40 protein-coding genes and 1 pseudogene (1 of these 41 cut by a window edge) are annotated in these 44,732 nt (G+C 57.6%); 27 read left to right on the top strand and 14 right to left on the bottom strand.

Features of this window, described 5'->3' with window-relative positions:
* The 4 genes from crcB to ftsK form a co-directional block, all read right to left on the bottom strand.
* Window positions 1–239, bottom strand: the 5' portion of a protein-coding gene (gene crcB / locus IV01_RS15505; RefSeq protein WP_032627837.1) for a fluoride efflux transporter CrcB. It extends 136 nt beyond the left edge of the window; only the first 239 of its 375 coding nucleotides appear in the window; its start codon is at window positions 237–239; its stop codon lies beyond the left edge, outside the window.
* A complete protein-coding gene (locus tag IV01_RS15500; protein WP_032627838.1) occupies window positions 239–1,561 on the bottom strand; it encodes a replication-associated recombination protein A in 1,323 nt (440 codons plus the stop codon). The genes crcB and IV01_RS15500 overlap by 1 nt, the downstream gene beginning before the upstream one ends.
* Before the next feature lie 19 nt (window positions 1,562–1,580).
* A complete protein-coding gene (lolA, locus tag IV01_RS15495; protein WP_032627839.1) occupies window positions 1,581–2,204 on the bottom strand; it encodes an outer membrane lipoprotein chaperone LolA in 624 nt (207 codons plus the stop codon).
* Window positions 2,205–2,275: 71 nt separating this feature from the next.
* Complete coding sequence (ftsK, locus tag IV01_RS15490; protein ID WP_195758774.1) at window positions 2,276–4,699, bottom strand: DNA translocase FtsK; 2,424 nt, start codon at window positions 4,697–4,699, stop codon at window positions 2,276–2,278.
* 526 nt (window positions 4,700–5,225) lie between these two features.
* Here ftsK and aat point away from each other — a divergent pair.
* The 3 genes from aat to infA all read left to right on the top strand — a co-directional run bounded on the left by aat (window position 5,226) and on the right by infA (window position 6,990).
* Entirely contained in the window at window positions 5,226–5,936 is a 711-nt protein-coding gene (gene aat, locus IV01_RS15485) for a leucyl/phenylalanyl-tRNA--protein transferase (RefSeq protein ID WP_032627841.1), read from the top strand.
* Between the two features lie 27 nt (window positions 5,937–5,963).
* Window positions 5,964–6,671: an arginyltransferase gene (locus IV01_RS15480; protein ID WP_032627842.1), complete on the top strand. Its 708-nt coding sequence runs from the start codon at window positions 5,964–5,966 to the stop codon at window positions 6,669–6,671.
* A gap of 100 nt (window positions 6,672–6,771) precedes the next feature.
* Window positions 6,772–6,990: a translation initiation factor IF-1 gene (infA, locus tag IV01_RS15475; RefSeq protein ID WP_002553999.1), complete on the top strand. Its 219-nt coding sequence runs from the start codon at window positions 6,772–6,774 to the stop codon at window positions 6,988–6,990.
* 244 nt (window positions 6,991–7,234) lie between these two features.
* Here the strand turns inward: infA and clpA are convergent, their stop codons facing one another.
* Together clpA and clpS are read right to left on the bottom strand one after the other, a co-directional pair.
* Window positions 7,235–9,505, bottom strand: a complete 2,271-nt coding sequence (clpA, locus tag IV01_RS15470; RefSeq protein ID WP_032627843.1) for an ATP-dependent Clp protease ATP-binding subunit ClpA — start codon at window positions 9,503–9,505, stop codon at window positions 7,235–7,237.
* 30 nt (window positions 9,506–9,535) lie between these two features.
* Window positions 9,536–9,898 carry an ATP-dependent Clp protease adapter ClpS gene (gene clpS, locus IV01_RS15465; RefSeq protein WP_032627844.1) on the bottom strand — a complete coding sequence of 121 codons (363 nt, stop codon included), beginning with the start codon at window positions 9,896–9,898 and terminating at the stop codon, window positions 9,536–9,538.
* 220 nt (window positions 9,899–10,118) lie between these two features.
* Between clpS and cspD the strand changes: the two genes are divergently transcribed.
* Window positions 10,119–10,397 carry a cold shock domain-containing protein CspD gene (cspD, locus tag IV01_RS15460; protein WP_032627846.1) on the top strand — a complete coding sequence of 93 codons (279 nt, stop codon included), beginning with the start codon at window positions 10,119–10,121 and terminating at the stop codon, window positions 10,395–10,397.
* 73 nt (window positions 10,398–10,470) lie between these two features.
* On the opposite strand, the gene icd is transcribed toward cspD, so the two are convergent.
* Window positions 10,471–11,727 carry an NADP-dependent isocitrate dehydrogenase gene (icd, locus tag IV01_RS15455; RefSeq protein WP_032627847.1) on the bottom strand — a complete coding sequence of 419 codons (1,257 nt, stop codon included), beginning with the start codon at window positions 11,725–11,727 and terminating at the stop codon, window positions 10,471–10,473.
* A gap of 409 nt (window positions 11,728–12,136) precedes the next feature.
* Between icd and IV01_RS15450 the strand changes: the two genes are divergently transcribed.
* The 22 genes from IV01_RS15450 (at window position 12,137) to nuoN (ending at window position 38,156) form a co-directional block, all read left to right on the top strand.
* On the top strand, window positions 12,137–14,365 hold the full coding sequence (locus tag IV01_RS15450) for an NADP-dependent isocitrate dehydrogenase (protein ID WP_032627881.1): 2,229 nt from the start codon (window positions 12,137–12,139) through the stop codon (window positions 14,363–14,365).
* A 201-nt stretch (window positions 14,366–14,566) separates the two neighbouring features.
* Entirely contained in the window at window positions 14,567–15,013 is a 447-nt protein-coding gene (locus IV01_RS15445; protein WP_032627848.1) for an NUDIX hydrolase, read from the top strand.
* Window positions 15,014–15,073: 60 nt separating this feature from the next.
* Entirely contained in the window at window positions 15,074–16,204 is a 1,131-nt protein-coding gene (mnmA, locus tag IV01_RS15440; RefSeq protein ID WP_032627849.1) for a tRNA 2-thiouridine(34) synthase MnmA, read from the top strand.
* Entirely contained in the window at window positions 16,204–16,824 is a 621-nt protein-coding gene (hflD, locus tag IV01_RS15435; protein WP_032627851.1) for a high frequency lysogenization protein HflD, read from the top strand. The genes mnmA and hflD overlap by 1 nt, the downstream gene beginning before the upstream one ends.
* 129 nt (window positions 16,825–16,953) lie before the next feature.
* Window positions 16,954–18,324: an adenylosuccinate lyase gene (gene purB / locus IV01_RS15430; RefSeq protein WP_032627852.1), complete on the top strand. Its 1,371-nt coding sequence runs from the start codon at window positions 16,954–16,956 to the stop codon at window positions 18,322–18,324.
* Between the two features lie 84 nt (window positions 18,325–18,408).
* Window positions 18,409–19,575, top strand: a complete 1,167-nt coding sequence (locus IV01_RS15425) for a cupin domain-containing protein (RefSeq protein WP_032627853.1) — start codon at window positions 18,409–18,411, stop codon at window positions 19,573–19,575.
* Complete coding sequence (locus tag IV01_RS15420; protein WP_032627854.1) at window positions 19,568–19,993, top strand: GNAT family N-acetyltransferase; 426 nt, start codon at window positions 19,568–19,570, stop codon at window positions 19,991–19,993. Before IV01_RS15425 ends, IV01_RS15420 begins: the two co-directional genes overlap by 8 nt.
* 156 nt (window positions 19,994–20,149) lie before the next feature.
* Entirely contained in the window at window positions 20,150–20,890 is a 741-nt protein-coding gene (locus tag IV01_RS15415; RefSeq protein ID WP_032627882.1) for a secretin N-terminal domain-containing protein, read from the top strand.
* Between the two features lie 530 nt (window positions 20,891–21,420).
* On the top strand, window positions 21,421–22,746 hold the full coding sequence (gene aceA / locus IV01_RS15410) for an isocitrate lyase (protein ID WP_032627855.1): 1,326 nt from the start codon (window positions 21,421–21,423) through the stop codon (window positions 22,744–22,746).
* A 470-nt stretch (window positions 22,747–23,216) separates the two neighbouring features.
* A complete protein-coding gene (locus tag IV01_RS15405) occupies window positions 23,217–23,630 on the top strand; it encodes an NADH-quinone oxidoreductase subunit A (protein ID WP_032627857.1) in 414 nt (137 codons plus the stop codon).
* Window positions 23,631–23,640: 10 nt separating this feature from the next.
* Entirely contained in the window at window positions 23,641–24,315 is a 675-nt protein-coding gene (locus tag IV01_RS15400; RefSeq protein ID WP_032627858.1) for a NuoB/complex I 20 kDa subunit family protein, read from the top strand.
* A gap of 72 nt (window positions 24,316–24,387) precedes the next feature.
* Complete coding sequence (nuoC, locus tag IV01_RS15395; RefSeq protein WP_032627859.1) at window positions 24,388–26,169, top strand: NADH-quinone oxidoreductase subunit C/D; 1,782 nt, start codon at window positions 24,388–24,390, stop codon at window positions 26,167–26,169.
* An 8-nt stretch (window positions 26,170–26,177) separates the two neighbouring features.
* Window positions 26,178–26,675 carry an NADH-quinone oxidoreductase subunit NuoE gene (gene nuoE / locus IV01_RS15390; protein ID WP_032627860.1) on the top strand — a complete coding sequence of 166 codons (498 nt, stop codon included), beginning with the start codon at window positions 26,178–26,180 and terminating at the stop codon, window positions 26,673–26,675.
* Window positions 26,672–28,027, top strand: a complete 1,356-nt coding sequence (nuoF, locus tag IV01_RS15385; RefSeq protein WP_032627861.1) for an NADH-quinone oxidoreductase subunit NuoF — start codon at window positions 26,672–26,674, stop codon at window positions 28,025–28,027. The genes nuoE and nuoF overlap by 4 nt, the downstream gene beginning before the upstream one ends.
* A gap of 133 nt (window positions 28,028–28,160) precedes the next feature.
* Window positions 28,161–30,875 (top strand): NADH-quinone oxidoreductase subunit NuoG, encoded by a 2,715-nt coding sequence (gene nuoG, locus IV01_RS15380; protein ID WP_032627862.1) that lies wholly within the window; start codon window positions 28,161–28,163, stop codon window positions 30,873–30,875.
* Entirely contained in the window at window positions 30,872–31,879 is a 1,008-nt protein-coding gene (gene nuoH, locus IV01_RS15375; protein ID WP_032627863.1) for an NADH-quinone oxidoreductase subunit NuoH, read from the top strand. The genes nuoG and nuoH overlap by 4 nt, the downstream gene beginning before the upstream one ends.
* Before the next feature lie 11 nt (window positions 31,880–31,890).
* Window positions 31,891–32,439 carry an NADH-quinone oxidoreductase subunit NuoI gene (gene nuoI, locus IV01_RS15370; protein ID WP_032627864.1) on the top strand — a complete coding sequence of 183 codons (549 nt, stop codon included), beginning with the start codon at window positions 31,891–31,893 and terminating at the stop codon, window positions 32,437–32,439.
* A gap of 9 nt (window positions 32,440–32,448) precedes the next feature.
* Window positions 32,449–32,958: an NADH-quinone oxidoreductase subunit J gene (gene nuoJ, locus IV01_RS15365; RefSeq protein WP_032627866.1), complete on the top strand. Its 510-nt coding sequence runs from the start codon at window positions 32,449–32,451 to the stop codon at window positions 32,956–32,958.
* On the top strand, window positions 32,955–33,263 hold the full coding sequence (gene nuoK, locus IV01_RS15360; protein ID WP_002554020.1) for an NADH-quinone oxidoreductase subunit NuoK: 309 nt from the start codon (window positions 32,955–32,957) through the stop codon (window positions 33,261–33,263). The genes nuoJ and nuoK overlap by 4 nt, the downstream gene beginning before the upstream one ends.
* Complete coding sequence (nuoL, locus tag IV01_RS15355) at window positions 33,260–35,113, top strand: NADH-quinone oxidoreductase subunit L (protein WP_032627867.1); 1,854 nt, start codon at window positions 33,260–33,262, stop codon at window positions 35,111–35,113. The genes nuoK and nuoL overlap by 4 nt, the downstream gene beginning before the upstream one ends.
* Before the next feature lie 39 nt (window positions 35,114–35,152).
* Window positions 35,153–36,685 (top strand): NADH-quinone oxidoreductase subunit M, encoded by a 1,533-nt coding sequence (gene nuoM / locus IV01_RS15350; protein ID WP_032627868.1) that lies wholly within the window; start codon window positions 35,153–35,155, stop codon window positions 36,683–36,685.
* 7 nt (window positions 36,686–36,692) lie between these two features.
* Window positions 36,693–38,156, top strand: a complete 1,464-nt coding sequence (gene nuoN, locus IV01_RS15345) for an NADH-quinone oxidoreductase subunit NuoN (RefSeq protein WP_032627869.1) — start codon at window positions 36,693–36,695, stop codon at window positions 38,154–38,156.
* An 81-nt stretch (window positions 38,157–38,237) separates the two neighbouring features.
* Here the strand turns inward: nuoN and IV01_RS15340 are convergent, their stop codons facing one another.
* The 7 genes and pseudogenes from IV01_RS15340 to IV01_RS15315 all read right to left on the bottom strand — a co-directional run bounded on the left by IV01_RS15340 (window position 38,238) and on the right by IV01_RS15315 (window position 43,898).
* Window positions 38,238–39,302, bottom strand: a complete 1,065-nt coding sequence (locus tag IV01_RS15340) for an AI-2E family transporter (RefSeq protein ID WP_032627870.1) — start codon at window positions 39,300–39,302, stop codon at window positions 38,238–38,240.
* A gap of 226 nt (window positions 39,303–39,528) precedes the next feature.
* Complete coding sequence (locus IV01_RS27425) at window positions 39,529–40,284, bottom strand: methyl-accepting chemotaxis protein (protein WP_418903522.1); 756 nt, start codon at window positions 40,282–40,284, stop codon at window positions 39,529–39,531.
* Window positions 40,285–40,386: 102 nt separating this feature from the next.
* Window positions 40,387–41,208: pseudogene (locus tag IV01_RS27430) on the bottom strand (cache domain-containing protein); the annotation flags it as partial.
* A gap of 80 nt (window positions 41,209–41,288) precedes the next feature.
* Entirely contained in the window at window positions 41,289–42,620 is a 1,332-nt protein-coding gene (locus IV01_RS15330; RefSeq protein WP_032627872.1) for a sensor histidine kinase, read from the bottom strand.
* Window positions 42,617–43,285 carry a response regulator transcription factor gene (locus IV01_RS15325; RefSeq protein ID WP_032627873.1) on the bottom strand — a complete coding sequence of 223 codons (669 nt, stop codon included), beginning with the start codon at window positions 43,283–43,285 and terminating at the stop codon, window positions 42,617–42,619. Before IV01_RS15325 ends, IV01_RS15330 begins: the two co-directional genes overlap by 4 nt.
* The gene (locus IV01_RS15320; RefSeq protein WP_032627875.1) at window positions 43,285–43,590 is read right to left on the bottom strand and encodes a PepSY domain-containing protein; all 306 of its coding nucleotides are present in this window, start codon (window positions 43,588–43,590) and stop codon (window positions 43,285–43,287) included. Before IV01_RS15320 ends, IV01_RS15325 begins: the two co-directional genes overlap by 1 nt.
* Window positions 43,590–43,898, bottom strand: coding sequence for a PepSY domain-containing protein (locus tag IV01_RS15315; protein ID WP_032627877.1), 309 nt, complete (start codon window positions 43,896–43,898; stop codon window positions 43,590–43,592). Before IV01_RS15315 ends, IV01_RS15320 begins: the two co-directional genes overlap by 1 nt.
* Before the next feature lie 227 nt (window positions 43,899–44,125).
* Here IV01_RS15315 and queD point away from each other — a divergent pair, with 227 nt between their 5' ends.
* Complete coding sequence (queD, locus tag IV01_RS26275; protein WP_080290273.1) at window positions 44,126–44,482, top strand: 6-carboxytetrahydropterin synthase QueD; 357 nt, start codon at window positions 44,126–44,128, stop codon at window positions 44,480–44,482.
* Window positions 44,483–44,732: the final 250 nt, after the last annotated feature.

Here is a 44,732-nt window from a genome sequence, read left to right on the forward strand (position 1 = left end):
GTCGTAAGACCGCCTACAAAGCCGACGATCAAGCCGGCCCGAATCTCAATGGGTACTTCAGGGCGCAGTAAGAAAAGCCCGTAAAGCACGCCGATAATCAGGCAACCGACGATGTTCACCGCCAGGGTTGCCGTATAAAAATGCTTGGGCCAATTGGCGCTGACCCAGGTGCTTGCAGCAAAGCGCAATAATGTACCAGCGATGCCGGCGATGGACACCGCAAGAATTGTTTTAAGCACTACTTTCTCCGCTGACGTGGGCTGGCCGCATCCAAAGCCGCCAGATGTTTGAGCTTTTCACCGATTTTCAGCTCCAGGCCTCGTGGCACTGGCTGGTAATAATGACGTGGCTCAAGCTGGTCCGGGAAGTAATCCTCGCCAGCCGCGTAAGCATCAGGCTCGTCATGGGCATATCGGTATTCTTCGCCGTAGCCCAGTTGTTTCATGAGTTTGGTCGGAGCGTTCCGCAGATGCAGCGGAACTTCCAGGGAACCGTGCTCAGTAGCCTCGCGCATCGCCGCCTTGAAACCCATGTACACAGCATTGCTTTTCGGCGCGCAGGCCAGATAGACAATCGCCTGAGCCACCGCAAGCTCGCCTTCGGGGCTGCCCAGACGCTCTTGAACATCCCAGGCCGACATGCACAACGGCAGCGCCCGCGGATCGGCGTTGCCGATATCTTCACTGGCCATGCGCACTACCCGGCGGGCCAGATAGAGCGGATCACAGCCGCCGTCAATCATCCGCGCGAACCAGTACAAGGCCGCATCGGGATTGGAGCCGCGAATGGATTTGTGTAGCGCGGAAATCTGGTCATAGAACGCCTCGCCACCCTTGTCGAAACGGCGACGACTATCACCGAGCAGGCTTTGCAGCAGCTCCAGATCAATCTCGCTGCCGTCTTCCGCCAGATCCGAGGCGTTCTCCAGCAGATTGAGCATGCGTCGCCCGTCGCCATCGGCAGCGGCCATCAGCATGGCAAAGCCTTCGTCACTCAGGCTCAAGCGGTGCTGACCCAGCCCACGCTCTTCGGTCAGCGCCCGGCTGACCAGCTTGCGCAGGGCAGATTCGTCCAGACTCTTCAGGACATACACCCTGGCCCGGGACAATAAGGCGTTATTCAGTTCGAATGACGGGTTTTCAGTCGTGGCGCCAATGAAAATCAGTGTGCCATCTTCCACGTAGGGCAGAAAAGCATCCTGCTGCGACTTGTTGAAACGATGCACTTCGTCAACGAACAGGATGGTCCGACGACCATATTGCCCGGCCTGCTGCTTGGCCACTTCCACAGCCTGCCGGATCTCTTTTACCCCGGCCAGCACTGCAGAAACCGTCTCGAAGTGCGCATCGGAGACTTTCGCCAGCAACCGGGCCAGCGTGGTCTTACCCACACCGGGCGGCCCCCAGAAAATCATCGAATGCAGAGCACCCTGCTCCAGCGCTTCGCGCAGAGGCTTGCCGTGAGCCAGCAGATGCTCCTGACCGACGTACTCATCCAGATTGGTTGCACGTAGTCGTGCGGCCAGAGGCTGAGCGATCGGTTCACTTCGAAACAGGTCCATGGGCAACCGTTGATACCTCTTATTCCTGAATGACGTCAGCGCCCTTCGGGATCTGGAACTGGAATTTGCTCGCAGCGATCGGCTCGTTAGCCTTCACGCCCGTGAACAGAATATTAGTGCGCTGCCCAACGCTATCGATCAGCTGCATGTCATTGATGACACCGTTGCGAAACGATAGACGCAAGCTGTCAAACAGGGTGTCTTTGGTCTTGGGCTTGAGCACGAAATCCACCACGCCACCGGCTTCCTTGGAAGTGATGTCGAAGCTCTCACTGATTTTCGAGACATCGCCAGAAAGCAGCAAGGCAGGTGTTTGTGTCAAACGCTGATCAAGGGTCTTGATGGTGACCTGCTCCAGATCCGGGTCCCACAGCGAGACCTTCTTACCGTCGGAAACCATCAATTGTTCCTGAGGTGCGTCAGTGTGCCAATTGAACAGGCCTGGCCGCTGCAAGGCCATTTCACCGGCGGTTTCCTGCAGCTGAGTACCGCCACCGTCCAGCGTCAGCTGGGAAAAACGCGCCGTCAGGGTCTGGGACTTTTCCAGCAACTGTGTCAGGCGCGCGACGTCTTTGCTGTCTGCGTGAGCCGGAATCGCCGAAAAGGTCAGTGCAGTTACCAACAACATGCGGATAAGACGCATGGGAATCCTCATTGAGTTCGGTGAAGTCTCGTCAGCGTTTGATCGCTGACGAGTCATTTATGGAAGGTTGATCAGTCGCGCATCGGGGCAGGCGCGATGACTTCGCGCGAGCCGTTGGTGTTCATGGAGGTGACAACACCGGCCATCTCCATGGCTTCGATCATGCGTGCCGCACGGTTGTAACCAATCTTGAGCTTGCGTTGAACGGCGGAAATCGAAGCGCGACGGCTTTCCAGCACGAACTTGACTGCTTCGTCGTAAAGCGCGTCGCTTTCACTGTCTTCACCGCCCTCGCCACTGCCGCCATCAAAGCCACTGCCGGGCTCTTCAACCCCCGCCAGGATATCGTCGTTGTAGTCCGGGGAGCCGCGCAGCTTCCAGGCTTCGACGACACGGTGAACCTCGTCATCGGACACAAAAGCACCATGGACACGAATCGGTAGGCTGGTGCCCGGTGGCATGTACAACATGTCACCGTGACCCAGCAGCTGCTCGGCGCCGCCTTGGTCGATGATGGTCCGTGAGTCGATCTTGCTCGACACCTGGAACGCCATGCGCGTCGGGATGTTGGCCTTGATCAAACCGGTGATCACGTCCACCGAAGGGCGCTGGGTAGCAAGAATCAGGTGAATGCCCGCCGCTCGAGCCTTTTGCGCGATACGCGCGATCAGCTCTTCGACCTTCTTGCCGACGATCATCATCATGTCGGCAAACTCGTCCACCACCACAACAATGGTAGGGAGTTTGGTCAGCAGCGGAGCTTCGTCATGGATGCTCTCACGCTTGTACAGCGGATCGACCAGAGGCGTGCCGGCTTCCTGAGCCTCTCTGACCTTCTGGTTGAAGCCGGACAGGTTACGCACGCCCATCTTTGCCATCAACTTGTAACGACGCTCCATCTCGGCAACGCTCCAGCGCAAGGCGTTAGCGGCGTCCTTCATGTCGGTGACCACTGGGCAAAGCAGATGCGGGATGCCCTCATAGATCGACAGCTCAAGCATTTTCGGGTCGATCATGATCAGTTTGGCGTCTTCCGGGCCAGACTTGAACAGAATCGACAGGATCATCGCGTTGACCCCCACGGACTTACCGGAGCCGGTCGTACCCGCTACCAGCAAGTGCGGCATCTTCGCCAGATCGGTAATCACCGGTTTGCCACCGATATCATGGCCGAGCGCAAGCGTGACCGGGGATTTGGCGTCGTCGTATTCAGGAGTAGAAAGAACCTCGGAAAACCGCACGATCTGTCGATCTTCGTTGGGGATTTCAATACCCACGGTGGTCTTGCCGGGAATGACTTCAACCACACGCACGCTGGTCACCGCCAGCGAACGTGCCAGGTCCTTGGCCAGGTTGGAAATCCGGCTGACCTTGACCCCCGCAGCAGGCTGGATTTCGTAACGGGTAATCACCGGGCCGGGATGGATGGAGTCCACAGACACTTCGACACCAAACTCCTTGAGCTTGATTTCCAGCAAGTGCCCGACCGCAGCCAGGGATTCCGGGGAATAATTGAGCTGTTTCTTTTCCGCCGGGTCGAGAATGGAGATGGGCGGCAAGGTGCCTTCCACGGCGCTGTCGACGAACAACGGCGCCTGTTTTTCCTTCTGCACGCGTTTGCTGGGCTCTGGCGCCTTGGTCGGTGCGGGGGCAATAACGGCGGGGATATGGGTTTCCCGGGCGGTCATGTGCTTGCTCAGCGACTGTTCGCGCTCGATGAGGCGCTCCTTGGCCTTGGCCTGTTCACGGCGGTCGCTGGTGGCTGGAGCGACGACTTCATTGACGCGGGCATCGACTTCACGCAACTGCGCAACCATCTGCTTGCGCTCGTTGCGAGCCGACCACCAGTTGTTGGCTGCGCCCTGGAACAGCTCGAACAGATCAAGGGTGATCTTGCCGGTGACATCCATCACCTTGAACCACGACAGGTCGGTAAAGACCGTCAGACCAAACAGAAACAGGGCAATGAACAGCAGCGTACTGCCCTGAATGTTCAGGGCCTTCTTGGCCATGTCACCGAGGATTTCACCCAGCACGCCACCGGCCGAACCCGGGAATCCTGCTGCAAAATGGAAATGAATATGCGCCAGCGCAGCGCCGGCCAGTACCAGGAACACCAGACCGATCAGCCGCCAGGAGAACAGCCAGCCGCTCCACTGCCAGGGTTCGTGGCGATGACGGAACACCTGCCACGCCTTGACGGCCAGCAGCAGCGGAAAAATATAGGCGAAGTAGCCCAGGACCATGAACAGGATGTCAGCGCAGAATGCGCCGGCACGACCTGCCGCATTCTGAACCTCGACCGAACTGCTGGTATGGCTCCAGCCGGGGTCAGTCTGGTCGTAGGTCAGCAACGCCATCATCAAATACAGGCACAGCGCGCCAAAGGCGATCAACGCACCTTCCTTGAGCCGGTAGTGCAATTGCTGCCGCCAGAGCGGAACGGAGTTGGGTACTGCGGTGGATTTCTTCAAAACGCTTTTATTCCTGCGCAATAGCGCCGACAACGGGTGATTGACTACATACGAATTGCACGGTCGCGTAACTCAAATAACTTCAAGCCATGGGGCACACACCACAACGGTGATTCACTCGACAGCGTCGAGCAGACAAACCCTTGAAGCACGGCCCTTTAAGCGGGCATTGTACGGGTTTGTACGACTGATGCCACGATGGCATCCTGCCTCGAAACAGCCTGCTCAGTGCAGCCAACCGCCAGAGCTTGCCTTATCCAGGCGGGACATCGCTCCAGACTCAGGTGTAGCCTGACGCCAACCGGCGCCGCAAAGGCTCAATTTGAGCATGCATTGCCTTTCGTGACAAAGACTTATAGCGCGTTTTATAGCTGATCGATCAAATCCTGAAAACCCGCTAAAGTCCCGTTTATCAGGACAGCCCTTCGCGCGTCAAAGCGCTGTAGTAGCAAGCCTTGAATGGACGACCGATTATGACCACACCGACCGCTCGTAGTTGCAAGCCCAGAGCGCTTGCCGCCCTCCCCTCCTCCAAAGTGCCCAACCCATGCTGACCTGGCTTAAACGCGACAGTCTTGTTTTTCCGCCCTTGTCCAGAGCCTTGCGTGAACCTGACGGGCTATTGGCCGCAGGCGGTGACCTGTCCCCGGATCGGCTGGTGCAGGCATACCGCCACGGCTGCTTCCCCTGGTTTCAGGATGGGCAACCGATCCTCTGGTGGTCACCTGATCCACGCACGGTGATCTTTCCCGATGAGCTGCATGTATCGCGCAGTCTCGCGAAACTCATGCGCCAGCAACGTTACCGGGTGACGTTTGATCAGGATTTCAGCGGGGTAATTCGGGCCTGCGCCGGACCGAGAAGCTATGCAGACGGCACGTGGATCACCGGCTCGATACAGGAGGCATATGTAGAGCTGCATCGGCGTGGTCACGCTCACAGCGTTGAAGTCTGGGAAGGCGACCAGTTAGTCGGCGGGCTTTACGGGCTGGCAATGGGGCAGCTGTTCTTTGGCGAATCAATGTTCAGCCACGCAGACAACGCCTCCAAAGTGGGCTTTGCAACGCTGGTCGAGTACCTCAAGGCTTGGGGTTTCGTCTTGATTGACTGCCAGATGCACACTAGCCACTTAGAGAGTTTCGGCGCCAGGGCTATCTCCAGAGAAAAGTTCGCCAGCTACCTGCAAGCGCACCTGGATAAGCCCAATTACGCCGACTGGCTGCCTAGGCGAGTTCAGCAGGCTGACATACACTCTTAACTAAAGGTTTCTACTTCGGGGGCAATCATGACAGAGCTGGCGCGGCTTAAGTTTTATGCCACTCAACCCCACTCTTGCAGCTATCTGCCTGAAGAGCAGGCGACGACTCTGTTTCTGGATCCCAGCCAGCCGATGGACGTGCAGGTGTATGCCGATTTGTCCGACATGGGCTTTCGTCGCAGCGGCGACCATTTGTACCGCCCGCATTGCCAGAATTGCAGCGCTTGTGTGCCGGCGCGCATTCCGGTGGATCTCTTTGTGCCCAACCGTCAGCAAAAACGCATTTTCAAACGCAATGCCGACCTCGACGTGCGCAGCACAAAGCCACACTTCACCGAAGAATATTTCGACCTCTACCAGCGCTATATCGAACAAAGGCATGCTGATGGCGACATGTTTCCCCCCAGTCGCGATCAATTTTCGACATTTCTCGTGAGGGATCTCAGATTCTGCCGATTCTTTGAATTCCGCCTTGAAAAACGCCTGCTGGCAGTTGCTGTAACGGACATGCTCCCCAATGGTTTATCGGCGGTTTATACCTTTTACGAACCCGGCGAAGAGCGCCGCAGTCTGGGCCGCTACGCCATTTTGTGGCAAATCGCAGAAGCCGCTCGCCTGCGACTGCATGCAGTCTATCTGGGGTACTGGATCAAGAACTGCCAGAAGATGAATTACAAGACCCAATATCGACCTATTGAGCTGCTTACGAACCAGAGATGGGTCACTCTTTACTGAAGCCCTTGGCTTAGCCCTCACTTTTCGGGCACAATGCACGCCGCTTTTGCCTGGCGCCACTTGCACCGGGCCACTCATTGGATACCGAGGGCTTTACTGCATGTCGAAAGAAGACAGCTTCGAAATGGAAGGCACTGTCGTCGACACCCTGCCCAACACCATGTTTCGTGTGGAGTTGGAAAACGGGCACGTCGTAACCGCGCATATCTCCGGCAAGATGCGCAAGAATTACATCCGTATTCTTACCGGTGACAAGGTGCGTGTTGAGCTGACGCCCTACGACTTGAGCAAAGGGCGCATCACTTACCGCGCCCGCTAATCAGGTCTTAACAAAAACGCCCGGCATCTGCCGGGCGTTTTTGTGTGCTTGGGTTTTATGTAGGGACATAGATTACCTGTGGGAGCGGTGCTGGCCGGCGATAAGGCTGGACGCGACCCAAAGTGAACCGCGTCCAGCCTTATCGCGGGCAAGCACCGCTCCCACAGGATAAGCACCGCTTTAGCAACACAACAAAAAGCCCCGCAACTCTTGCGAGATGCGGGGCTTTTTTGTGGCCTGAGACTTAAGCCATTTCAGCCGTAGTTTCGTAGTCGAAGGTGATTTCGCCATCCTTGAAGTCGATATGCACCACGCCACCATGCTCGGCCAACTCACCGAAGAGGATCTCTTCAGCCAGTGGACGCTTGATCTTGTCCTGAATCAAGCGCGCCATTGGTCGGGCACCCATCGCTGCATCATAACCGCCTTCAGCCAGATAGCTTCGTGCGGCATCCGTCACTTCAAGCAGCACACGCTTGTCTTCCAACTGCGCCTGAAGCTCGGTGAGGAACTTGTCCACCACGCTTTTGATAACCTCATGGCTGAGGCGACCAAATTGGATAATGGTGTCCAGACGGTTGCGGAACTCAGGCGTGAAGCTCTTTTTGATGACTTCCATCGCATCAGACGAGTGATCCTGATGAGTGAAGCCTATCGAAGCACGCGCTGCGGTTTCTGCACCGGCGTTGGTGGTCATGATCACGATCACATTGCGGAAATCAGCCTTGCGCCCGTTGTTATCCGTCAGCGTCCCGTGATCCATGACCTGCAGCAGCAGGTTGAAGACTTCCGGATGCGCCTTCTCGATCTCATCGAGCAACAGCACGCAATGCGGCTGCTTGGTGATCGCTTCGGTCAATAGACCGCCCTGATCGAAACCGACGTAACCAGGAGGCGCACCGATCAAACGAGATACGGTGTGACGCTCCATGTACTCGGACATGTCGAAGCGAACCAGCTCGATACCCAAGGCCTTGGCCAACTGACGAGCGGCTTCGGTCTTGCCGACACCGGTCGGACCAGCGAACAAGAACGAACCCACTGGTTTGTCGGGAGACTTCAACCCCGCCCGGGACAGCTTGATAGCGGTCGACAAGGAATCGATGGCGGCATCCTGACCAAAAACGGTCAGTTTCAAGTCACGCTCAAGATTGCGCAGCAGTTCTTTGTCGGAGCTGTTGACGTGCTTAGGCGGAATACGCGCGATTTTCGCGACGATGTCCTCAACTTGCGCCACTTCAATGCGTTTCACGCGTTTCTCGACCGGCTGCAGGCGCTGATAGGCGCCCGCCTCGTCGATTACGTCGATGGCCTTGTCCGGCATGTGACGATCATTGATGTACCGCGATGCCAACTCGGCGGCAGCCCGCAGAGCTTCGTCGCTGTACTCGATATTGTGATGCGCCTCGAAACGCCCCTTCAGGCCGCGCAGAATACCGATGGTGTCCTCCACGGACGGCTCCGACACATCGACTTTCTGGAAACGCCGCGCCAAGGCTCGATCTTTCTCGAAAATGCCGCGGAATTCCTGGTAAGTCGTCGAACCGATGCAACGGATATCACCCGAAGACAGCAAAGGCTTGAGCAGATTCGAGGCATCCATGACACCGCCCGATGCAGCGCCGGCACCAATGATGGTGTGGATCTCATCGATGAACAGAATCGCGTGGGGACGCTTTTTCAGCTCGTGCAGCAACGCCTTGAAACGCTTCTCGAAATCGCCACGGTACTTGGTGCCCGCCAACAATGCGCCGAGATCGAGCGAGTAGACCACGCTACTGGCAAGCAGATCAGGGACTTGATTGTCGACGATGCGCTTGGCCAGGCCTTCGGCGATAGCCGTCTTGCCGACGCCAGCCTCGCCCACCAGCAGCGGGTTGTTCTTGCGACGGCGGGCCAGAATCTGCGCCACGCGCTCGACTTCAAGCTCACGACCGACCAACGGGTCGATGCGACCCTGACGAGCGAGTTCGTTAAGATTGCTGGCATAGGCATCCAGCGGATTACCTGAAGCAGAAGACTCACCACCCTCGTCGTCCTGCATATCTTGCTCACCTTCAGAGTGATCGCCGTGCCCAGGCACTTTCGATATGCCATGAGCGATGTAGTTGACGACATCAATGCGGGCCACGCTTTGCTGCTTGAGCAAAAATACTGCCTGGCTTTCCTGCTCGCTGAAAATGGCCACCAGCACGTTGGCGCCGGTGACTTCACGCTTGCCCGAACTCTGGACGTGGAAGACAGCACGCTGCAATACGCGCTGGAAGCCCAGGGTTGGCTGGGTTTCGCGATCTTCGTCATGAACCGGGATCAACGGTGTAGTGGAGTCGATAAATTCCTGCAGATCATGCTTGAGTTTATCGAGGTTCGCGCCGCAGGCACGTAGAACAGTGGCGGCAGCCTCATTGTCCAATAAGGCCAGCAGAAGGTGCTCGACGGTCATGAATTCATGACGTTTCGAACGCGCCTCCTTGAAGGCCAGATTGAGGGTGACTTCGAGCTCACGGTTTAACATAGCTTCACCTCATACCCAAGTGGTCGGCGTTTAACCGTCCTTCTCGATCTCACAGAGTAGTGGATGCTGGCTTTCCCTGGCGTATTGGTTGACCTGCATTGCCTTGGTCTCGGCGATGTCGCGGGTAAACAATCCACATACTGCCCGCCCCTCTGTATGGACGGCCAGCATGACCTTGGTCGCCAGCTCGCGATTCAGGTTGAAGAACACCTCGAGCACTTCGACAACGAAATCCATCGGGGTGTAATCGTCATTGAATAAAACCACCTTGTACATCGGTGGCGCCTGTAACGTCGGCTTGGCATCCTGAACGGCGGTGCCAGACGCGTCATCCTCATGGGAATCGGGATTGTCCTGATTTGATGTTAGTCGAATCTTGCTGATTGCATGCATGGAAAGAAAGGTTCGTTGAAGGCGGATTGAATAATTAGTCGCAGTCTGACCGGTTTTCAAATGGACCGCCGCATGACCTTGACTATCGGCAAAACGGTGTTACAAACAATAGAACCCACATTGGGTAAAAAGGGTCCGCGCAGTCAACCAAAATTTTTTTCGGTCCGGCGGATGAGGTGGATGATACTCCCAACGGAGTCCTTTGCAGAGGGATGTGACTATGGTCAGCGGTAAGGTCAAGTGGTTCAATAATGCAAAAGGTTATGGCTTTATCATTGAGGATGGGAGAACCGAGGACCTGTTCGCCCATTTCTCCGCCATCAAAATGGACGGCTACAAGACGTTGAAGGCTGGTCAAGCCGTCAGATTCGAGATCATTCAAGGGCCCAAGGGGCTGCACGCTATAGATATTCAGAGTGCCGCTGCTGAAGTTATGGCTTCTGCGCCTGAACCGGCGGCAGCCAGGAAGATCGAACCAGCCACTGAAAACTCTGCTTGATTAGCCCCGAAACGCCAGACCTGAAATCGGCCAGTTCAGCCCCCTGAACTGGCCGTTTTTTTTGCGCAGAAGCTTACATGTGACTAATCAGAGCATCGCCAAAGGCGGACGAAGACAACAAGGTGGCACCCTCCATCAGTCGTTCAAAGTCATAGGTAACGGTCTTGGCAGAAATTGCGCCGTTGGTCCCTTTGATGATCAGGTCAGCTGCTTCAGTCCAACCCATATGCCGCAACATCATTTCAGCAGACAAGATCAAAGACCCGGGATTGACCTGATCCTTGCCTGCATATTTGGGCGCTGTTCCGTGGGTAGCTTCGAACATGGCAACGGTATCGGAGAGATTGGCGCCCGGCGCAATCCCGATACCACCCACCTCAGCCGCCAAAGCGTCGGACAAATAGTCGCCATTGAGGTTAAGAGTCGCGATCACGTCGTATTCGGCAGGGCGTAACAGGATCTGCTGAAGCATTGCGTCGGCAATTGCGTCCTTAACGATGATATTTTTGCCGGTTTCAGGGTTCTTGAACTCCATCCAAGGCCCGCCATCCAGGAGCGTCGCGCCAAACTCCTCACTGGCGACCTCATACGCCCATTCCTTGAAGGCTCCCTCGGTAAATTTCATGATGTTGCCCTTGTGGACGATCGTCAGCGAATCGCGATCGTTATCCACCACATACTGCAGCGCTTTACGTGCCAATCGTCGCGTGCCCTCTCTGGAAACCGGTTTCACACCAATTCCACAGTCCTGATCGAAGCGAATCTTGGTGACACCCATCTCCTCCTTGAGGAACTTGATCACCTTGATGGCTTCGGGCGAGCCGGCCTTCCACTCGATGCCGGCATAAATATCCTCCGAATTTTCGCGGAAGATAGTCATATTCACATCACCCGGCTTCTTGACTGGACTGGGCACGCCTTCAAACCAGCGTACCGGGCGCAGACAGACATACAGGTCCAGCTGTTGGCGCAACGCCACATTCAACGAGCGAATACCGCCGCCCACCGGTGTTGTCAGCGGGCCTTTGATGGACACTACGTATTCCTTGACCGCATCGAGGGTTTCCTGAGGCAGCCAGGTGTCCTGATCATAGACTTGCGTAGCTTTCTCTCCGGCATACACCTCCATCCAGGAAATCTTGCGCTTGCAGCCATAAGCTTTTTCGACGGCAGCATCGACCACTTTGATCATCACCGGACTGATGTCGACGCCGATGCCATCGCCCTCGATATATGGAATGATCGGGTTGTCGGGCACGTTCAGCGAGTGATCAGCGTTAACGGTGATTTTCTCGCCGACCGCTGGAATCTGGATCTTCTGGTATCCCATTATTATTGTGCTCCGCTGTGTGGTGTGTGGAGGGGTGAGACATCCTGGTTGGTCTATGAGCTTAGTCAGCGCCACTCCGATCGCAAACGCGGGCCCTCGACCATAGGCCAATATCCGACGTGCCTTAGAACGCATAGCATTAATGCTTAGCGCGAATGGTTTGATATACTCGCCGCCGTGACTCACGGGTCACCCACAGGTAAGCCCAAAGCAAGAAAGGGCCGACCTGTCTGGAAAGACACTTTCAGCCTGCTACAACCGCTCGACCGCTTGACGCTCGACTGATGCACCTTTCATCATCATCGCGAATAAACCTCGACTCAGTCCCGACAGGAACTGCGAGCAAAGTGCATACCCTGCGCGCATCGAGATTTTGTGCATGCTCAGCAAAACAGAGAGTTCATACGAAATGTCCAACCGCTCGAAGATCATCTACACCTTCACCGACGAAGCTCCTGCCCTCGCCACCTACTCGCTTCTCCCTATCATCGAAGCCTTCACTGCCTCCTCTGATATCGACGTTGAAACGCGAGACATCTCTCTGGCGGGCCGCATTCTTTCCAGCTTCCCTGAATCCCTGAGCGCTGATCAGCAGATCGCTGACCACCTGGCCGAGTTGGGCCAACTGGCCACCACTCCAGAAGCCAACATCATCAAGCTGCCGAACATCAGCGCCTCCGTCCCACAATTGAAGGCGACCATCAAAGAGCTGCAAGATCTGGGCTTCAAGATCCCTGACTACCCAGAGAACCCAGTCACCGACGCAGAAAAAGACGTCCGTGCACGCTACGACAAGACCAAAGGCAGCGCCGTGAACCCGGTTCTGCGTGAAGGCAACTCCGACCGTCGCGCACCGCTTTCGGTCAAGAACTATGCGCGCAAGCACCCGCACAAAATGGGCGCCTGGGCTGCTGACTCCAAGTCCCACATCGCTCATATGAGCAATGGTGACTTCTACGGTAGCGAAAAAGCCGCCCTGATCAGCGCTGCCGGCAACGTCAAAATCGAACTGATCGCTCAGGACGGCACAGCCACTGTCCTGAAAGAAAAGACCGCCGTGAAAGAAGGCGAGATCATCGATTGCTCGACCCTGAGCAAAAAAGCCCTGCGCAGCTTCATCGCCGCTGAAATCGACGACGCCAAAGCCAAGGGCGTGCTGCTGTCGGTTCACCTGAAAGCCACGATGATGAAGGTCTCCGACCCAATCATGTTTGGCCAGATCGTCGCCGAGTACTACAAGGACGCGCTGACCAAACACGCTGATGCACTCAAGCAAATCGGCTTCAACCTGAACAACGGCATCGGCGACCTGTACGACCGTATCAGCGCCCTGCCCGCTGACAAGCAGGCGGAAATCAAGGCCGATATCCAGGCTGTCTACGCTGAGCGCGCCCCGCTGGCGATGGTCAACTCGGACAAAGGCATCACCAACCTGCACGTACCGAGCGACGTTATCGTCGACGCCTCGATGCCGGCCATGATCCGCGACTCAGGCAAAATGTGGAACGCCGCTGGCGAACTGCAGGACACCAAAGCCGTGATCCCGGATCGCTGCTACGCCACCATCTACCAAGCGGTGATCGAAGACTGCAAGAAACACGGCGCTTTCGATCCAACCACCATGGGCAGCGTGCCAAACGTTGGCCTGATGGCGCAAAAAGCTGAAGAGTACGGCTCCCACGACAAGACGTTCCAGATCGCCACAGCTGGCGTTGTGCGCGTAACCGACAACGATGGCAAAGTGCTGATGGAACAGAACGTCGAAGAAGGCGATATCTGGCGCATGTGCCAAGCCAAAGACGCGCCGATCCAGGACTGGGTCAAACTGGCCGTCAACCGCGCTCGCGCCAGTGACACCCCTGCTGTGTTCTGGCTGGACCCGGCGCGCGCTCACGACGCCGAGATGATCAAGAAAGTCCAGAAATACCTGGGCGATCACGACACCGCTGGCCTGGATATCCGTGTGATGTCCCCGGTTGAAGCCATGGCGTTTACGCTGGAGCGTACTCGCGCCGGCAAGGACACCATTTCGGTCACCGGTAACGTACTGCGCGACTACCTGACCGACCTGTTCCCGATCATGGAGCTGGGCACCAGCGCCAAGATGCTGTCCATCGTTCCGTTGATGAACGGCGGTGGCCTGTTCGAAACGGGCGCCGGCGGTTCGGCTCCGAAGCACGTCCAGCAACTGGTCGAAGAAAACTTCCTGCGTTGGGACTCTCTGGGTGAGTTCCTGGCTCTGGCAGCTTCGCTGGAACACCTGGGCAACACCTACAACAACCCGAAAGCGCTGGTCCTGTCCAAGACTCTGGACCAGGCTACCGGTGAGTTCCTGGATCGTAACAAGTCGCCATCGCGTAAAGTCGGCAACATCGACAACCGCGGCAGCCACTTCTACCTCGCTCTGTTCTGGGCGCAGGCATTGGCCGCACAGAATGACGACGCGGCCCTCAAGGCGCAGTTCAGCCCATTGGCGAAAACCTTGGCCGACAACGAAGAAAAAATCGTTGCCGAACTGAACGCAGTACAAGGCAAGCCAGCGGAAATCGGCGGTTACTATTACCCGAACCCTGAGCTGACCAGCAAAGTCATGCGCCCAAGCGCAACCCTGAACGCAGCGATCGCTTCGCTGGTTTAAGGTTCTGCCGTTTACACAAACCCCGGCCGCGCGCCGGGGTTTGTGTATCTGCAGGAACCGTTCTGCAGGAGCGCGCTTGCCCGCCATAGCGTCATATCAATCGCTGATGATGTCGTCTGACACTACGCTATCGCGGGCAAGCGCGCTCCTACAGGCGCAAAGCGGAAATCCGTAAATACTCTCCCCACAGGGCAACTCCCTATGAACTGGCAAGCCCACGTTACCGTCGCCACGATCGTCGAAGATCAGGGCAAATTCCTGTTCGTGGAAGAACTCAAGGGCGGCAAAGCGGTACTCAACCAGCCTGCCGGGCATCTTGATCCGAACGAGTCACTGCAACGCGCCGCCATCCGCGAAACACTCGAGGAAACCGGCTGGGACGTCGAGCTGACCAGTGTGGTCGGCATTTATCTGTATACCGCACCCAGCAATGGCGTGACTTATCAGCGCATCTGCTTCGCCGCCAAAGCCCTGCGCCATCATCCGGACTATCAACTGGACGACGGCATCATCGGCCCGGCCTGGCTGACTCGCGACGAACTGATCGCCCAACAGGAACGCTGGCGCAGCGAGCTGGTGCTCCGTTGCGTGGACGATTACTTGAACGGCGAACACTTCAGCCTGGACCTGCTACGCGACAAGGCGTGAGACTCCCAGGCCGGGGCCTGTTAGAATCGCGTCCTTTTCGAAGCTACCCATTGAACTCCTATGCCTGATTCAACCCTTTCCGATACTGCAAAGAAACGCGTCATCGTCGGCATGTCCGGCGGCGTGGATTCTTCGGTTTCCGCCGTTCTGCTCATGGAGCAGGGCTACCAGGTGGAAGGCCTGTTCATGAAGAACTGGGAAGAAGACGACGGAACGGACTACTGCACAGCCCGGGAAGACCTGGCCGACGCCCAGGCTGTTTGCGACAAGATTGGCATCAAGCTGCACACCGCCAACTTCGCCGCAGAATACTGGGACAACGTGTTCGAGCATTTTCTGGCCGAATACAAGGCCGGACGCACCCCAAACCCGGACATCCTGTGTAACCGGGAAATCAAGTTCAAGGCGTTTCTCGACTACGCACTGATGCTTGGTGCCGACCTGATCGCCACCGGCCATTACGTGCGCCGTCGCGATATCGACGGGCGTACGGAGCTGCTCAAAGGCCTGGATCCGAACAAGGACCAGAGCTACTTCCTGCACGCCGTCGGCGGCGAACAGATCGCCAAAACCTTGTTCCCGGTCGGCGAACTTGAAAAGCCTGAAGTGCGCGCCATTGCCGAGAAACATGGCCTGGCCACCGCCAAGAAAAAAGACTCCACCGGGATTTGCTTCATCGGCGAGCGGCGTTTCACCGACTTCCTGCGCCAGTACCTCCCTGCGCAACCCGGCGAAATCAAGACCACCGAAGGTGAAGTCATAGGCCGTCACAGCGGCCTGATGTACCACACCATCGGCCAGCGCCAGGGCCTGGGCATCGGCGGCTTGAAAGACGCCAGCGATGACCCGTGGTACGTGCTGGTCAAGGATCTGGAGAACAACGAACTGATCGTCGGTCAGGGTAATGATCATCCATGGCTGTTCTCCCGCGCGCTGGTGGCCTCGCAGATCTACTGGGTTAACCCGGTAGATCTGAGCACACCGCGCCAGCTGACCGCCAAGGTGCGTTATCGCCAGAGCGACCAACACTGCACACTGGAACTGACACCTGACGGTTATCGGGCGATTTTCGATGAGCCGCAACGCGCCGTCACACCCGGCCAGTCGGTCGTGTTCTACGACGGCGAAATCTGCCTGGGTGGCGGCGTGATTGAAATTGCCGAACCCTGGCACAGCAAGGACAAGCGTTGATGACCCCGATTCAGGAGCAACTGATCGCCCTGGCTGGCGTCTTTCAGGCAGCCGTACTGGTTGACCGGATCGCCAAGACTGGCCAGAGCAGCGAAGCAGCATTGGGCTGCATGCTCGGCAGCCTGCTGGTACAGGACCCTAAGGACACTCTGGATGTCTATGGCGGTGACGACCTGAACCTGCGCGAGGGCTATCGTGCCCTGGCCAGCGCTCTGGAACGAGACCCGTCAACCCTGCAACGCGAGCCACTGCGCTATGCCCTGTCGATGCTGGGCCTGGAGCGTCAGCTGGCAAAACGCGACGACATGCTGGAAGTCGTCGGCAAACGCCTGCCGCAGATCCAGTCCCAGGTTGAGCATTTCGGCATCGCACATGAAAACGTGATCGCGGCTTGCGGCGCCCTGTATCAGGACACCCTGAGCACCTTGCGTCAGCGGATTCAGGTCCACGGCGACATGCGCAACCTGCAGCAGCCCAACAACGCCTCCAAGATCCGCGCCCTGCTCCTGGCGGGGATTCGTTCCGCTCGCCTGTGGCGACAAGTTGGCGGCCACCGCTGGCAGTTGGTGGTAAGCCGACGCAAGTTATTGAAAGAACTGTATCCCTTGATGCGCGGCTGATTTGCCGGGTGTCTTTGCTGATACTGACAAGCATCGCGTGACATACGCTGGTCAGCCCGAGCCGATTCGGCCTGAAATTCATGTATGATACGCGCCCCATTTCGTTGCCCGACTGTCCGAGAACACCCTATGCAGCTTTCTTCGCTCACTGCGGTTTCCCCTGTTGACGGCCGCTACGCCGGTAAAACCCAGGCTCTGCGCCCAATTTTCAGCGAATACGGCCTGATCCGTTTTCGCGTCATGGTTGAAGTACGCTGGCTCCAGCGTCTGGCCGCACACCCGGAAATCACTGAAGTTCCAGCGTTTTCCGCTGAAGCCAATGCCATCCTCAACACGCTGGCAGAAGATTTCTCCATCACTCATGCCGAGCGCGTGAAAGAAATCGAACGCACGACCAACCACGACGTAAAGGCCGTGGAATACCTGCTCAAGGAACAGGCTGCCAAGCTGCCTGAGCTGGACAAGGTCAGTGAATTCATCCACTTCGCCTGCACCAGCGAGGACATCAACAACCTGTCCCACGCCCTGATGCTGCGCGAAGGCCGCGACAACGTGATGCTGCCGCTGATGCGCCAGACCGCAGAAGCTATCCGTGAACTGGCGATCCGCTTCGCCGACGTTCCGATGCTGTCGCGCACCCATGGCCAACCTGCTTCCCCGACTACTCTGGGCAAAGAGCTGGCAAACGTGGTTTACCGCCTGGAGCGTCAGATCGCTCAGATCGCTGCGGTCCCACTGCTGGGTAAGATCAACGGCGCAGTAGGCAACTACAACGCACACATCTCGGCCTACCCGTCCATCGACTGGGAAGAGAACGCGCGCGCCTTCATCGAAGACGAGCTGGGTCTGGGCTTCAACCCTTACACCACGCAGATCGAACCTCATGACTACATCGCCGAGCTGTTCGATGCCATTGCGCGCTTCAACACCATCCTGATCGACTTCGACCGCGATATCTGGGGCTACATTTCCCTGGGGTATTTCAAGCAGCGCACCATCGCTGGGGAAATCGGTTCGTCGACCATGCCGCACAAGGTCAACCCGATCGACTTCGAAAACTCGGAAGGCAATCTGGGAATCGCCAACGCGTTGTTCCAGCACCTGGCGAGCAAACTGCCGATCTCTCGCTGGCAGCGTGACCTGACTGACTCCACCGTCCTGCGCAACCTGGGCGTAGGCTTCGCTCATAGCGTTATCGCCTACGAAGCCAGCCTCAAGGGCATCAGCAAGCTGGAGCTCAACGAGCAGAAGATTGCTGCTGACCTGGACGCCTGCTGGGAAGTGCTGGCCGAACCGATCCAGACCGTCATGCGTCGCTACAACATTGAAAACCCTTACGAGAAGCTGAAAGAACTGACCCGTGGCAAGGGCATCAGCCCGGAAGCACTGCAGACTTTCATCGACACTCTGGACATGCCAGCCGAGGCCAAGGCCGAGTTGAACAAACTCACGCCAGCCAACTACATCGGCAATGCAGTGGCGCAAGCCAAGCGTATCTGACCTGCGTGACACCATTGCACACGCCCGGCAGTGCCGGGCGTTTTTATTGCCGTCTCGAAAATACAATTTTTCAATAGGTTACACATGAATCCTGACATTCCTCTTCAACTCTTGGGCGGCATCAGCGCGCGCGTTTTCCTGCGTGATTACTGGCAGAAGAAACCCCTGCTGATCCGTCAGGCCATCCCGGACTTCCAGAGCCCGATTGACCCTGACGAACTGGCCGGGCTGGCCCTGGAAGAAGAAGTCGAATCCCGACTGGTCATTGAAAATGGCGAGCGCCCATGGGAGTTGCGTCGCGGGCCATTCGCCGAAGACGAGTTCAGCAAACTGCCCGAAAAAGACTGGACCCTGCTCGTTCAGGCCGTTGACCAGTTCGTCCCGGAAGTCAGCGAGCTACTGGAAAACTTCCGCTTTCTGCCAAGCTGGCGCATTGATGACGTGATGGTCAGTTATGCCGCACCGGGCGGCGGCGTGGGTCCGCACTTCGATAACTACGACGTGTTCCTGCTGCAAGGTCACGGCAAGCGACACTGGCAGATTGGCCAGATGTGCGACGCCGAGAGTCCGCTGCTCAAGCACGCTGACCTGCGCATCCTTGCCGATTTCCAGATGACCGAAGAATGGACCCTGGAACCCGGTGACATGCTTTACCTGCCGCCACGTCTGGCGCACTGCGGCGTTGCCGTGGATGACTGCCTGACTTACTCGGTGGGGTTCCGCGCACCAAGCGCTGCTGAGGTGCTGACCCACTTCACCGACTTCCTCAGCCAGTTCATCCCTGATGAAGAGCGCTACACCGACGCCGACGCACAGCCGACGGCCGATCCTCATCAGATTCAGCATGACGCACTTGACCGCCTGAAAGCCCTGCTGGCCGAGCATATGGGCGATGAACGCCTGTTGCTGACCTGGTTTGGCCAATTCATGACCGAACCCCGCTACCCGGAACTGGTCACCGGTCCGGAGCTGGAGGAAGAAGACCTGCTGAGCAGCCTGGAACAGGGCGCAGTTCTCATTCGCAACCCAAGTGCACGCCTTGCATGGTCCGAAGTCGATGACGACCTGCTACTGTTCGCCAGCGGCCAGAGCCGCCTGCTACCGGGCAGTCTGCGCGAGTTGCTGAAGCTGATCTGCGCCGCCGATGCCCTGCACAGTGACAACCTCGGCCAATGGCTGGCCGATGAAGATGGACGCAACCTGCTCTGTGAGCTGGTCAAACAAGGAAGCCTGGGGTTTGCCGATGAATAGAATCAACGTGCGTGTTGCTGACTGGCAAAAGGACAACGCTGATATCCGCCGCGTGCGGGATGCGGTATTTGTCGCGGAACAGTCTGTGCCTCCGGAGCTGGAATGGGATGCTGAAGACAGCGACGCCATTCACTTTCTGGCCCTGGAGGGGGACTATGCGATTGGCACAGCCCGCTTGCTGCCAGACGGTGAAATTGGCCGTTTGTCAGTCCTTAGGGACTGGCGCGGCATGAAAGTCGGCGAAGCCCTGCTGCGTGCCGTCATCAGCGAAGCCGAACGCCGTGACCTCCGGCAGCAGAAGCTCAGCGCGCAGGTTCAAGCCGCTGCGTTTTACCAACGCTTTGGCTTTACCGTGGTCAGCGATGAGTTTCTTGAGGCAGGCCTGCCTCACGTGGACATGATCCGTCACGCGAGCTGAACGCAGTCGGATAAACGCCCCTCCAAACCATTTCGGCATGACGATGCCGAGACCGTCTGGCGGGGCGTTTTGCTGCCTGGCACTTAACTTGCGCTCAGCGAGGCCGACAACATGGCAAACTCGCATCTGTCGATAGTATCCGTGGAGATGGAAACCATGTTTTTCCGCACCTTGATGACTTCCTTGCTGCTGCTATGTAGTGTCTACGCAATGGCCGCTACCGAAGTGGTTCCACTCAACTACCGGACCAGCGATGAACTGTTGCCGGTGGCTAAATCCTTCCTCGGCCAGGACGGCTCGGTCAGCGCCTACCAGAACCAACTGATCGTAAACGCCGAACCGCGCAAGATCGATGAGCTTCGCGCCCTCCTCTCGCAACTGGATACAGCACCCAAGCGGCTGCTGATCAGCGTTGATACAAGCGACAGCGCGACGCGTGGTGCCACGGGCGCCAATCAAGGCCGGATCATCAACTATGGGACCAGCAGCCGCGAAGGTGGCGTGCAACAGGTCCAGGCGAGTGAAGGAACTCCGGCACTGATACAGGTCGGCCAAAGCGTTCCGGTCACCACCTCGCAGAGTGATTCTTACGGCTACGCCCAAAGCAACACCGAATATCGCAATGTCACCCAGGGTTTCTACGTCACCGCCAGTGTGACCGGCGACATCGTGCACCTGAGCATCAGCACCAATCGCGACCGCGTCAGCCAGGAGCGCCCTGACGCCTTCAAGGTCCAGAGCACGGACAGCCGGGTGAGCGGGCGGATCGGTGAATGGATCACCCTTGCCGGCGTGAGCGGCGAGTCAGTTGCTGACCAACAAGGCAAGGCTCAGCGCTATTCCACTCAAGGCAGAGAGGACATGACGTTGCGGGTAATGGTGCAAACCCTGGACTGACCGGGGGCTTGCCGAAAACCAGCACCCAGGCGCCTGAAACTGACTGATTGGTCGCACACAGGCAAAAATGTAGTGAGACTAAAGAAGCACTACAAAACGTTTGACGGGTCAAAAATGGCGAGGCATGATTGCCCCGCTCCCGCTAATCAGAGGCCCTGTAAAGAGCCTTCGGATCGCCGCTCAAATCCTACGAGCCGATTCGTGTCCGCACCGCCCACAAGGCAGTTTGACGAGGTTGCGACTGGAACGAAGTTGTCCTGAGGGACGGAAGCGTATAACGGTCCATCGGTAAACTGCTGAGTGACTGCAACGAGGCATCCACGAGCCGGATTGCAAATCCCAGCCATGCCCTGAACCCGCTCTCCCCCTTAGAGCCCATCGTTCAACGTCGCTGCTACACAAACCCGCGGCAAACCAGACACACAGCAGACATCTGATCAGCGAGCAGCCATTCAATGTGCCTTCGATAACCGAGGCGTTTTGGCGGAGCAGGACATTCCAACAAAACCTATGTGAAAGGGGTTTCGCTCATGGCACTGACACGCGAACAACAAATAGCAGCTCTGGAAAAAGACTGGGCTGAAAATCCGCGCTGGAACAATGTGACCCGTAACTATTCCGCCGCTGATGTCGTCCGCTTGCGTGGCTCGGTTCAACCTGAGCACACATTCGCCAGAAATGGCGCGGAAAAACTCTGGAATCTGGTTACACAAGGTGCCAAGCCGTCTTTTCGTCCGGACAAGGACTTCGTCAACTGCATGGGCGCCCTGACTGGCGGCCAGGCGGTGCAACAGGTCAAAGCCGGCATTCAGGCGATTTACCTTTCCGGCTGGCAAGTGGCTGCCGATAACAACTCGGCCGAGTCGATGTACCCCGACCAATCGCTGTATCCGGTGGATTCGGTTCCAACCGTGGTCAAGCGCATCAACAACTCCTTCCGTCGTGCTGACCAGATCCAGTGGAAAGCCGGCAAGAACCCGGGCGATGACGGCTACATCGACTACTTCGCGCCAATCGTGGCCGATGCTGAAGCCGGATTCGGTGGCGTGCTCAACGCCTACGAACTGATGAAAAGCATGATTGAAGCCGGCGCTGCAGGCGTGCACTTTGAAGATCAGTTGGCTTCGGTGAAAAAATGCGGGCACATGGGCGGCAAGGTGTTGGTGCCAACCCAGGAAGCCGTGCAGAAACTCACCGCTGCGCGCCTGGCCGCCGACGTGGCTGGCGTCCCGACGATCATTCTGGCTCGCACCGACGCCAACGCGGCTGACTTGCTGACTTCGGACTGCGATCCTTACGATCAGCCGTTCGTCACTGGCACCCGTACGCCCGAGGGTTTCTATAAAGTGCGTGCAGGCCTGGATCAAGCCATCGCCCGAGGCCTGGCCTATGCGCCTTACGCCGATCTGATCTGGTGCGAGACCGCCAAGCCGGATCTGGACGAAGCGCGCCGCTTTGCTGAAGCGATCAAGAAGGAATACCCGGACCAGTTGCTGTCATATAACTGCTCGCCTTCCTTCAACTGGAAGAAAAACCTGGACGACGCGACCATCGCCAAATTCCAGCGTGAGTTGTCGGCCATGGGCTACAAGCATCAGTTCATCACCCTGGCAGGCATCCACAACATGTGGCACAGCATGTTCAACCTGGCGCACGACTACGCCCGCAACGACATGACGGCCTACGTGAAGCTGCAGGAGCAGGAGTTCGCTGATGCCGCCAAGGGTTACACCTTCGTGGCGCACCAGCAGGAAGTGGGCACCGGCTATTTCGATGACATGACCACAGTGATCCAGGGTGGTGCTTCATCGGTGACGGCGCTGACTGGTTCGACTGAGGAAGAACAATTTCACTGAGTGACGTGCTATCGGGTTCCAGTTAGCCTGGGCTGCAGTGACTAAATCGCGGGCAATCACCGCCCCCACAGGCAAATGCGCTTTATGTGGGAGCAGTGATTGCCCGCGATGCAGTCAACGCAGAACTTTCAGTGATCAGCTGACATCCACAACTAATCCGCAATTAACACCTTTAAAACCGCGACAATAACAAATGATACTTATTATCATTTAGAAAAGAGTGCTTGTAGCGCAACTTTTCTGCACCTGAATCAATTCAGTGAAATCTCGCCTGACGCCCGCCCAGCCTGCCCCACACCCTTCACAAGCGCCTGTAAGTGATTAATTGCACAAATTAATTTGATATAGAAAATTTACTTGCCCACTTTTTGCACATAAAATCATTGGAATTGATTTCGCTGCGACATATCGTCGCTGCATCTACTCTTTTCAAGCTCAGAGACCATTGATCTCTGTCAAGGATTGCCAGCATGCCCGAATCGACAGGTCTGATTGCCCACAACTGGGGCTTCGCCATTTTCCTTTTGGGCGTTGTCGGCCTGTGCGCCTTCATGCTCGGTGTATCCAGCCTGCTCGGCAGCAAAGCTTGGGGCCGCAGTAAAAACGAACCTTTCGAGTCCGGCATGCTGCCTACAGGCAGTGCCCGCCTGCGGCTATCCGCAAAATTCTATCTGGTCGCGATGCTTTTCGTGATTTTCGACATTGAAGCCCTTTTTCTCTTTGCCTGGTCTGTGTCCGTCCGCGAAAGCGGCTGGACCGGATTCGTTGAAGCTCTCGTTTTCATAGCAATTCTGTTGGCAGGTCTTGTCTACCTATGGCGGGTTGGAGCGCTTGATTGGGCTCCTGAAGGTCGCCGTAATCGGCAAGCGAAGCTGAAACAATGAGGCTTTGGCGATGCAATATAATCTCACCAGGATCGACCCGGATGCTCCGAATGACGAGTATCCAATCGGCAAACGGGAAACTGTTTCCGATCCGCTAGAAGATCAAGTCCACAAAAACATCTACATGGGCAAGCTTGAAGACGTGCTGAACGGCGCGGTCAACTGGGGGCGTAAAAACTCCCTGTGGCCGTACAACTTCGGCTTGTCGTGCTGCTATGTGGAAATGACCACCGCTTTCACGGCACCCCATGACATCGCCCGCTTCGGCGCCGAGGTTATCCGGGCATCGCCGCGTCAGGCGGATTTCATGGTTATTGCCGGGACTTGCTTCATCAAGATGGCGCCGATCATTCAGCGTCTCTACGAGCAAATGCTCGAACCTAAATGGGTCATCTCCATGGGTTCGTGTGCCAACTCCGGTGGCATGTACGACATTTATTCCGTGGTTCAGGGCGTGGACAAGTTCCTTCCTGTGGATGTCTATGTGCCCGGCTGCCCGCCCCGCCCCGAAGCGTTTCTGCAAGGCTTGATGCTTTTGCAGGAATCCATCGGCCAGGAGCGTCGCCCTCTTTCCTGGGTCGTCGGTGACCAAGGCGTATATCGCGCCGAGATGCCGTCGCAAAAGGAACAGCGCCGCGAACAGCGAATCGCAGTCACCAACCTGCGCAGCCCCGACGAAGTCTGATCCAGTACTGTTCCCTCAGAAGAACGAATACCTGGCTTCATTCTTTACGTTGACCGAAAGCGATAAAAAATCATGACTACAGGCAGTGCTCTGTACATCCCGCCTTACAAGGCCGACGACCAGGATGTGGTCGTCGAATTGAACAACCGTTTTGGCGCCGAAGCGTTCACCGCTCAATCAACCCGTACCGGCATGCCGGTACTCTGGGTTCAGCGTGCGCGCCTGATCGAAGTGCTGACTTTCCTGCGTCAGCTGCCGAAACCCTACGTCATGCTGTACGACCTGCATGGCATGGACGAACGCCTGCGTACAAAGCGTCAGGGCTTGCCAGGCGCGGATTTCAGCGTGTTCTACCACCTGCTGTCGATCGAGCGTAACAGCGACGTGATGATCAAGGTCGCGCTGTCCGAAAACGATCTCAGCCTGCCGACCGTGACCGGTATCTGGCCCAATGCCAACTGGTACGAGCGCGAAGTCTGGGACATGTTCGGCATCGACTTCCCTGGGCATCCGCATCTGAGCCGCATCATGATGCCGCCGACCTGGGAAGGTCACCCGTTGCGCAAGGACTTCCCAGCCCGCGCCACTGAATTCGACCCATACAGCCTGACCCTGGCCAAACAGCAACTGGAAGAGGAAGCGGCGCGCTTCCGTCCGGAAGACTGGGGTATGAAACGTTCCGGTACGAATGAGGACTACATGTTCCTCAACCTCGGCCCGAACCACCCTTCGGCGCACGGTGCGTTCCGCATCATCCTGCAGCTGGATGGTGAAGAAATCGTCGACTGCGTTCCAGACATTGGCTACCACCACCGTGGTGCCGAGAAGATGGCCGAGCGTCAGTCGTGGCACAGCTTTATCCCTTACACCGACCGGATCGACTATCTGGGCGGGGTGATGAACAACCTGCCTTACGTGCTTTCGGTGGAAAAACTGGCCGGCATCAAGGTGCCGGAGAAGGTCGATACCATCCGCATCATGATGGCCGAGTTCTTCCGGATCACCAGCCACCTGTTGTTCCTGGGGACGTACATCCAGGACGTAGGCGCCATGACCCCGGTGTTCTTCACCTTCACCGACCGTCAGAAAGCCTACACCGTGATCGAAGCCATCACCGGCTTCCGTCTGCATCCGGCCTGGTATCGCATCGGCGGTGTTGCCCACGACCTGCCGCGCGGCTGGGAAAAGCTGGTCAAGGATTTCGTGGACTGGCTGCCAAAACGTCTCGACGAGTACACCAAGGCTGCCCTGCAGAACAGCATCCTTAAAGGCCGTACCGTTGGCGTTGCTGCCTACAACACTAAAGAAGCCCTGGAATGGGGCGTTACCGGTGCAGGCCTGCGTTCAACTGGCTGTGATTTCGACCTGCGCAAAGCCCGTCCTTACTCCGGCTACGAGAACTTCGAATTTGAAGTGCCGCTGGCGGCCAATGGCGATGCCTATGATCGCTGCATGGTTCGCGTTGAAGAGATGCGTCAGAGCATCAAGATCATCGACCAGTGCATGCGCAACATGCCGGAAGGCCCTTACAAAGCGGATCACCCGCTGACCACGCCGCCGCCGAAAGAGCGCACGCTGCAGCACATCGAGACCTTGATTACGCACTTCCTGCAAGTTTCGTGGGGCCCGGTCATGCCGGCCAACGAATCCTTCCAGATGATTGAAGCGACCAAGGGCATCAACAGTTATTACCTGACGAGCGACGGCGGCACCATGAGCTACCGTACCCGGATCCGCACCCCAAGCTTCCCGCATCTGCAACAGATCCCTTCGGTGATCAAAGGCAGCATGGTCGCGGACTTGATCGCGTACCTGGGTAGTATCGATTTCGTTATGGCCGACGTGGACCGCTAAGCATGAGTATGAACAGCACGCTTATCCAGACAGACCGTTTCGCCCTGAGCGAAACCGAGCGCTCGGCCATCGAGCACGAGCTGCATCACTACGAGGACCCGCGCGCGGCGTCCATCGAAGCCCTGAAGATCGTTCAGAAGGAACGTGGCTGGGTGCCGGACGGCGCCATCTACGCCATCGGCGAGCTGATCGGCATTCCGGCCAGCGACGTTGAAGGTGTGGCCACGTTCTACAGCCAGATCTTCCGCCAGCCGGTTGGCCGACACATTATCCGCGTCTGCAACAGCATGGTCTGCTTCATTGCCGGCCATGAATCGGTGGTCGAAGAAATCCAGAGTTCGCTGGGCATAGCCCCGGGTCAGACCACTGCCGACGGCCGTTTTACGCTGCTGCCGGTGTGCTGCCTGGGCAACTGCGACAAAGCCCCGGCCGTGATGGTCGACGATGACACCTTTGGCGACGTGCAACCCGGCACTGTGGCCAAGATGCTGGAGGGTTACCCATGACCATCACTTCCTTCGGCCCTGCCAACCGCATCGCGCGCACAGCAGAAACCCATCCGCTGACCTGGCGTCTGCGCGATGACGGCGAGCCGGTCTGGCTCGACGAGTACCAGGCCAAAGACGGTTATGCAGCAGCGCGCAAGGCATTTGCCGAGCAGTCGCCGGATGACATCGTCCAGTCCGTCAAAGACTCCGGCCTCAAAGGTCGCGGTGGCGCAGGCTTCCCCACAGGTGTGAAGTGGGGCCTGATGCCTAAAGACGAATCCATGAACATCCGCTATCTGCTGTGTAACGCGGATGAAATGGAGCCCAACACCTGGAAAGACCGGATGTTGATGGAGCAGCTGCCCCACCTCCTGGTGGAAGGCATGCTGATCAGCGCCCGTGCTCTGAAAGCCTATCGTGGCTACATCTTCCTGCGCGGCGAATACGTCACTGCGGCCAAGCACCTGAACCGCGCAGTGGCCGAAGCCAAGGCCGCAGGCCTGTTGGGCAAGAACATCCTCGGCACCGGTTTTGATTTCGAGTTGTTCGTGCACACCGGCGCCGGGCGTTACATCTGCGGTGAAGAAACCGCACTGATCAACTCCCTGGAAGGCCGTCGTGCCAACCCACGCTCCAAACCGCCCTTCCCTGCCGCCGTTGGCGTATGGGGCAAGCCGACTTGCGTGAACAACGTTGAAACCCTGTGCAACGTGCCGGCGATCGTCGGCAACGGCAACGACTGGTACAAATCCATCGCCCGCGAAGGCAGTGAAGACCACGGCACCAAGTTGATGGGTTTCTCTGGCAAGGTGAAAAACCCTGGTCTGTGGGAACTGCCATTCGGCGTGCAGGCCCGTGAACTGTTCGAAGACTACGCCGGTGGCATGCGTGACGGCTTCAAGCTCAAGTGCTGGCAGCCGGGTGGGGCCGGTACCGGGTTCCTGTTGCCAGAACATCTGGACGCGCAAATGTATGCCGGCGGCATCGCCAAGGTCGGTACTCGGATGGGTACCGGTCTGGCCATGGCGGTTGACGACAAGGTCAACATGGTCTCGCTGCTGCGCAACATGGAAGAGTTCTTTGCTCAGGAATCCTGCGGGTTCTGCACCCCTTGCCGCGAAGGCTTGCCCTGGAGCGTGAAGATTCTGCGCGCCTTGGAAAAAGGCCATGGTCAGGCAGGTGATATCGAAACCCTGTTGGGGCTGGTCGGTTTCCTCGGCCCGGGCAAGACATTCTGTGCTCACGCACCGGGTGCCGTTGAGCCATTGGGGAGCGCGATCAAATATTTCCGCCCGGAGTTCGAGGCCGGTATTGCGCCCGCAAGCGCAGCCGTCCCGCCTCTGGCACGACCGATCATCGTCGGCGCGTGACCGTTTCAAGGCCAAGGACCACACCCCTTGGCCTATTGCGGGATGACGCCTCAGAGGCTGTTTAGAGTCCCGCGAATAACAAGATTCCATTAGCCACGCCCGCTGACACCGGGCCAACGAAGACCTTTGAACCATGGCCACTATCCACGTAGACGGCAAAGCGCTCGAAGTCGACGGGGCAGACAACCTGTTACAGGCATGTCTGTCGCTAGGCCTCGACATTCCTTATTTCTGCTGGCACCCCGCCTTGGGCAGCGTTGGTGCCTGTCGCCAATGTGCGGTCAAGCAGTACACCGACGAGAACGACACCCGTGGTCGTATCGTCATGTCCTGCATGACGCCGGCCACCGACAACACCTGGATCTCCATCGAAGATGATGAATCCAAGGCCTTCCGGGCCAGTGTTGTTGAATGGCTGATGACCAACCACCCCCACGACTGCCCGGTCTGTGAGGAAGGCGGTCATTGCCACCTGCAAGACATGACCGTGATGACTGGCCACAACGAGCGCCGTTATCGCTTCAGCAAGCGCACGCACCAGAATCAGGAACTCGGCCCGTTCATCGCTCACGAGATGAACCGCTGCATCGCCTGCTACCGTTGCGTGCGTTTCTATAAAGACTACGCAGGCGGCACTGATCTCGGCGTATTTGGCGCCCACGACAACGTGTACTTCGGTCGCGTTGAAGACGGTACTCTCGAAAGCGAGTTCTCCGGCAACCTCACCGAGGTCTGCCCGACCGGTGTGTTCACCGACAAGACTCACTCCGAGCGTTACAACCGTAAATGGGACATGCAATTCTCGCCAAGCATCTGCCATGGCTGCTCCAGTGGTTGCAACATCAGCCCGGGTGAGCGCTACGGCGAAATCCGCCGCATCGAAAACCGTTACAACGGTTCGGTGAACCAGTACTTCCTGTGCGACCGTGGCCGTTTCGGCTATGGCTACACCAACCGCGAAGACCGCCCTCGCCAGCCACATCTGGCCGACGGCAGCAAACTGAGCCTGGATCAGGCGCTGGATAACGCGGCCGATCTGTTGCGCGGTCGCAACATCGTCGGTATCGGTTCGCCACGGGCCAGCCTGGAAAGCAACTACGCCCTGCGCGAGCTTGTAGGTGCCGAGCACTTCTATTCCGGCATCGAAGCCTCAGAGCTTGAGCGTATCCGTCTGGTGCTGCAGGTCCTGAAAGACAGCCCGCTGCCGATTCCGACCCTGCGCGACATCGAAGACCACGACGCTATTTTCGTCCTCGGTGAAGACCTGACCCAGACAGCTGCACGTCTGGCTCTGGGCCTGCGCCAAGCAGTCAAAGGCAAGGCCGAAGACATGGCAGCAGCCATGAAAGTCCAGCCTTGGCTCGATGCAGCCGTGAAGAACATCGGTCAGCACGAGCTGAACCCGCTGTTTATCGCCAGCCTGGCTGAAACCAAGCTGGATGACGTTGCCGAAGAATGCGTACACGCAGCCCCGGATGACCTGGCCCGCATCGGGTTTGCTGTGGCCCATGCACTGGACGCCAGCGCGCCCGCCGTTGAAGGTCTGGATACTGAAGCACTGGAATTGGCTCAGCGTATCGCTGATGCCCTGCTGGCTGCCAAGCGTCCATTGATCATCGCCGGCACTTCGCTGGGCTCCAAAGCGCTGATCGAAGCCGCTGCAAACATCGCCAAAGCGCTGAAGCTGCGCGAGAAGAACGGCTCCATCAGCCTGATCGTGCCAGAAGCCAACAGCCTCGGCCTGGCCATGCTCGGCGGCGAATCGGTAGATGCCGCACTGCAAGCAGTGATCGACGGCACAGCCGATGCCATCGTGGTGCTGGAAAACGATCTGTACACTCGTACTGACGCGGCCAAGGTCGATGCCGCCCTGAGCGCGGCGAAAGTCGTGATCGTCGCTGACCACCAGAAAACCGCTACTGGCGATCGCGCGCATCTGGTGCTGCCAGCGGCCAGCTTCGCTGAAGGCGACGGTACCCTGATCAGCCAGGAAGGCCGCGCCCAGCGCTTCTTCCAGGTGTTCGATCCGACCTATCTGGACGCCAGCATCCTGGTTCACGAAGGCTGGCGCTGGCTGCATGCCCTGCGCGCCACCCTGCTGAACAAGCCGGTGGACTGGACCCTACTGGACCACGTGACCGCAGCCTGCGCTGCAAGCACGCCGCAACTGGCTGCGATCATCAACGCTGCACCATCGGCTGCGTTCCGCATCAAAGGCTTGAAACTGGCTCGCGAACCTCTGCGTTACAGCGGCCGTACCGCCATGCGCGCCAACATCAGCGTGCACGAACCTCGCACCTCCCAAGACAACGACACCGCGTTTTCCTTCTCCATGGAAGGTTACTCGGGTTCGGTTGAACCGCGTCAGCAGGTGCCTTTCGCCTGGTCTCCGGGCTGGAACTCGCCACAAGCGTGGAACAAGTTCCAGGACGAAGTCGGCGGTCATCTGCGTGCCGGCGACCCAGGCACACGTCTGATCGAGAGCCAGGGCGATAACCTCGGCTGGTTCGCCAGCGTTCCACGGGCGTTCTCCCCCGCTCAGGGCACTTGGCAAGTCGTGCCGTTCTATCACCTGTTCGGCAGTGAAGAGAACTCTTCGAAAGCCGCTCCGGTTCAGGAACGCATCCCGGCTGCTTATGTCGCACTGGCAAAATCCGAAGCGGACCGCCTGGGCGTCAACGAAGGTGCCCTGCTCTCCCTGACCGTTGCTGGCCAGACCTTGCGTCTGCCGCTGCGCATCAATGAAGAGCTGGGTGCAGGCCTGGTGGCATTGCCGGCCGGTCTGGCTGGTATCCCGCCCGCGATTTTCGGCAAGTCCGTTGACGGTCTGCAGGAGGCAGCGCAATGAGTTGGTTCACCCCTGATGTGATCGACGCGATCATTGCGGTCGTCAAGGCCATCGTCGTGCTGCTGGCCGTAGTGGTCTGCGGCGCGCTGCTGAGCTTTGTGGAACGTCGTCTGCTGGGCTGGTGGCAGGATCGTTACGGTCCGAACCGCGTGGGTCCGTTTGGCATGTTCCAGATTGCTGCCGATATGCTGAAGATGTTCTTCAAGGAAGACTGGACACCGCCCTTCGCCGACAAGGTGATTTTCACCCTGGCGCCGGTGGTGGCCATGAGCGCTTTGCTGATCGCGTTCTCGATCATCCCGATCACCCCGACCTGGGGCGTGGCAGATCTGAACATCGGCTTGCTGTTCTTCTTCGCCATGGCCGGTCTGTCTGTCTACGCGGTGCTGTTCGCCGGTTGGTCGAGTAACAACAAGTTCGCCCTGCTGGGTGCCCTTCGTGCTTCAGCACAGACCGTGTCCTATGAAGTGTTCATGGGCCTGGCGCTGATGGGCATCGTGGTTCAGGTTGGCTCGTTCAACATGCGCGATATTGTTGAATATCAGGCGCAGAACCTGTGGTTCATCATTCCGCAGTTCTTCGGTTTCTGTACCTTCTTCATCGCTGGCGTGGCCGTGACCCACCGTCACCCCTTCGACCAACCGGAAGCGGAACAGGAACTGGCCGACGGTTACCACATTGAATATGCCGGCATGAAATGGGGCATGTTCTTTGTTGGCGAGTACATCGGCATCATCCTGATCTCGGCATTGCTGGTGACCCTGTTCTTCGGCGGCTGGCATGGCCCGTTCGATATCCTGCCTTCGCTGGCGTTCCTCTGGTTCGCCCTGAAGACAGCGTTCTTTATCATGCTGTTCATCCTGCTGCGTGCTTCCATCCCGCGCCCACGCTATGACCAGGTAATGGATTTCAGCTGGAAATTCTGTCTGCCGCTGACCCTGATCAATTTGCTGGTGACTGCTGCGGTTGTGTTGTTGAACACGCCAGCAGGCTCGGTTCAGTGAGGATTTGACCCATGTTCAAATATATTGGCGACATTGTTAAGGGTACTGGTACCCAGTTGCGCAGCCTGGTCATGGTCTTCGGCCATGGCTTTCGCAAGCGTGACACGCTGCAATACCCGGAAGAAGCTGTTTACCTGCCGCCGCGCTATCGCGGCCGCATTGTCCTGACCCGCGACCCTGATGGCGAAGAGCGCTGCGTAGCCTGCAACCTGTGCGCCGTGGCGTGCCCGGTCGGCTGCATCTCGTTGCAGAAAGCCGAAACCGATGACGGCCGCTGGTATCCGGAATTCTTCCGCATCAACTTCTCGCGTTGCATTTTCTGCGGCCTGTGCGAAGAAGCCTGCCCGACCACCGCAATCCAGCTGACACCGGATTTCGAAATGGCCGAGTTCAAACGTCAGGATCTGGTCTACGAAAAGGAAGATCTGCTGATCTCCGGCCCCGGCAAGAACCCCGACTACAACTTCTATCGCGTCGCCGGTATGGCCGTCGCTGGCAAGCCCAAGGGCGCTGCACAGAACGAAGCCGAGCCGATCAACGTCAAGAGCTTGCTGCCTTAAGGAAGAAAGATGGAATTCGCTTTCTATTTCGCATCCGGCATCGCTGTAGTGTCCACCCTGCGGGTGATCACCAACACCAATCCCGTGCATGCTCTGCTCTATCTGATCATTTCGCTGATCGCCGTGGCGATGACGTTCTTCAGCCTTGGCGCGCCGTTCGCCGGGGTTCTGGAAGTCATCGCTTACGCAGGCGCGATCATGGTCCTGTTCGTTTTCGTGGTGATGATGCTCAATCTGGGGCCGGCTTCGGTGCAGCAGGAACGCACCTGGCTCAAACCCGGTATCTGGATAGGCCCGGTGATTCTCGGTCTGCTGCTCTTGGGTGAACTGCTGTACGTGCTGTTCGCCATTCCGAGCGGCGCTGGCATCGGCCACACCACGGTCGACGCGAAAGCGGTCGGCATCAGCCTGTTTGGGCCTTATCTGCTGGTGGTGGAACTGGCCTCGATGTTGCTGCTCGCAGCGGCAGTGACGGCATTCCATCTGGGCCGTAACGAGGCCAAGGAGCCAAGCCAATGAATGCTATCCCTCTTGAGCACGGTCTGGCGGTCGCCGGGGTCTTGTTCTGCCTCGGTCTGGTCGGCCTGATGGTGCGCCGCAACATTCTTTTCGTGTTGATGAGCCTGGAGATCATGATGAACGCATCTGCTCTGGCGTTCGTCGTTGCCGGTAGCCGCTGGGCTCAGCCGGATGGACAGGTCATGTTCATTCTGGTGATCAGCCTCGCGGCTGCCGAGGCCAGTATTGGCCTGGCGATCCTGATGCAGTTGTATCGCCGCTTCCACACGCTCGATATCGACGCTGCCAGCGAGATGCGCGGATGAACCTACTCTTTCTGACTTTCGTATTCCCCCTGATCGGTTTCCTGCTGCTGTCGTTCTCTCGTGGACGCATTTCGGAAAACCTTGCAGCCCTGATCGGCGTCGGCTCCATCGGCTTGTCAGCCATCGTCGCCGCCTGGGTCATCTGGCAATTCAACGTCGCACCACCCGAGGGCGGTCATTACACCCAGGTGCTGTGGCGCTGGATGGCAGTGGACGGCTTCGAACCTAACTTCGCCCTGTATCTGGACGGTCTGTCCGTGACGATGCTCGGCGTGGTGGTGGGTGTCGGCTTCCTGATCCATCTGTTCGCGTCCTGGTACATGCGCGGTGAAGCGGGTTACTCGCGTTTCTTCGCCTACACCAACCTGTTTATCGCCAGCATGCTGTTCCTGATTCTGGGCGATAACCTGTTGTTCCTGTACTTCGGCTGGGAAGGCGTGGGCCTGTGCAGCTATCTGTTGATCGGTTTCTATTACAGCAACCGCAACAACGGTAACGCGGCACTCAAAGCATTCATCGTGACCCGGATCGGCGACGTGTTCATGGCCATCGGCCTGTTCATCCTGTTCCAACAGCTGGGCACGCTGAACGTGCAGGAATTGCTGGTACGTGCACCTGAGCATTTCAAGGTCGGTGACTTCTGGATCGTACTCGCGACCCTGATGCTGCTGGGTGGCGCTGTGGGTAAATCCGCACAACTCCCACTGCAAACCTGGCTGGCAGATGCGATGGCCGGTCCTACCCCGGTTTCGGCACTGATCCACGCCGCGACCATGGTGACCGCCGGTGTTTACCTGATCGCCCGGACCCATGGCTTGTTCGCCCTGGCCCCGGACATCCTGCACCTGGTGGGCATCGTCGGTGGTGTGACTCTGGTGTTGGCAGGTTTTGCGGCACTGGTACAGACCGACATCAAACGTATCCTCGCCTACTCGACCATGAGCCAGATCGGCTACATGTTCCTGGCGCTGGGCGTCGGTGCCTGGGAAGGCGCGATCTTCCACCTGATGACTCACGCGTTCTTCAAGGCGCTGTTGTTCCTTGCGTCCGGTGCGGTGATCGTTGCCTGCCACCACGAGCAGAACATCTTCAAGATGGGCGGTCTGTGGAAGAAACTGCCACTGGCCTACGCCAGCTTCATCGTCGGCGGCGCGGCGCTTGCGGCCTTGCCGTTGTTGACGGCTGGCTTCTACTCCAAGGACGAAATTCTTTGGGAAGCCTTCGCCAGCGGCAACAACGGTCTGTTGTATGCAGGTCTGGTTGGCGCGTTCATGACTTCGCTGTACACCTTCCGCCTGATCTTCATCACCTTCCACGGTGAAGCCAAGACTGAAGCCCACGCTGGTCACGGCATCGCTCACTGGTTGCCATTGAGTGTGCTGATCGTGCTGTCGACCTTCATCGGCGCCTTGATCACTCCGCCACTGGCCGGTGTGCTCCCGCAGAGCGTCGGTCACGCTGGTGGCGAAGCCAAGCACAGCCTGGAAATAGCCTCGGGTGCTATCGCACTGGCCGGCATCCTGCTCGCCGCTTTGCTGTTCCTCGGCAAGCGTCGTCTGGTGACGTCCATCGCCAACAGCGCGCCGGGGCGTTTCCTGTCGGCCTGGTGGTTCGCTGCATGGGGCTTCGACTGGGTGTACGACAAGCTGTTCGTCAAACCGTATCTGGCGATCAGCCATTTACTGCGTAGCGACCCGCTGGATCACACCATTGGCTTGATCCCACGTCTGGTCAAAGGCGGTCATGACAGTATGAGCCGCACCGAAACCGGTCAACTGCGCTGGTATGCCGCTTCGATCGCAGTGGGTGCCGTACTGGTACTCGGTGCCGTTGTTGTGGTTGCGGTCTGACATGAACCTTGCGAATTTGCGAAAGGAATTGAGCCCGTCATGATTCTGCCTTGGCTGATCCTGATCCCCTTTATCGGTGGCCTGCTGTGCTGGCAAGGTGAGCGTTTCAGCTCCACCATGCCGCGCTGGATTGCGCTGCTGACCATGTCCCTCGAACTGGCCCTGGGCCTCTGGTTGTGGAGTACTGGCAACTACAGTTACGCACCAGCGCCCGGCGTCGATCCAACCTGGGCTATTGAGTTCAAGCACCTGTGGATCGAGCGCTTCGGCATCAGCGTCCACCTGGCCCTCGATGGTCTGTCGTTGCTGATGATCCTGCTCACCGGTTTGCTCGGTGTGCTGTCGGTGTTGTGTTCGTGGAAAGAGATCCAGCGTAACGTTGGTTTCTTCCACCTCAACCTGATGTGGATTCTCGGCGGCGTGATCGGCGTGTTCCTGGCGATCGACCTGTTCATGTTCTTCTTCTTCTGGGAAATGATGCTGGTTCCGATGTACTTCCTCATCGCGCTTTGGGGTCATAGCTCATCGGACGGCAAGAAGACTCGGATCTACGCCGCGACCAAGTTCTTCATCTTCACTCAGGCCAGCGGCCTGATCATGTTGGTGGCGATCCTCGGTCTGGTACTGGTCAACTTCAATCAGAGCGGTGTAATCACTTTTGATTACGCCACCCTGCTGAAGACCCAGCTGGCGCCGGGCACCGAGTACATCCTGATGCTGGGCTTCTTCATCGCCTTCGCGGTGAAACTGCCTGTGGTGCCGTTCCACTCCTGGCTGCCGGATGCGCACGCTCAGGCGCCGACTGCAGGTTCCGTGGACCTGGCCGGTATTCTGTTGAAAACCGCTGCATACGGTCTGCTGCGCTTTGCTCTGCCGCTGTTCCCCAACGCATCGGCCGAATTCGCACCGATTGCGATGGTGCTGGGTCTGATCGGTATCTTCTACGGCGCCTTCCTGGCGTTCGCGCAGACCGACATCAAGCGCCTGATCGCGTTCTCCAGTGTTTCGCACATGGGCTTCGTGCTGATCGGCATCTACTCCGGCAGCCAGCAAGCGCTGCAAGGTGTGGTGATCCAAATGATCGCGCACGGTCTTTCGGCGGCGGCGCTGTTTATCCTCAGCGGCCAACTGTACGAGCGTCTGCATACCCGGGACATGCGTGAAATGGGTGGTCTGTGGTCGCGCATCGCCTATCTGCCCGCGATCAGCCTGTTCTTCGCCGCGGCATCGCTGGGTCTGCCGGGTACCGGTAACTTTGTCGGTGAATTCCTGATCCTGCTGGGCACGTTTGTCAGCGCTCCATGGATCACTGCGATTGCCACGTCTGGTCTGGTGTTTGGCTCCGTCTACTCGCTGATCATGATCCACCGCGCCTACTTCGGCCCGTCGAAATCGGACGAGCCTCTGAAGGGCATGGATGGACGGGAAATGATCATGGTGCTGGGCCTGGCCGTATTGCTGGTAGTGCTCGGGGTTTACCCGCAGCCATTCCTCGATACGTCGGCAGCGACCATGCACGGCGTGCAGCAATGGCTCGGCACCGCCTTCACTCAACTCGCTTCGGCCCGGTAAGAGCGCTATGGACCTGACGATTCAACACTTTATTGCGCTTGCGCCGCTGCTGATTACCAGCCTCACCATTGTTGTGGTGATGCTGGCAATCGCCTGGCGTCGCAATCACTCACAGACATTCCTGCTCAGCGTAGGCGGTCTCAACCTGGCATTACTGTCGATTTACCCGGCTCTGAAAGTCGCACCGCTGGTGGTGACTCCGCTGCTGCAGATCGACAGCTTCGCCTGCCTTTACATGGCGCTGATCCTCGCCTCCACCCTGGCCTGTGTGACCATGGCTCACGCCTATCTGGGTGACGGTAAGGCGGGCTACCCGGGCAACCGCGAAGAGCTTTACTTGCTGATTCTCCTCGCAGCTGCTGGTGGTCTGGTTCTGGTCAGCGCTCAACACCTGGCGGGCCTGTTCATTGGGCTGGAGCTGCTCTCGGTACCGGTTTACGGGCTGGTGGCCTATGCGTTCTTCAACAAGCGTTCGCTGGAAGCCGGCATCAAGTACATGGTGCTGTCGGCAGCCGGTTCTGCGTTCCTGTTGTTCGGTATGGCGCTGCTGTATGCCGAAGCTGGCACGCTGGCCTTCGATGGCATCGGCAAAGCCCTGGCGGCGAGCGGGCTGCCAAGCCCTGTCGCCAGCCTGGGTCTGGGCATGATGCTGGTGGGTCTGGCATTCAAACTGTCCCTGGTGCCATTCCATTTGTGGACGCCGGACGTCTACGAAGGTGCTCCTGCCCCAGTAGCCGCCTTCCTGGCAACGGCCAGCAAAGTTGCAGTGTTTGCGGTGCTGGTGCGTCTGTTCCAAATCTCGCCAGCGGCCAGCAGTGGCGTTCTGCATGACGTACTGGCGGTCATCGCGGTCGCCTCGATCATCGTGGGTAACTTGCTGGCGCTGACCCAGAACAACCTCAAGCGGCTGCTGGGTTACTCGTCCATCGCGCACTTCGGTTACCTGATGATCGCTCTGGTTGCGAGCAAGGGCATGGCGGTTGAAGCCATCGGCGTGTACCTGGTGACCTACGTTCTGACCTCTCTGGGCAGCTTCGGGGTCATCACCATGATGTCCTCGCCGTACAGCGGTCGTGACGCAGATGCGATGTTCGAATACCGCGGCCTGTTCTGGCGTCGTCCGTACCTGACCGCCGTCATGACCCTGATGATGCTGTCACTGGCGGGTATCCCGCTGACCGCTGGCTTCATTGGCAAGTTCTACATCATCGCCACTGGCGTTGAGTCGCAACTGTGGTGGCTGATCGGTTCGCTGATCATCGGTAGCGCCATCGGCGTCTTCTACTACCTGCGGGTCATGGTGACGCTGTATCTGGCCGACACGAAGCTGCCTCGTCACGATGCACAGTTCAACTGGGCACAGCGTACCGGCGGCGTGATGCTGCTAGCGATTGCCATCCTGGCGTTCGTGCTGGGTGTATACCCACAGCCGCTGCTCAATCTGGTGCAGCATGCAGGCTTGATGGGCTGATAAGCGACGCATAAAAAAACCTGCTCACATGAGCAGGTTTTTTTTGGCCTGGATTTTTTCGCCAGGCCTTTTCGCCTGAGGCTAACCGGGCAAACGCACCGTCTTCTTGGCGCTGACGAACAAGCCCCAGGTGGACATGAACAATGCCGCTATCATCGGCCCAATGACGAAGCCATTGAGGCCGAATACCGACATACCCCCTAGTGTGGAGATCAGGATCAGGTAGTCAGGCATTTTCGTATCCTTGCCAACCAGGATAGGTCGCAGAACATTGTCTACCAGGCCGATCACAAATACGCCGAACAGCGCGAGTACAACGCCCTGCCAGATCATTCCGCTCAACAGGAAGTACAACGCCACCGGGGCCCAGACGATGCCCGCCCCTACCGCTGGCAACAATGACAGAAACGCCATGATGACCGCCCAGAGCAAGGCACTTGGAATGTCCAGACACCAGAAGATGAAGCCGCCAAGCGCGCCTTGAGTGATTGCGACCACGACATTGCCTTTGACGGTGGCGCGTACCACCCTGGTGAACTTGAGCTGCAATCGACGTTTCTGGGGTTCGGCCAGAGGTACCGCAAGACGCATCCTGCGCACCAGATCCTGACCGTCACGCAGGAAGAAGAACAACAGGTACAGCATGATGAAGAAGCCGACGACAAAGTCGAACGTACCCTGACCAAAGCTGAATGCCTGGGTAGCGAGGTACTGACTGCCTTGCATGGCGCCTTTGGCGATCTTGTCACGTAGCCCGTTGAGGTCTCCCATGCCCAGGCGATCCAGCCAATGCTGGAAGTAAGGCGGCAGCAGGCCTTTGAACTCGGCCAGATAGCTGGCGATATCGAGCTGGCCACTTTCCACGTTTTTGTACAGAGTGGCGCCTTCCTGCACCAGCAGAGCACTGATAACGATGACCGGCAAAATCGCTATCACCAGACAGATCATCAAGGTGCAGAGAGAAATCAGGTTGCGCTGCCAGCCGAAGCGCAGCAACAGGCGACGCTGCACGGGGGCAAAGATGATGCCGAGGATCACCGCCCAGAATACCGCTCCGTAAAACGGCAGCAGGATCCATATGAACGCGATGGTCACCAACACCAACAGCAGGATCAGGGTTTTATATTGGAGCGTGGTTTCGTTCATGTCCTTTCCATGTCAGTAGGCCGGCAACTTGCCGGGCCTACTGCTTAGTCCGCCAATCGACGGGCAAGTGCCATGGCTTTGTTCATGATGGTTAGGAAGGATAAATGCGATCATTTGTAGGAGCTCACGAGCACCGCGAGGCAGCGATGGCGGTTTATCAGACACTCCGCCATCGCTGCCTCGTAACCTCGGTGAGCTCCTACAAGGGCGGTGTCCGCCAACAAAATCAGACGCGGAACTGACCGACCAGCGCTCCAAGACGATGGCCCAGTTCATTCAGGCTGCGAGTGGTTTGCGCGCTCTGCCGGGTTTCCTCGGCCACGCTGTCCACTGCAGTGGCGATCTGATGCACGCTGCGGTTGATTTCCTCTGCAACGGCGGTCTGTTCTTCTGCGGCACTGGCGATCTGCGCGTTCATGGAATTGATGGTACCGATCAATTGCCCAATGGTGTCCAGAGAGGAACCGGCCTGATTGGCCTGCGTGGACGTGCCGTCACCCGCCTCGCTGGATCGGCGCATGGCATCAACCGCAGTTTGAGTACCCTTTTGCAGGCGATCAATCATGCCCTGGATTTCCTGGGTACTTTGCTGGGTACGACTGGCCAGCGCGCGCACTTCATCGGCAACGACCGCAAAACCACGGCCCGCCTCGCCTGCGCGCGCGGCTTCAATGGCCGCGTTGAGGGCCAGCAGGTTGGTTTGCTCGGCAATAGAGCGGATCACAGCGAGCACACTGACAATCGACGAAACATCATTCTGCAGACTATCCAACGAGGCGCCACTGTTACGGATGTCATCTACTAGCGCATGGATCTGTTTGATACTGCCGTCAACTACACGCTTCGCCGATCGGCCTTCTTCGTCTGTCTGCTGCGCGGCAACCGAAGCGCCTTGCGCACTCTTGGCGACTTCCTGCGCCGCTGCTGACATTTCGTTGATCGCGGTCGCTACCTGATCGGTTTCGTGGCGCTGACGCTCCATTGCCTGCTCTGAGCGTTGGGCCTGGCTGGATACTTCACCCACCAGCCCCGTCAGTTGCGTGGTAATACCGGATATCTGGCCAACCAAGCCATGAATCTTATCGACGAAACGATTGAAAGAGCCTGCCAGATCGCCCAACTCATCCTGACTGGTCACCGCAAGCCGACGAGTCAGATCACCCTCGCCTGCGGCAATATCATCAAGGTTGTCTTTCATCAGGCGCAACGGACGGAGCAGCGTGCCGGCCAGTACCGCGCCAATAATGGCTATAAGTATTAGAACCAAGAGCGCTACACCGATGATGCTGAGCAGCAGTTCCTCTAGACGTGCGTCGATTGCCTGCTCTACAGCCGCAACTTGAGCGTCGATACCGTCCAGATTAACCGACGATCCAACGGCCATGTCCCATTTTGGCAGGTACTCGGTATACCCGAGCTTAGGCAGCGGTTCGGTTTTGCCAGGAAGCGGTGATGAATAAAGCAGGTAATGAGTGCCCGCTTTAGCGACAGCGACCAGTTCGTTGTTAACGTAGAGACCGCTCGGGTCGCGGGCGTCCTTGAAACTCTTACCGACACCATCCGGGCTGCTGGCCTTGAAAAGGCGTACCGACTGTGAATCGTAGCCAAAGAAATAACCGTCCTTGGCGTATGTGATACCGGAAAGCAGCTTGATGACTTGCGCGCGTGCAGCTTCGTCGCCGGGAGCCGCCGCATCGTAGATTGGCTTGATAGCAGTCATCGCAATCGCGACATAATTCTGCAGGGTAGCCTTCGCTTCACTGAGCAGGCGCTCGCGGGTTTCACTAACCTCCCGGCTGGCCTGTTCGCGTAGCATGACGACGGTAGTCACGCTGATAATCGCGGCGAATATGAGGACTGGCAAGATAGCCAGCGAAAGAACTTTGGCTTTCAGGCTTATACGCATAGAACTCCAGGAATCGAATAGTTGTTTTTAGAATCGAGATCATGGTTATTTAACGGCTAGTTGCTTGAAAAGTTGAGGGGTTACGGATATTCCAAGGTCAAAACATCAGGTAGCGTGATGCTGACCCGTAGCCCCCCCAATGGGCTGGCAGACAACTGAAGATCGCCGCCCCATGCCTGGACGATATCACGGACAATGCCAAGCCCCAGGCCATGCCCGGTAATCTGTTCATCAAGCCGGGTACCACGGCTCAGCACCTCCTCACGCTGCTTTTCGGGTATGCCCGGCCCATCGTCATCGATCAGCAGAAAATAGGCGTTGTCTTCCCGGGTGACAGTCAGTGCCACCTCACTGTCAGCCCACTTACAGGCGTTGTCCAGCAGGTTACCCAGCAACTCCAGGACATCCTCACGATCCCATGGCAGCGACAGGCCTGGGGTGACATGTAAAACCAGATCCAGATGCTCGCCATGAATCATGCGCAATGTGGCGAGCAAGCCCCCTAGTTCGGCATCGCAATCAAAATGCGCTCCTGGCAACGCATCACCGGACAGCCGCGCACGGTTGAGCTCACGCACCAGGCGCTGCTGAATTTGATCCAGTTGATCAAGCAACGTTTTACGCAAACCCGGGTGCGCATCGAGCTGCGGACTGGACGTGACGCTGACCAACACCGCCAAAGGCGTCTTCAATGCATGCCCCAGATTACCCAGTGCGTTTCGGGAGCGCTTAAGGCTGTCCTCTGTATGGATCAGCAGATGATTGATCTGCGACACAAGCGGCTCAAGCTCCAATGGCACCTGTTCATCAAGTTGTGAGCGCTTGCCTTGCTGCAACTGTGAAATTTGCTCACGGGCTTTTTCCAGCGGGCGTAATGCGCGGCGTACCGTGACACGCTGCAAGGCCAGAATAAGCGCCAATGCAGCAAGCCCCAGCCCGAGTCCAATTTGCTGAACGCGCAGGAAGCTTGCGCTCACTGGGGTGTAGTCCTGCGCGACGGTTATGGATATGTCCTGACCGAACTTCCGGTAATCGGCTTTCAGCAAGAGCAATGATTGGTCGGTTTTACCCAGTTGAAAATTGGCATGCAGGCCGACGGTTCCCGGCTCGGGGAGCTTGAGGTCCCAGAGCGACCGGGAGCGCCAATGACCTGTCTCGAAGTCGATACGAAAATAGTGTCCGGAAAATGGCCGCTGATAAGCGGGGGACAGGCGATGTTCATCCAGCTGAAGCCCATTTGGGCCCCGCACCAATGCGATCAGGAGACTTTCGCTTTCGTTGCGCAGGCCCGCTTCCAGATAGCGCTGTAAACCCAGTTCGAATAACCAGAGGCTGGTTTGTGCAAGCACGAGGCAAACCACCACCATGACGCTTACAAGGCCCAGGCTCAGGCGTGACTGTATCGACTTCAAACAGGCGTCCCGCCAAACCGATAGCCCTGACCGCGTCGGGTCTCAACGACCGTTTTACCTAGCTTGCGTCTAAGGTGATTGACGTGAACTTCAATGACGTTCGAATCGCGTTCGTTCTCACCGTCATAGAGATGCTCTGCCAGATGGCTTTTGGAAAGAATCTGCTCCGGGTGATGCATGAAATAGCGCAGCAATCTGAACTCTGCAGACGTCAGCTGGATATCGACACCCTCCCTGGTCACACATTGGCGCCCCTCATCCAGGTGCAAGCCCGCCGACTCCAGCCGTGGCTGATTGGCCAGGCCATGAGAACGCCGCAGTAGCGCCTGAATGCGCAATTGCAACTCTTCCGGGTGAAAGGGCTTGGTCAGATAATCATCTGCGCCGGCCTTGAGTCCTTCAATACGCTCAGACCAGGATCCTCGCGCAGTAAGTACAAGCACAGGTGTTGCCAGTCCTGCGCTACGCCACTGTTCAAGCACCTGCAGGCCGGGAATACCAGGAAGGCCAAGGTCGAGAATAATCAGGTCGTAAGGTTCAGTCGCCCCTTGGTGAACTGCGTCTCTGCCATCGGCAAGCCAGTCAACCGCGTAACCCTGCCTGCCAAGCCCGGCGATCAGCTCGTCCGCGAGCGGCACGTGATCCTCTACCAATAGCAGCCGCATCAGTCTTCCTCGTCTTTCAATAATCGACCGTCACGGGCGTCGAACTTCAATTCGCGAACACTACCTTCGGTCGTCAACAACTCAAACTCGTAGACAAAAACACCGTGTTTTTCCTCCAGTTCAGCCTCGAGCAGCTTGGCACCGGGATGGCGGCCAAGGGCTTTGTCCACGAGCTGCTCGAGAGCAAGAATGGTGCCCTGCTGACGGAGTCTCAAGGCTTCATCCTGATCGAGATCCCTGGCCTGCACGGAGGCAGTAAGCAGCACTATGAGCAGGAGCGTTCCGCGACGCTTATCGACATTCATTATCGGTCCTGATGATCCTTGAGGACTTTCCCCGTCACGGCATCCAGCTCAACGTCCCATTCAATCCCCTGCTTATCGGTGAGATCGACCTGATAGACGTGCTTGCCATATTCTTCATCGAGTTCAGTGTCGCTAATCTCCGCGCCTGGGTGCCGAGCAACAGCAACGGCGTTTAATTGTTCTAAGCGCTGGATAACGCCAGAAGATTGCAATTTAGCAGCTTCGTCCGGACCTATGTCACGAGCGATGACCGCATTTGCACCAAAAATCAAACCAAAAGCGGATAGAAGAATGAGTCGGCGTTTCATCTCGAGGCTCCGGTGAAGATGTTTATCCTGTTCACCGAGATTAAACAGTGCAACTTAACTCAACCTGAATTGATAAGGCCAGTTGCCATCAAACCTTGAGGATCCGCCGTGGCTCAGTGGAAGCTGTCAGTCTGTCCCGCGCTTTTAGCGCATAGGCCAAACCAATGCTGGTAAACTCTCCGACAGCATGCGTCGCTGCGACGATCGCCTTTTTCTAGAGTTGACTGATGGAAATTTTTAAAGAATTTACGTTTGAATCCGCGCATCTCCTTCCCCATGTACCAGAGGGCCATAAATGCGGGCGGCTGCATGGCCATTCGTTCCGTATAGCGATCCACCTGGAAGGGGAAGTAGACGCGCACATCGGCTGGATACGCGATTTCTCTGAAATCAAAGCGATCTTCAAGCCTCTGTACGAACGCTTGGACCATAACTATTTGAACGATATCCCAGGGTTGGAAAATCCAACCAGTGAGAACCTTGCCAAATGGATCTTCGCTGAGCTCAAGCCCCTTCTGCCGGAGTTGTCGGCCATCCGTATTCATGAAACCTGCACTAGCGGATGCATCTATCGCGGGGAATAAATTGCTGGCGGTCCGGCTCCATAGCCACCTTTAAAGGTGGCTTTTTTGTGCGTGGGATTTGAGGAAGGCGCTGGTAGCTGTCTGCACATACTCCCCATGTATGAGCTGCCGAAGGCTGCGAAAGCAGTAGTTGCTGACACCCTCATTCGCAGCCTGCAACAGCGCCTACAGGGGGGAGATGTTTTTCGAGCAGACAAACAAAACCCCATCTGCTTTCGCAAATGGGGTTCTGGAATTTAATCTTGACGAT

The sequence above is a fragment of the Pseudomonas syringae genome (genome assembly GCF_000737245.1).
Classification (GTDB): domain Bacteria; phylum Pseudomonadota; class Gammaproteobacteria; order Pseudomonadales; family Pseudomonadaceae; genus Aquipseudomonas; species Aquipseudomonas syringae_J.

Bases quoted from the DNA above. Each gene is read 5' to 3' on its own strand.
- IV01_RS15500 (WP_032627838.1), bottom strand. From the start codon at position 1,561: ATGGACCTGTTTCGAAGTGAACCGATCGCTCAGCCTCTGGCCGCACGA.
- lolA (WP_032627839.1), bottom strand. From the start codon at position 2,204: ATGCGTCTTATCCGCATGTTGTTGGTAACTGCACTGACCTTTTCGGCG.
- aat (WP_032627841.1), top strand. From the start codon at position 5,226: ATGCTGACCTGGCTTAAACGCGACAGTCTTGTTTTTCCGCCCTTGTCC.
- IV01_RS15480 (WP_032627842.1), top strand. From the start codon at position 5,964: ATGACAGAGCTGGCGCGGCTTAAGTTTTATGCCACTCAACCCCACTCT.
- infA (WP_002553999.1), top strand. From the start codon at position 6,772: ATGTCGAAAGAAGACAGCTTCGAAATGGAAGGCACTGTCGTCGACACC.
- clpA (WP_032627843.1), bottom strand. From the start codon at position 9,505: ATGTTAAACCGTGAGCTCGAAGTCACCCTCAATCTGGCCTTCAAGGAG.
- clpS (WP_032627844.1), bottom strand. From the start codon at position 9,898: ATGCATGCAATCAGCAAGATTCGACTAACATCAAATCAGGACAATCCC.
- cspD (WP_032627846.1), top strand. From the start codon at position 10,119: ATGGTCAGCGGTAAGGTCAAGTGGTTCAATAATGCAAAAGGTTATGGC.
- icd (WP_032627847.1), bottom strand. From the start codon at position 11,727: ATGGGATACCAGAAGATCCAGATTCCAGCGGTCGGCGAGAAAATCACC.
- IV01_RS15450 (WP_032627881.1), top strand. From the start codon at position 12,137: ATGTCCAACCGCTCGAAGATCATCTACACCTTCACCGACGAAGCTCCT.
- IV01_RS15445 (WP_032627848.1), top strand. From the start codon at position 14,567: ATGAACTGGCAAGCCCACGTTACCGTCGCCACGATCGTCGAAGATCAG.
- mnmA (WP_032627849.1), top strand. From the start codon at position 15,074: ATGCCTGATTCAACCCTTTCCGATACTGCAAAGAAACGCGTCATCGTC.
- hflD (WP_032627851.1), top strand. From the start codon at position 16,204: ATGACCCCGATTCAGGAGCAACTGATCGCCCTGGCTGGCGTCTTTCAG.
- purB (WP_032627852.1), top strand. From the start codon at position 16,954: ATGCAGCTTTCTTCGCTCACTGCGGTTTCCCCTGTTGACGGCCGCTAC.
- IV01_RS15425 (WP_032627853.1), top strand. From the start codon at position 18,409: ATGAATCCTGACATTCCTCTTCAACTCTTGGGCGGCATCAGCGCGCGC.
- IV01_RS15420 (WP_032627854.1), top strand. From the start codon at position 19,568: ATGAATAGAATCAACGTGCGTGTTGCTGACTGGCAAAAGGACAACGCT.
- IV01_RS15415 (WP_032627882.1), top strand. From the start codon at position 20,150: ATGTTTTTCCGCACCTTGATGACTTCCTTGCTGCTGCTATGTAGTGTC.
- aceA (WP_032627855.1), top strand. From the start codon at position 21,421: ATGGCACTGACACGCGAACAACAAATAGCAGCTCTGGAAAAAGACTGG.
- IV01_RS15405 (WP_032627857.1), top strand. From the start codon at position 23,217: ATGCCCGAATCGACAGGTCTGATTGCCCACAACTGGGGCTTCGCCATT.
- IV01_RS15400 (WP_032627858.1), top strand. From the start codon at position 23,641: ATGCAATATAATCTCACCAGGATCGACCCGGATGCTCCGAATGACGAG.
- nuoC (WP_032627859.1), top strand. From the start codon at position 24,388: ATGACTACAGGCAGTGCTCTGTACATCCCGCCTTACAAGGCCGACGAC.
- nuoE (WP_032627860.1), top strand. From the start codon at position 26,178: ATGAACAGCACGCTTATCCAGACAGACCGTTTCGCCCTGAGCGAAACC.
- nuoF (WP_032627861.1), top strand. From the start codon at position 26,672: ATGACCATCACTTCCTTCGGCCCTGCCAACCGCATCGCGCGCACAGCA.
- nuoG (WP_032627862.1), top strand. From the start codon at position 28,161: ATGGCCACTATCCACGTAGACGGCAAAGCGCTCGAAGTCGACGGGGCA.
- nuoH (WP_032627863.1), top strand. From the start codon at position 30,872: ATGAGTTGGTTCACCCCTGATGTGATCGACGCGATCATTGCGGTCGTC.
- nuoI (WP_032627864.1), top strand. From the start codon at position 31,891: ATGTTCAAATATATTGGCGACATTGTTAAGGGTACTGGTACCCAGTTG.
- nuoJ (WP_032627866.1), top strand. From the start codon at position 32,449: ATGGAATTCGCTTTCTATTTCGCATCCGGCATCGCTGTAGTGTCCACC.
- nuoK (WP_002554020.1), top strand. From the start codon at position 32,955: ATGAATGCTATCCCTCTTGAGCACGGTCTGGCGGTCGCCGGGGTCTTG.
- nuoL (WP_032627867.1), top strand. From the start codon at position 33,260: ATGAACCTACTCTTTCTGACTTTCGTATTCCCCCTGATCGGTTTCCTG.
- nuoM (WP_032627868.1), top strand. From the start codon at position 35,153: ATGATTCTGCCTTGGCTGATCCTGATCCCCTTTATCGGTGGCCTGCTG.
- nuoN (WP_032627869.1), top strand. From the start codon at position 36,693: ATGGACCTGACGATTCAACACTTTATTGCGCTTGCGCCGCTGCTGATT.
- IV01_RS15340 (WP_032627870.1), bottom strand. From the start codon at position 39,302: ATGAACGAAACCACGCTCCAATATAAAACCCTGATCCTGCTGTTGGTG.
- IV01_RS27425 (WP_418903522.1), bottom strand. From the start codon at position 40,284: ATGGAGCGTCAGCGCCACGAAACCGATCAGGTAGCGACCGCGATCAAC.
- IV01_RS15325 (WP_032627873.1), bottom strand. From the start codon at position 43,285: ATGCGGCTGCTATTGGTAGAGGATCACGTGCCGCTCGCGGACGAGCTG.
- IV01_RS15320 (WP_032627875.1), bottom strand. From the start codon at position 43,590: ATGAATGTCGATAAGCGTCGCGGAACGCTCCTGCTCATAGTGCTGCTT.
- IV01_RS15315 (WP_032627877.1), bottom strand. From the start codon at position 43,898: ATGAAACGCCGACTCATTCTTCTATCCGCTTTTGGTTTGATTTTTGGT.
- queD (WP_080290273.1), top strand. From the start codon at position 44,126: ATGGAAATTTTTAAAGAATTTACGTTTGAATCCGCGCATCTCCTTCCC.